41 protein-coding genes and 1 tRNA gene (2 of these 42 cut by a window edge) are annotated in these 57671 nt (G+C 38.9%); 9 read left to right on the top strand and 33 right to left on the bottom strand.

Annotated elements, in window-relative coordinates:
• Positions 1 to 558 carry the 3' portion of an acyltransferase gene (locus ABVT42_RS05120; protein ID WP_353873822.1) on the top strand. Its footprint begins 30 nt before the window's first position, so 558 of the gene's 588 nt are visible here — the last part of the coding sequence; the start codon falls outside the window, past its left edge; its stop codon occupies positions 556 to 558.
• Positions 559 to 665: 107 nt separating this feature from the next.
• Here ABVT42_RS05120 and paaZ read toward each other — a convergent pair whose 3' ends face one another.
• The 11 genes from paaZ to rluD all read right to left on the bottom strand — a co-directional run bounded on the left by paaZ (position 666) and on the right by rluD (position 20103).
• Complete coding sequence (paaZ, locus tag ABVT42_RS05115) at positions 666 to 2714, bottom strand: phenylacetic acid degradation bifunctional protein PaaZ (RefSeq protein ID WP_353873823.1); 2049 nt, start codon at positions 2712 to 2714, stop codon at positions 666 to 668.
• Between the two features lie 153 nt (positions 2715 to 2867).
• A complete protein-coding gene (locus ABVT42_RS05110; RefSeq protein ID WP_353873824.1) occupies positions 2868 to 4214 on the bottom strand; it encodes a dihydrolipoamide acetyltransferase family protein in 1347 nt (448 codons plus the stop codon).
• A gap of 13 nt (positions 4215 to 4227) precedes the next feature.
• On the bottom strand, positions 4228 to 6330 hold the full coding sequence (locus ABVT42_RS05105) for an alpha-ketoacid dehydrogenase subunit alpha/beta (protein WP_353873825.1): 2103 nt from the start codon (positions 6328 to 6330) through the stop codon (positions 4228 to 4230).
• Positions 6331 to 6732: 402 nt separating this feature from the next.
• Entirely contained in the window at positions 6733 to 7551 is an 819-nt protein-coding gene (locus ABVT42_RS05100) for a M90 family metallopeptidase (RefSeq protein ID WP_353873826.1), read from the bottom strand.
• 172 nt (positions 7552 to 7723) lie between these two features.
• Positions 7724 to 10720, bottom strand: a complete 2997-nt coding sequence (locus ABVT42_RS05095; RefSeq protein ID WP_353873827.1) for a TonB-dependent receptor — start codon at positions 10718 to 10720, stop codon at positions 7724 to 7726.
• 421 nt (positions 10721 to 11141) lie between these two features.
• Positions 11142 to 11909 (bottom strand): class I SAM-dependent methyltransferase, encoded by a 768-nt coding sequence (locus ABVT42_RS05090; protein WP_353873828.1) that lies wholly within the window; start codon positions 11907 to 11909, stop codon positions 11142 to 11144.
• 583 nt (positions 11910 to 12492) lie between these two features.
• Positions 12493 to 14403, bottom strand: a complete 1911-nt coding sequence (locus tag ABVT42_RS05085; RefSeq protein ID WP_353873829.1) for an ATP-binding cassette domain-containing protein — start codon at positions 14401 to 14403, stop codon at positions 12493 to 12495.
• A 151-nt stretch (positions 14404 to 14554) separates the two neighbouring features.
• On the bottom strand, positions 14555 to 17128 hold the full coding sequence (clpB, locus tag ABVT42_RS05080) for an ATP-dependent chaperone ClpB (RefSeq protein WP_353873830.1): 2574 nt from the start codon (positions 17126 to 17128) through the stop codon (positions 14555 to 14557).
• 157 nt (positions 17129 to 17285) lie between these two features.
• A complete protein-coding gene (locus tag ABVT42_RS05075) occupies positions 17286 to 17975 on the bottom strand; it encodes a lysophospholipid acyltransferase family protein (protein ID WP_353873831.1) in 690 nt (229 codons plus the stop codon).
• A 201-nt stretch (positions 17976 to 18176) separates the two neighbouring features.
• Positions 18177 to 19064, bottom strand: a complete 888-nt coding sequence (locus tag ABVT42_RS05070) for a purine nucleoside phosphorylase YfiH/LACC1 family protein (RefSeq protein WP_353873832.1) — start codon at positions 19062 to 19064, stop codon at positions 18177 to 18179.
• Between the two features lie 70 nt (positions 19065 to 19134).
• A complete protein-coding gene (gene rluD, locus ABVT42_RS05065; protein ID WP_353873833.1) occupies positions 19135 to 20103 on the bottom strand; it encodes a 23S rRNA pseudouridine(1911/1915/1917) synthase RluD in 969 nt (322 codons plus the stop codon).
• 237 nt (positions 20104 to 20340) lie between these two features.
• Between rluD and ABVT42_RS05060 the strand changes: the two genes are divergently transcribed.
• Positions 20341 to 21093 carry an outer membrane protein assembly factor BamD gene (locus ABVT42_RS05060; RefSeq protein ID WP_353873834.1) on the top strand — a complete coding sequence of 251 codons (753 nt, stop codon included), beginning with the start codon at positions 20341 to 20343 and terminating at the stop codon, positions 21091 to 21093.
• A 110-nt stretch (positions 21094 to 21203) separates the two neighbouring features.
• Here the strand turns inward: ABVT42_RS05060 and glnB are convergent, their stop codons facing one another.
• On the bottom strand, positions 21204 to 21542 hold the full coding sequence (gene glnB, locus ABVT42_RS05055; protein ID WP_353873836.1) for a nitrogen regulatory protein P-II: 339 nt from the start codon (positions 21540 to 21542) through the stop codon (positions 21204 to 21206).
• A gap of 463 nt (positions 21543 to 22005) precedes the next feature.
• On the opposite strand from glnB, the gene nadE reads away from it, so the two are divergent.
• The 4 genes from nadE (at position 22006) to ABVT42_RS05035 (ending at position 26888) form a co-directional block, all read left to right on the top strand.
• Positions 22006 to 22863: an ammonia-dependent NAD(+) synthetase gene (nadE, locus tag ABVT42_RS05050; RefSeq protein ID WP_353873837.1), complete on the top strand. Its 858-nt coding sequence runs from the start codon at positions 22006 to 22008 to the stop codon at positions 22861 to 22863.
• Between the two features lie 33 nt (positions 22864 to 22896).
• Entirely contained in the window at positions 22897 to 24501 is a 1605-nt protein-coding gene (locus ABVT42_RS05045) for a sensor histidine kinase (RefSeq protein ID WP_353873838.1), read from the top strand.
• Between the two features lie 139 nt (positions 24502 to 24640).
• Positions 24641 to 26005: a sigma-54-dependent transcriptional regulator gene (locus ABVT42_RS05040; protein WP_353873839.1), complete on the top strand. Its 1365-nt coding sequence runs from the start codon at positions 24641 to 24643 to the stop codon at positions 26003 to 26005.
• Between the two features lie 133 nt (positions 26006 to 26138).
• Complete coding sequence (locus tag ABVT42_RS05035) at positions 26139 to 26888, top strand: GspH/FimT family pseudopilin (RefSeq protein ID WP_367023478.1); 750 nt, start codon at positions 26139 to 26141, stop codon at positions 26886 to 26888.
• A gap of 108 nt (positions 26889 to 26996) precedes the next feature.
• Here ABVT42_RS05035 and ABVT42_RS05030 read toward each other — a convergent pair whose 3' ends face one another.
• From ABVT42_RS05030 to ABVT42_RS04995, 8 genes are all read right to left on the bottom strand, one after another.
• Positions 26997 to 27347 carry a VOC family protein gene (locus ABVT42_RS05030; protein ID WP_353873841.1) on the bottom strand — a complete coding sequence of 117 codons (351 nt, stop codon included), beginning with the start codon at positions 27345 to 27347 and terminating at the stop codon, positions 26997 to 26999.
• A gap of 58 nt (positions 27348 to 27405) precedes the next feature.
• Positions 27406 to 28896 carry a tRNA uracil 4-sulfurtransferase ThiI gene (thiI, locus tag ABVT42_RS05025; RefSeq protein ID WP_353873842.1) on the bottom strand — a complete coding sequence of 497 codons (1491 nt, stop codon included), beginning with the start codon at positions 28894 to 28896 and terminating at the stop codon, positions 27406 to 27408.
• Positions 28897 to 29765: 869 nt separating this feature from the next.
• The gene (lexA, locus tag ABVT42_RS05020) at positions 29766 to 30359 is read right to left on the bottom strand and encodes a transcriptional repressor LexA (protein WP_353873843.1); all 594 of its coding nucleotides are present in this window, start codon (positions 30357 to 30359) and stop codon (positions 29766 to 29768) included.
• A 156-nt stretch (positions 30360 to 30515) separates the two neighbouring features.
• A complete protein-coding gene (gene hrpA, locus ABVT42_RS05015) occupies positions 30516 to 34364 on the bottom strand; it encodes an ATP-dependent RNA helicase HrpA (RefSeq protein WP_353873844.1) in 3849 nt (1282 codons plus the stop codon).
• A 119-nt stretch (positions 34365 to 34483) separates the two neighbouring features.
• Positions 34484 to 35314, bottom strand: a complete 831-nt coding sequence (locus ABVT42_RS05010) for a hypothetical protein (RefSeq protein ID WP_353873845.1) — start codon at positions 35312 to 35314, stop codon at positions 34484 to 34486.
• 368 nt (positions 35315 to 35682) lie between these two features.
• Positions 35683 to 35759 (bottom strand) — tRNA-Asp (locus ABVT42_RS05005).
• A 276-nt stretch (positions 35760 to 36035) separates the two neighbouring features.
• Positions 36036 to 36980 (bottom strand): hypothetical protein, encoded by a 945-nt coding sequence (locus ABVT42_RS05000; protein ID WP_353873846.1) that lies wholly within the window; start codon positions 36978 to 36980, stop codon positions 36036 to 36038.
• 121 nt (positions 36981 to 37101) lie between these two features.
• Positions 37102 to 39057, bottom strand: a complete 1956-nt coding sequence (locus ABVT42_RS04995) for a VWA domain-containing protein (RefSeq protein WP_353873847.1) — start codon at positions 39055 to 39057, stop codon at positions 37102 to 37104.
• Positions 39058 to 39312: 255 nt separating this feature from the next.
• Between ABVT42_RS04995 and ABVT42_RS04990 the strand changes: the two genes are divergently transcribed.
• Positions 39313 to 39762, top strand: coding sequence for a CBS domain-containing protein (locus ABVT42_RS04990; RefSeq protein WP_353873848.1), 450 nt, complete (start codon positions 39313 to 39315; stop codon positions 39760 to 39762).
• 9 nt (positions 39763 to 39771) lie between these two features.
• Here the strand turns inward: ABVT42_RS04990 and ABVT42_RS04985 are convergent, their stop codons facing one another.
• The 8 genes from ABVT42_RS04985 to ABVT42_RS04950 form a co-directional block, all read right to left on the bottom strand.
• A complete protein-coding gene (locus tag ABVT42_RS04985) occupies positions 39772 to 40248 on the bottom strand; it encodes a YcgN family cysteine cluster protein (RefSeq protein WP_353873849.1) in 477 nt (158 codons plus the stop codon).
• 50 nt (positions 40249 to 40298) lie between these two features.
• Complete coding sequence (locus ABVT42_RS04980; RefSeq protein ID WP_353873850.1) at positions 40299 to 40979, bottom strand: fumarylacetoacetate hydrolase family protein; 681 nt, start codon at positions 40977 to 40979, stop codon at positions 40299 to 40301.
• A 116-nt stretch (positions 40980 to 41095) separates the two neighbouring features.
• Positions 41096 to 42088, bottom strand: coding sequence for a lytic murein transglycosylase (locus tag ABVT42_RS04975; RefSeq protein ID WP_353873851.1), 993 nt, complete (start codon positions 42086 to 42088; stop codon positions 41096 to 41098).
• A 13-nt stretch (positions 42089 to 42101) separates the two neighbouring features.
• Positions 42102 to 42368 carry a YcgL domain-containing protein gene (locus ABVT42_RS04970; protein WP_353873852.1) on the bottom strand — a complete coding sequence of 89 codons (267 nt, stop codon included), beginning with the start codon at positions 42366 to 42368 and terminating at the stop codon, positions 42102 to 42104.
• A gap of 91 nt (positions 42369 to 42459) precedes the next feature.
• Positions 42460 to 43596 (bottom strand): ribonuclease D, encoded by a 1137-nt coding sequence (locus ABVT42_RS04965; protein ID WP_353873853.1) that lies wholly within the window; start codon positions 43594 to 43596, stop codon positions 42460 to 42462.
• A gap of 21 nt (positions 43597 to 43617) precedes the next feature.
• On the bottom strand, positions 43618 to 45294 hold the full coding sequence (gene fadD / locus ABVT42_RS04960; protein WP_353873854.1) for a long-chain-fatty-acid--CoA ligase FadD: 1677 nt from the start codon (positions 45292 to 45294) through the stop codon (positions 43618 to 43620).
• Between the two features lie 204 nt (positions 45295 to 45498).
• Complete coding sequence (locus ABVT42_RS04955) at positions 45499 to 46335, bottom strand: alpha/beta fold hydrolase (protein ID WP_353873855.1); 837 nt, start codon at positions 46333 to 46335, stop codon at positions 45499 to 45501.
• 21 nt (positions 46336 to 46356) lie between these two features.
• On the bottom strand, positions 46357 to 46653 hold the full coding sequence (locus tag ABVT42_RS04950; RefSeq protein WP_353873856.1) for a late competence development ComFB family protein: 297 nt from the start codon (positions 46651 to 46653) through the stop codon (positions 46357 to 46359).
• Between the two features lie 243 nt (positions 46654 to 46896).
• Between ABVT42_RS04950 and ABVT42_RS04945 the strand changes: the two genes are divergently transcribed.
• A complete protein-coding gene (locus ABVT42_RS04945) occupies positions 46897 to 48186 on the top strand; it encodes a BaiN/RdsA family NAD(P)/FAD-dependent oxidoreductase (protein WP_353873857.1) in 1290 nt (429 codons plus the stop codon).
• A 61-nt stretch (positions 48187 to 48247) separates the two neighbouring features.
• Positions 48248 to 50605 carry an ATP-binding protein gene (locus tag ABVT42_RS04940; protein WP_353873858.1) on the top strand — a complete coding sequence of 786 codons (2358 nt, stop codon included), beginning with the start codon at positions 48248 to 48250 and terminating at the stop codon, positions 50603 to 50605.
• 143 nt (positions 50606 to 50748) lie between these two features.
• Here the strand turns inward: ABVT42_RS04940 and accD are convergent, their stop codons facing one another.
• The 5 genes from accD to ABVT42_RS04915 all read right to left on the bottom strand — a co-directional run.
• Positions 50749 to 51639, bottom strand: coding sequence for an acetyl-CoA carboxylase, carboxyltransferase subunit beta (gene accD, locus ABVT42_RS04935; protein ID WP_353873859.1), 891 nt, complete (start codon positions 51637 to 51639; stop codon positions 50749 to 50751).
• Between the two features lie 312 nt (positions 51640 to 51951).
• Positions 51952 to 52746: a tRNA pseudouridine(38-40) synthase TruA gene (truA, locus tag ABVT42_RS04930; RefSeq protein WP_353873860.1), complete on the bottom strand. Its 795-nt coding sequence runs from the start codon at positions 52744 to 52746 to the stop codon at positions 51952 to 51954.
• A 70-nt stretch (positions 52747 to 52816) separates the two neighbouring features.
• Positions 52817 to 55375: a motility hub landmark protein FimV gene (locus ABVT42_RS04925; RefSeq protein WP_353873861.1), complete on the bottom strand. Its 2559-nt coding sequence runs from the start codon at positions 55373 to 55375 to the stop codon at positions 52817 to 52819.
• Positions 55376 to 55719: 344 nt separating this feature from the next.
• Positions 55720 to 57477: an acyl-CoA dehydrogenase gene (locus ABVT42_RS04920; RefSeq protein ID WP_353873862.1), complete on the bottom strand. Its 1758-nt coding sequence runs from the start codon at positions 57475 to 57477 to the stop codon at positions 55720 to 55722.
• 172 nt (positions 57478 to 57649) lie between these two features.
• A protein-coding gene (locus ABVT42_RS04915) for an alanine/glycine:cation symporter family protein (RefSeq protein WP_353873863.1) crosses the window boundary here: on the bottom strand, positions 57650 to 57671 show its 3' portion. It continues 1664 nt past the right edge of the window; only the last 22 of its 1686 coding nucleotides appear in the window; its start codon lies off the right edge, out of view; the stop codon is at positions 57650 to 57652.

The raw sequence follows: 57671 nt of genomic DNA, 5'->3' as shown, positions 1-57671 counted from the left end.
CCCGTTGTCAAACAAAATACTTTCATTCATCCCAGCGCCGAAATAATTGGCGATGTTATTATCGAAGAAAACTGTTACATTGGCCCTGGCGCATCACTGCGCGGAGATTTTGGCCGTATTTATGTCGGTCATCACTCCAATGTTCAAGACAATTGTGTGATGCATAGCTTTCCTGATAAAGACTGCCACCTTGCACCTTACAGTCACATTGGACATTGTGCTGTATTACATGGCTGTCATATTGGCGAAAATTCTCTTATTGGAATGAATGCTGTAGTTATGGATGATGCATTCATCGGTCAAGAATCCATTGTTGCCGCCTGTTCATTTGTTCGAGCTAAGTTTGTTGCTGAGCCACGCTCGATGATTATGGGTATTCCTGCCAAAGTTGTTCGCCAAATAACTGATGATGAGATTAATTGGAAAGCTCAAGGTACCCAAGAGTATATACAACTTGCCCAACGTGCAATTAAAACACTTCGAATTGTCGATCCCTTAGCGCAACAACAAACCGATCGCCCCCGTTATCAACATTCAAATCACCAGACCAAAAGCTAGTTTTTTCAAATTAACCGGTTCGTTATTAGGCTGTATTTTATTTTTAAATAAGTCTATTAACGAACCAAAATATTCCATATATTTATAATCAGTTTTTTATTAAATCATTATGCTTCATTTTGTCTTTCAACCAGTGTCAAAATATCATAAATAGCAACCGCTTCGTTATTTTGATTAATGACTTCAACATCCCAAACAACAACACCCGTGACATATTTATCATCAGGTTTTTTTGATTTTTTAATTTTTCGTTTAACTGTTAGCTTAACCTGAATCGTATCACCAATACCTACAGGCTCAACAAAACGCAAATTATCAATACCATAATTGGCAATCACCGGTCCTTGACCTGGATCGACAAACATTCCTGCCGCTGCAGAAATCACAAAATAACCATGTGCAACTCGTTTTTCAAAAAATGAATCTTTAGCTGCAATCTCATCAAAGTGAGCGTAAAAATGATCGCCTGACAAACAGCCAAAATTCACAATATCCGCCTCGGTGACAGTTCGACGGTGAGTAGTTAATGATTCACCGATAGCTAACTCTTCAAAATATTTTCTAAATGGGTGAACACGATCAGAAGTAGTTTTTGCACCGCGTACATATTGATTGGTTATTGCCATTAATGAAGTTGGTGAACCTTGAATGGCACTTCGTTGCATGTAATGTTTAATCGCTCTAACTCCACCAAGTTCTTCGCCGCCACCCGCACGTCCAGGACCACCATGTACCAAACTCGCTAGAGGCGAACCATGTCCGGTCGACTCTTTGGCACAAGCCTGATCAATCACCAGCATTCTGCCGTGGTGTGATGCGGTATTTAAAATGAGTTCTCGAGCATGTTCTTGAGACTTGGTAAAGATGGAACCAGTTAACGAACCTCTCCCCATTTTTGCTAAAGTAATTGCTTGGTCTATTCCATCATACGCCATTAGAGTACTGACTGGGCCGAAAGCTTCTATAGTGTGAGGGATTGAATTATTTAATGGGTTTTGGCAGTGAAATAACGTGGGCGCCATAAATGCCCCTTTGCTATTTCCAACACCAACTGATTGAAAATTTTCGAGGCCATTTAAAATAATTTCACTTCCTTGCTTAAGTTGCTCAACCGCAGCCAACACATCATCACGTTGGTGTTTGCCCACCAAAGCACCCATGCGTACACCGTCTTTTTGCGGATCACCAATTACCGTGCCTTTTAATCGTTTAATCAATGCTTCGCTGACAGCATCGGTTAATGTCACAGGAATTATAGCGCGTCTAATCGCAGTACATTTTTGTCCGGCCTTAACCGTCATTTCACGCGCGACTTCTTTAATATATAAATCAAATTCAACATCGTCGGGCGTCACATCGGGCGCAAGAATACTACAATTAAGCGAATCAGCTTCCATTGTAAATGGAATACTTTTAGCAATAATGTTTGGGTGTGCTTTTAGCTTTTGTCCTGTAGCGGCTGAACCCGTAAATGTTACGACATCTTGCTCGGTTAAATGATCAAGTAAATCGCCAACGCTGCCACAAATTAACTGAACGGAGCCTTCGGGCAAGATTTCAGACTCAACAATGGCTTTAACAACGGCTTCGGTCAAATAGCAAGTGACGGTACCCGGTTTAACAATTACCGGTACACCAGCAATTAAACTTGGGGTAATTTTTTCTAACATTCCCCAAACCGGAAAGTTGAATGCGTTAATATGTACACTAACGCCTTCTTTAGAAGTTAAAATATGCTGACCGACAAATGTACCTTCTTTTGATAATTGTTCAGTAGCCCCTTCTACAATAAAAGTATCATTATTTAATTCTCGACGCGCAATCCCTGAATAACTGAACATGGTCACAATTCCACCTTCAATATCCACCCACGAATCTGCTCGAGTCGCACCAGTCATATAAGATATTCGGTAAAATTCCTCTTTACGATCAAGCAAATATTTTGCCAGTAATTTTATTTTTTCAGCACGCTCATGAATGGTTAATTGACGGAGTTGAGGACCAGCAACTTCTCGCCCATAATTTAAAAACTGATCAAATCCACTGGTTAACGAAACAACATTGCCAATGAATTCATCATTCACCGAATTAACCAATGTGTCTTCTCGTCCATCTCCACTACACCATTGTCCAGCAACGTAACTTTGAATTTTCATGTTTCAATCCTAATGGTTCTATTATTTTTCCAACTGATAATCAATCGCTATCTCAGTTGTTTGCTAAAATTATGTGTTTGTTAATATCTCAATAATTAACATTAAATTTTCTGTATTTATCATCGATATATTTCTAATCTGGATATTTACAGATTACTGTCCCCAGTTTTCAATTATATCAACAAATGCAGTCAAAAATTGGTTGGTTTGATGCGCATCAAGTGCACGATGATCGATACTTAATGAAACATAACACTTGGGTCTGATAACCATTTGATCTTCGCCATTGATACTTTCTACCACCACTCTTTTTTCCAGTTTACCAATTCCCAAAATAGCAACTTCAGGTTGGTTGATAATAATTGGTGCTGCGAACAAACTACCACTGACGCCATGATTCGAAATTGTTATAGTGCCATTGCGCATATCAGCTGGCGTCAATTTACCCTTACGTGCTTTTTCGGTCTGTTGATTAAGACGATAAGCAATTTCAAATAATGTCATTGCCTGAACTTGCTCAACCACTGGAACAACCAGTCCCGCATCACCCAGTGCCGTGCCGACCCCTACATTGACATCATCAAAAACTTCTAAAGCATCTTCATGAAATCTGGCATTCACTTGAGGCACCACTCTGATCGCTTTGGCCATTGCCGCTAAAAAATAAGCAGTAAATGTCAATTTTACGCCCATATCAGCATATTCTTTTTTATGCCATTTACGATGTTCAATTAAGTTAGTCATATCCATTTCGAAAACACTGGTCACATGGGGTGAGGTATGCAATAGACTTTCAACCATGTGACTAGCAATGGACTTACGCATTTGCGAATGTTTAATTTTGTTTCCAACCAACTGTCGACTTGGGCGATTCTCAATTATTGAATATGGAGATTGCGACACCTGACTAACTGACACCGAAGAAGCGATATGGGCAGTGAAAGCCTGAGGATTTTTCAAATAAGCCAGAACATCATCACGCGTAATTCGTCCGCCTTTTCCCGTTCCACGAATAGGCTCCAACTGCAAATCATTTTCTTGAATCAGTCGTCTTACCGCGGGACTAATCAACTTGCGTTGACTTTGCGTTATCTGCGAATCGGCCTGTCCTTCCAGCACTGGATTACTTAAGGTGACTGCATCTTTGCTATCGTGTGGGGCCGAACCGTTGGTTGACGGCTGTGTGGAAGATTGCGCAGAAGGTTGTTGCTGGCGCGACAAATCAGCTTCGTTAGTCAAACCGTTTGAGGTTAACGATTGCTCATCAATTTTACCTAGCACTTGCTCAGTCGCTACGCTATCACCAACTTTTGCGTCTAATGAAGCAATAGTACCTGATGCCAGCGCACAAACCTCCATGACCACTTTGTCCGTTTCAAGTTCTGCAATCGGATCACCATTTTTAACACTATCTCCCTCTTTTACCAGCCAGTTTGCTAAAATCGCCGAAGTGCCCTCAAGCTGCCCTTCAGGTAAAATAATATCAACATAATTTGCCATGAAGGTTCCTCAACTAAATCGCTAATAAAGCTAAAATGGCGGCTTCGATAGACTGCTGTGTTGGTACTGCCGCGTTTAATAAGTGAATATTATGCGGGTTAGGTGTATCGGGCATGGTCAAGCGTTCAATGGGTGCATCTAAATCAAAAAACGCCTCTTTTGCGAGTGTCGCCGCTATTTCTGCACCAAAGCCCGCAGTCAAATTATCTTCATGCACGATAAGACATCGCCCAGTTTTCTTTACCGATTCCAAGACACAGGTTTTATCCCAAGGTTGAATCGTTCTTAAATCAATCACTTCAACGCCCCGATCAAGGTTTAATGCGGCAGCTTCACAGCGTTCAACCATTGCTCCCCAGGTTACAATCGTCAGTCGGTCGCCCGTGAGCAAAGTTTTAGCTCGACCAAATTCAACAATGTAATCATCGCCAGGATAGGGTCTTCTGGCCCATCGATTATCCAGCAAAAAGCGATGTTCAAAAAATATGGTTGGATTATTATCACGTAGCGCATATCGCAAAAGACCCACCGCATCCTCGGCATTTGAAGGCATAGCAACCTGCCAACCTGTTTTATGAGCCCATTCAACCTCATCAGACATCGAGTGCCAAGGATCACCTCTACCTGCAAAACCACCAGGAATACGTACTACCATGGGTGCAGCGAATTGATTGTTAGTTCGCCAGCGCATAATCCCCGTATCAGTGAGTTGCTCGGCAGCAGGTTCGGCATATTTACGAAATTGAATTTCGGGTACTGGCATCAATCCCGCCAGCGCCATCCCGACCGAGCGGCCAATAATGCCTTCTTCAGATAAACTAGTATCAAAAACCCGATAATCACCGTACTTTTGATTAAGTCCGAGAGTCGCCGCATGTACCCCCCCTTTTGGACCGACATCTTCACCAAAAACTAATACTTTAGGGTTTATTGACAGCTCAAAATCGAGAGTCTGACGAATAGCAGTTAACATGTTAAGTCTTGCGCCTTGCGGATTCGGTTCCTGACTTACCACAGGAAAATTATAGCCACTGGCATATAATCCACCTCGCAACTGAATTTCTGGTTTACCTGATGCATCTTTTTCGGCGTATACATAACGTTTGAGCTTTTTGGTATCGGGTTCAGGTCTTTGCTTGGCCTGCTCAACTGCATCTCTTACTTGTTGATAGGCCTTTTCTTCAATATTTTTCCATTGCTTGGCTGAAATAATCTGGTACTGTTCCAGAAAATCTTTTAACTTTGGCAACGGATCATTAGCCTGTTCTTGTTCAACCATTTCAGCAGGCTTGTATGTTTGTGTATCTTGGAAGGTATGTCCACAAAGCCGAGGAACGCGCAATCTTAGTAAACAGGTTCCCTTTCCTGATCGGACATAATCAATTGCATTTTTGATCAATTTAGGGGCTTGAACAGGGCAAGTACCATCACCATCAATAATTTTTAAATTCTTGTATGCCGCCAGATTAGCAACCTGATCTCCACCAGGCGTCTGCACAGTCTGCGGAACAGATATGCCATATCCGTTATCTTCGATATAAAATAAATGCGGTAAATTATTCGTTGTAGAAATGTTAAGCGCAGCCCAGAATCCACTGGTTGACATAGAAGAATCGCCACCCATTGAAACACCAATTGCGCCGCGGTAGCTTTCATCTTTTAGCTGATCCCGATGATAAACAATGGATTGAGCCCAACCCGATATAGGTGAAAATTGCGAGCCCACACCACCACACATAGGAAATAGCATCGCGCCGTCACGTTTTTTATTGGGGTAGTTACATACTACGCCAATATCGCGACCGTCACTATAACCACCAGATTTTGCCATAGGGGATGCTACTGCATCGACAATATCCAAGCCTAACGATAAAACAAAGGGACGCGAACGATAATAACCAGTTGCTCCGTCATGAGGATGATTAAGTAACGAGCCAATAAGTATTTGTGCTAAATCATGACCCCTTGCTGAGAATTGATTAAATACCAATTTCGCAGGTACCAGTTCTTGCTCTTCAATATCATCCATCGCTCGTGAAAGCAGCAATAAATGGGCAACATTTTGCCAATTAAAATCGGGGCTGGGCGCATTCATATCGATCGCTTCTACGGTCATAGTGTGTGCCTTGTCGTTGTATTTCATATTCGGTAATGATGGATTTAAATGTCAAACCTCGGTTTGCTTTAATCCGCGTTAAATTTCTGTGCTACGCATGTATGGTTATTATAGAGCACCTTAAATTGGATTCTCAACATTTTATTTGCACTTACAACTATAAACAAATCTTTACAACATTTTGAAATCAAGTATAAGCAACTGATTGCTAAAGAAATTTCAACTTTAAGACAGGCTTATATATTGTTTTATCAGTCAGAAAATTTACAACCGTGTTACTTTTTACAGATTTTAAATAGACCGTATTGATTTTTATTTTTAAAAATCAATAGGTTAGATATACCGTAGAAATATAAAGAGTGCGCTATAACTAAATATAGTTAAAACAATACGGTAAATACGTTACCAAATCGCTGGGTTTACTTGGTAGTACTGGCTCAATTGTTGATAAAGTTCAATAGAATCTCGTTGCAGTTGTGTTGGTTGTTCGAAGAAAACTTCACTGGCGACAGCGAAAAACTCAGCAGGATTAGTTGCGCCGTAATAATCCAGTAAAGAAGGTTCGCCTCGCACTGCACGCTGCTGTAACTCTTGGAAAGCCTTGGTTAAAATACTCGACCAATTATGCTGAGAATTATTTGGTAAATAAGGCGCGCCGTTTGCGCTGCCAGTTTCTTGATCGAGTTGATGGGCAAATTCATGTATGACCACATTTCGTCCATCATTAAAATCTTTTGCTCCTTCTTTTGAATCCCGCCAGGATAGTACGACTTTTCCGTGATTCCATGACTCACCACTTAACACGCGTTTTTGGTTTTGTAAAACGCCCGCGCCATCATGTCCACTATGATGGGTAATAAAAGCCACCGGATAAACATAAATATAGCGTAACTTTGAATAATAATCGGTAGGTCTATTTAATATAAGCAAACACGCTTGCGCTGCAATGGTGACACGTATCTCGTCAGTAATTTCTATTCCTTTAAAACCAACAAATTGTTTTTCAGCTAAAAAGACTTGAATGTGTTGTTTTAACTGAAGTTGCAAATCAGCAGGCATACGATAAAAATACGGCACATTGCGTTTTAATATTTCTCGCCAGGATTTTTCAAATGGCCGCTGACGAATTTTCTGCCTTTTATGAGCAATCCAGTAGGGTTTTAACAACACATAAGCAATTAATAAAACGGCCAACAAGCCAATAATCATTAGTGGAGACATGGACAATTCAATCACAGTGATAAGCTGTTTGGTAGTAGCAACTTAATTGTGTCGATTGATAAAAACTTCAAGGTGAATAATAACAAAGCCTCCGAATAGAGGCTTTGTTTTTACTAACAGTATTTGTATTAACAAAAATTAGTCAATATCTAATAACTAACCTCTTTGTCCACTAGAATTCTAGACGCGCAGTTAATGACAAATACCGAGGACGTTGTAGAATTTCAGCTACGCCATAGTCGGGGCCAGTCCACTCTCGAACATCGATTGGTGTATCTGCCGCAAACAGGTTATAAACTGTTGCTTTTAACAATAGTCCCTCTAAAATTTCTTCATCTCGATAAGTGAAAGACAAATCAAAATTATGGGTCCAATCTAACTCTCCAGCAGAACCACGAGGAACGGGATTACCAAACTCATCGTAAAATGCACCAATGTATGAACGACTCTGACACGCAGCCCAAGGACTTGTTGGCGCACAACCATCAACACCTTCTGGATGCGGAGTTAGTTTGTTCAAAGGTCGACCTGAGGCACCTCGATACGCTATACCTAAAGACATTGAATCATTGATATCGTAAATACCTGACAATTTAACAGAATGACGGCGATCATTCGGTAAATTACCACTGGCATAATCGAGCGCTTCACCATAGTCATAATCAGAAGTCCATCCCGGATCGGCTTGTCCATTAGTGGTTTTAACTAGTCCTTCTGTATTGCCATAACTATGAGACCAAGTATAAGCGGCATAGATTTCGAAATTTTCGGTAACGGGACCTTGCAGGGTAAAATCCCAAGCAATATATTTGCGTTCTGCTTTTGGCAATAAATGATCTTCGGCGGTTAACGTTATTTCATCAACGTTACCATCACCATCAAAGTCATAAGCAATTTCGACATCATCACCAGGATTTGACAAGACATAAAAGCTTCCTTGGCCAGTATTATCAACAATACCAAGTTCTGCCAGTTTATTCACAAGAACAGGACCATAGTCAGTATCTTCGACAGAACGTTTCAACTCGTTATAGGTTCCGGTAACACTTGCTTGATAGTCATTAAACTGTGTTGAATAACCAATCGAGAATTGCTCAGAGTACATCGCTTCTAGATTTTTAGAAGCAATCAGGTTGGGGTCAGTTATCCCTACTTGACGGAAAAAACGTGGAATTAAATTATCACCGCGAGATGGTGAACCATCAGCTAATAGTGCTGGTGCTTGTTCAGGTGTAGGATTCTCATAATAATCAAAGTATTCAATGGACGAACTACCTTGCGTGATATTCATGCGAGCAGCAACCGGTTGAAAGTAACGACCAAAAGATGCAAATAGTTTATCCTGTCCTTTACCACCAATATCCCAGATAGCAGAAATACGCGGTGCTACATTACCGTCTAAATCGGCATAAGCTTCGCCACTGGAAACCGTATTTTCGAAGTCTACAAATCTGACGCCAAGATTCAATGTCACTTCATCAGTAATTGACCAGACATCCTGGATGTAGAAAGCTTTTGAACTAACTGTTGAATCAGAAAATCTGTTCCGCACTCGACGACGTACAAATTCAGTTCCACTAGACACGCCATCGGTAACAGCCGATGCCCCTATACTACCTACGCCAGCAATACCATAATCCCACCAGCCAGTAGCAGCACTGTTATCGACCTCATTAATATCTCCAACCACTGCGCCATTTTGGCGATTATTAACATAAACATCGATTTCATATTGGTCAACGCCAAATGAAATAGCATGATCATCAAGATCTAAATGAAAATCTGCGCGAAATTGATCACGAGTAAATTCCTGTTGCTCAATAACACTGTCACTGTGACTGCTATAACCAATACAAGTCCCTGTCGAGCAATCATTTACTAATGGCAAATCATTCGCTGGTTTTGGAATTTCTTCTTCTTCAGTACGGCCAAATACAACATCTAAGGTTAAATAATCAGATAAATCTCCATGATAAGTAATTCCAATAAAATTACCACCATCTTCGGCATAAGATTTACCATCATTTCCGGCACTAAGTGAACCAATAGTATTTGTATCTTTGTTATATGGCAGCGTTAAACGCTCAGTTTCTCGCTTGGTATTAAAAGTGGTTAATCCAATAGAATGTTCATCAGTAATAAACCATTCAAAATTCGCAAACCAACGATCTGACTGTCTTTCACGTTCAACAAATACCGTATTATTTGCCCATTCATCATTATCACGAATCGGATTGAACAAAACATAGAAGAACGCTTTATCTTCAACAATTGGTCCACTGGCCCAAATATTTAATTCAGTATATTCTGAATCATCACGCTCATTATTCTGGCTGATACCAGGACCAGAACTATAAGAAGCAGGATCACTTTTCAAGCGTATCGAATCATGTGCAGTATAACCAAATTTAGGATCGTATCTGACCTGTGAACCAAATCGAAATTCATTATCACCAGACTTAGAAACGGCATTAATAATTCCACCTAATGCACCGCCAAAATCAGCGGTAACACCACCAGTTTGAACATTGGTTTGCTCTATGGCTTCCCAAGGCATTCTAAACGAACCTAAACCAGATTGGATTTGGGTAATGTTAATACCATTGAGATAATAACCATTTTCAGCAGATGAAGCACCGCCAATAGATGAAGCACCATTAAAGTTTTCAGGCGATCCGTTTTCAACTGTTCCCGCAGTCATTAACACCATAGATTCAAATCCATTTTCAACAGGCATCATTTTAATATCTTCGTAATCAAATGAACGACCTGAAGTTGTTTCTGACATATTTAATCCCTGGATTTGTGTACCAACAATTCGTACAACATTTCCTGAGTCTCCGCCACCTAAAACAGTTTCAATAATTGCTGGCTCCCCGACGACAATTCGTATTGAACTGGTGTCGTTATCATAACCATTGCCAGACACAATAATTTCATATTCCCCAACAGGTAAATTTCTTAATACATAATCACCAACAGAGTTAGTCACAACTGTTCGAGTAATTCCTTTTCCTTTATGTTTTACTGTAATTACCGCATTAGCGATATCTATACCCGAGCTTGATTCAACATGTCCTCGAAGTTCGCCGCCTGTGTCTGCAGCGAGCACTGCCGCAGAGCACAAGGATAAAGCAAAACCAGCGAGTACCTTAGTACATCGTCTCATGAAAGGCTCTCCTAATTTTAATTGTTAATCATATTTTTTGTTAAACGTTTTTCGTTAAACATCGTAGTTAGGTTTTTGCCAGATAACACAAATTACACCTTATCAAAGCAGCCAATTAAAATTAAAATCAAAATTGAATTTTTGTTTTTTATTTTAATTTTTAAAATGTTGTAATTATTCCAGCATAAAAAAAATAGCATAACTCAATCAACATTAACAATATCGACAAATTTTAAGTCATTTGACAAAATATTTTTTTCATTCCCACTTAAAAACTCAATATAAATGCAAGAATTTTGCTTTATCTCACGACCAACAAATTGATCAACTTAGATTTTATTTTACATCATAAAACAATAAAATTTCACAAATTGAGATTGTTTATAGGATATATTTGAGATTTACCCGAAAAATACTTGTTTTAACTTTTTGGTTTAATAAATTTTAAAACCATCCGATCTGTTTGATCACGTTTTAATTTAACATCTCTAACAAAACTATAATCTCGCGTATCTTCAATGGTTAATAAAATCGATGAGTCAATGGCCAACTCAAATCCTACAGAGGTAATTTCATTAATTACCGTTTGTTTATCAATACGATGCAAGCTTTTAGCATCCATAATTCCGCGTCCACCTTTTGCGTTGTGATCAATCACCAAATAAGTTCCACCCGGCTTGAGCACATTAAAAATACGACGATTCATCATGGATCGATTAACCCCCTGCCAAACCGTATCGTGATAAAACAACACCATTAAAACTGCGTCAATTTGCATTGGTAAATTAATTGTATCTAGCTCATCAGTATTTTTGATTACGCAATTTTTCCATATTGGCGTTTCAAAACGCGCAAGCCAGCCTTGCTTGGGATTGTGGAGAAAGTTTGCAAAGCGGTTAATTACATAAGGAGGATTATGACTAACCACTAATCCATTGTTACCAACAACTCGAGCGAGCAGCTCAGAATAATAACCACCGCCAGCCACCAAATCGACAACTCGCATGCCAGGTTTTAAATCGAGTAATTGTAAAACTTGCTCAGGCTTTCGATATTTATCTCGTTTAACTTCATCGGCTGGACGCGGTGGTGATGATAAAATTGTTGATTTTAATTTGTCATCAGCTATCAGAAAATTTGGCAGTACTAATGTAAGCACAACCAATAGTCTCAAACCATTTTTCTTCATGTTATTCTCCTATACTTTTTTAATTGTTTATTTCGCTAATATAGCAATTACAAACCGAGATATTATGAAATCTTAAACGAAATTTAAAAAAGCATATGTTGAAAAATGTATCTAGACATATTTATAGCAGCTATTTTGCTCTGCCGCAGAAAATCCATCAATTATTTACCATTAGTGAGCATACCAATCATGAAAATGACTAATAACAATGTATATACAATAAATAAATCTCTCGTACTGAATTGTATTAGTGAGCAAAAGCTTAAAACATGAAAGCTAGAGCGGATGTATAACTAGGTAAGCACTTTTGGTTGTTCATGATTCTGAGAAACCGCCACCAAGTAGCAACGTTTATTTGGTACGGCCTTGCTGTTGCGGTGTATTTTTAGATAATCATGTAGAGTGGTCTCACCACTTTGCTTAAAATGATAAGATCCAAAAGAGAAAAAAATGATTAATATTTATTATTTGGCTTTACGAAGAATTCCATAAAAAACTTAAAGGCTATAAATAATGTATGATTGTGCTTATAGCCCCATTTATCGGTATATTTATTATTACCATAATGCTATTAGTTAGTTTTTTAGTTGCTTTCTAGGTTTTCCTTTTTGGCTTCTAACGCATCCCAAAGTTCATAATCTTTGGTTAATTGCTGTTGTAACTGCTCAAATTGCTGAATAATTTTATCTGCTTGGTCACGTTGCTGATAAAAATCAGGCTGTGACATTTGTTGCTCAATTTCTGCAATTTGACTTTCCAAGTTTTCTAGTTTTTGTGGCAATTCATCTAATGCACGCTGTTCTTTGTAAGACAGTTTAGTTGCCGTCTTTTTGGGCTTTGCAACTTCCTTAACTTTGTCAGAGGCTTTATTACTTTTAGATTGAGTTAATTCAAAATAATGTCGCCAATCTTGATAGCCACCGACGATATCGATTATTTGATGAAGGTTTTTAGCTTTATCGTCAGCTGAAATTAATTGGTCATCAAATACTAATAATGATGTACAGCAATTATCTAAGAATAAGCGATCATGGCTGATAATAATAACTGTCGCTTCAATTTCTACTAACATTTGTTCAAGTATCTCTAATGTTTCAACATCTAGATCATTAGTCGGCTCATCTAAAACAAATAAATTAGCAGGTCGGGTGAATAGTTTAGCCAAAAGTAATCGATTGATTTCACCGCCAGATAAGCTGCTTGCCGGCGCTCTCACATTATCTGCAGAAAAGTTAAACTCTTGCATATAACTGATGACATGTCGCTCTTTTCCATCGACCACGACAAATTCCCGACCATCTGCAATATTGTCAGCCACTGTTTTCTTCAGATCAATCGCTTCACGCAATTGATCAAAATAGGCAACTTCAAGCGAATCACTAACAGTTAATTGTCCAGCAAATACTGGAATCTTACCTAATAAGGTACGAATAAACGTTGTTTTTCCACTGCCATTATTACCCAGTATACCTAGCTTATCTCCCTTTTGAATGATTCCCGAAAATGGCAAATTCAGTGCTTTGTCAAACCCCACTTGCAATGCTTCCATTTTTGCAACAATTTTACTGCCCGATGTACTCACCGTTGCCTGAATCTTGCTATGGCCAATTTGGTTAATGCGTGCAGCTCTTTCTTCGCGCATTTTTTTCAACGCACGAACTCGTCCTTCATTACGGGTACGCCGAGCCTTAATACCTTGTCGAATCCAGACCTCTTCCGCGGCCAGCTTTTTATCGAATTCTGAATTAACTTTATCTTCGTCTTTTAACTGTTGTTCTTTTAACTGGGTGTATTGCAGATAATCTCCCGGATAAAAACGCAGTATCCCTCTATCAAGCTCCATAATGGTATTGGCAACTTTATTAACAAATTGACGATCATGGGAAACGAATAGCAAAGCCCCTTTGAAAAGATTTAGCTGCTCCTCAAGCCATTCGATACTCGTTAAATCTAAATGGTTAGTAGGCTCATCCAAAATCAGCAAGTCAGGTTCTTGTACTAGCGCTTTTGCCAAAGCTGCACGGCGACGCCAACCACCGGATAACTGATTCATGGTGACTTCGCCATCCAAGCCTAGTCGAGAAAGTGTTTGAGTCACTTTAGTGGGAATGCTCCAACCATCATGAGCATTAATCTTTTCTTCTAATTCATGGAGTTTTGGCGAATTAATATCTTCCGTAATCAATTGTTGATAATCGTCAACCCATTGTTTTACCTGACTTAATCCAGACTCAACAAAATCCTTAACTGACATATCTGACTTTTCTGGGAGCGCCTGCGGTAAAAAGCCAATCTTGTGTGTTGTTGAGCGAATAAGATGCCCATCGTCGGCACTGATATCACCTATAATCAGTTTTAACAATGTCGACTTACCTGTACCATTTCGTCCAACCAAACAAATCTTTTGTTTTTCTTCAATGGCAAATTGAGCGTTATTAAGAATTATTTGTGGTCCAAAAGCCAGTGATAACTTATCACCCCGGATTAATGACATGAAATTTCCAAATGCTGAATGAATTATTGGCAGGCATTCTATCAAATATTATTGAAAATTAAATCCAATTAAAGCGTGCACCATTGACTGGTCACAATTAAGCGACAAGCCAATGGTGAATGGTAATATTTTAAAATAGTGTTATTTACTGTTAGCTCCGAAACACCAGTTCACCCTGGTAAGCGTCGATAACCACCGGATTACCATGTTCAACCTTACCTGCCAAAATCTGCTCAGCTAAAGGGTTTTCGACCCATTGCTGAATCGCCCGCTTCAGTGGTCTAGCACCATACACTGGATCGAAGCCTTTATCTGATATATTCGATAAAGCCGCTTCGGAGTACTCCAATTGTATACCACTTTCAAGCAGTCGCTGCGCCAAACGTTTGAGTTGAATTGCAGCAATTTGTTTGACATGCTCTTTTTCCAGTGAGTGAAATATGACCGTCTCATCAATTCGATTAATAAATTCTGGCCTGAAATAGTTACCAATGACGTTGGTAATTTTTTGCTTTAACTCACTGTAATGTTCTTTTCCAGCAGACTCCATAATTAGGTCAGATCCTAGGTTAGAAGTCATAATAATAACTGTATTACGGAAATCAACAGTTCGCCCTTGCCCGTCAGTTAATCGACCATCCTCTAATACCTGTAATAATATATTAAAAACATCAGGATGTGCTTTTTCAACTTCGTCAAGCAAAATAACGGAATAAGGTTTTCGTCTCACCAGCTCAGTTAGATAGCCCCCTTCATCATAGCCAACATAACCCGGCGGTGCGCCAATCAATCTGGCAACCGAGTGTTTCTCCATAAACTCGGACATATCCACTCGAACCATGGCATCTTCCGAGTCAAATAAAAAGTTAGCTAGAGCTTTACTCAACTCTGTTTTACCAACCCCTGTTGGTCCTAAAAATAAGAAAGAACCGTTTGGTCTATTCGGATCGGATAAACCTGCTCGTGAACGTCTCACAGCATTAGAAACCGCAGCAACGGCTTCTTCTTGTCCTATCACGCGCGTATGTAAATGACTTTCAATTTGGAGTAATTTCTCTCTTTCTCCTTGTAACATTTTTTCAACCGGGATGCCTGTCCATTTTGAAACAATGTGCGCAATTTCATTTTCACTAACTTTATTTCGCAACAAAGTCATATCTTGCATTTCAACCTGGCTTGCCATATCTAACTGCTGTTCCAGTTCAGGAATCCGTCCATATTGCAGTTCCGACATTCGAGCAAGATCGCCAGCTCGCTTAGCTGCATCTAAATCAATTCGAGCCCGCTCTAAATCGCTTTTGATTGCTTGTGTACCATGTAGTGCAGCTTTTTCTGCAGTCCAGATTTCATTAAGTTCAGCAAACTCACGCTCCATTTCAACAATGCTCTCCTCCAGATCAGCCAGTCGTTTTTTAGAGCTTTCATCACTTTCTTTTTTCAAGGCTTCACGCTGGATTTTTTGCTGGATTAATTTTCTTTCCAGTCGATCCATTTGTTCGGGTTTTGAATCTATTTCCATTCGAATTAAACTAGCCGCCTCATCAACCAAATCAATTGCCTTATCTGGCAATTTGCGGTCTGAAATATATCGATGTGATAAAGTCGCCGCAGAAACTATTGCCGGATCGGTAATTTCTACTCCGTGGTGAACTTCATAGCGCTCTTTTAATCCACGTAAAATAGCAATAGTATCTTCAACCGTTGGTTCATCTACCTGAACTTTTTGAAAGCGTCTTTCAAGTGCTGCATCTTTTTCAACATACTTACGATATTCATCTAATGTAGTCGCACCGACACAGTGCAGTTCACCTCTGGCCAGCGCTGGTTTCAACATATTTCCAGCATCCATTGAGCCTTCAGATTTTCCTGCACCAACCATTGTGTGTAATTCATCGATAAATAAAATAACCTGACCTTCATGTTTTGCTAAGTCATTTAATACCGCTTTTAGCCGCTCTTCAAATTCTCCACGAAACTTGGCACCGGCAATCAAAGCGCCCATGTCTAGCGACAATACTCTTTTATTTTTTAAACCTTCAGGAACTTCACCATTAATAATTCGTTGCGCCAATCCTTCAACGATTGCAGTTTTTCCTACACCCGGTTCACCAATCAACACCGGATTATTTTTAGAACGACGTTGTAAAACTTGTATAGTCCGACGAATTTCATCATCCCGCCCAATTACTGGATCTAATTTTCCTTGTTCGGCCCGCTCAGTTAAATCAATGGTGAATTTCTCTAATGCCTGGCGTTGCTCTTCGGCATTTGGATCATTGACAGCTTGGCCACCACGAGCATTTTCAATCGCTTTTTCCATACTCTTTTTATCGGCACCAAGGGATTTTAAAATCCGGCCTAGCTCACCTTTATCTTCTAATGCTGCCAAAATAAAAAGTTCACTTGAAATATACTGATCTTTGTGTTGTTGGGCCAACTTGTCACAATGATTTAGCAATCGGGCTAAATCATTTGAAATGTGAACTTCACCCGGAACACCTTGAACTTGTGGTAAATGATCCAGCGCTTCGCCTAATTGACTGCGTAAACTATGTAAGTTAATACCGGTTTGTGAGAACAAGTGTCTCACACTGCCACCTTCTTGATTTAATAAAGCCGTCATTAAGTGGACAGGCTCAATAAACTGATGATCGCGGCCTAATGCTAGCGATTGAGCATCTGCAATTGCCAGTTGAAACTTACTGGTAAATTTATCCATTCGCATAAGTGCCCCTTATAAAATATTTTAAAATCTAAAATTAACGATACCTACAAAATGGGGGTGTTTGCTAATAAATCAAGTAATGCAAGCAGCGCAAATGCTGATTTGGATCAAGCTTTGTTAAGACAAGAAATTTATACCAATAAAACTCAATTTGCAATTAATCAAGACGAATTTGATGAGTTGAAAAGATTAACCATTGTGACATTTCACCAGCAAAGTCTGGATGAGCCACTTGGTCAGCCGAAATAGCGCAATGAGTTTCAAATTCTACCTGACTTCGCTGAATTGCAGCTTGCGTAATTGTGCCAGGCGCTACAATCCCCCATATTCTGATAGGAATGATTGGTGTTAAGGTCAATAAACTCAACTTTATTATACCGGGTTTAATTTTTTCTCGAGGTGTCGTAGTATGGTGGATTCCACCTTGCGGAAAAATTGCAACAACTTCGCCAGCTTGAATGGCTCGAATAACACTGCGAAACGCCTTTTCAACCCGTCCCGCACGATCAACCGGAATACATCCGGCGGCTCGAAACATCCAGTTTAAAATTGGTTTTTGATATTCTTCTTGCGCAATCATAAATCGAATGGGTCGATTGGTTGCGGTAATAATAATAAATGGATCGATACCTGAAATGTGGTTGCTAGCCAGTATGACCGGCCCGGATTGAGGAATCTTGATTTTTTGATCATTTTGACGATGATATCGGCGACAATAAACTCGTATTAATCCATCTAAAATATTGGTCAGCCAATGTCCCCAATCAGCTTGATTGTTCTTTTTTCCAATATAAAGCACTGCACCGATTCCACCGAGTAAAACGGCAAGTACTGCAAAACTAATCATGCTAACTATTCCCAGGTTTTCATATTATTGATATTTTTACTCAACAAAGAAACACCACCAATAAAAAATAGAATTTAATCATAAACTTGTCTTAACTCTGTCTTGTCTTAACTCTGTCTTGACTCAATTCAGCAATAACCCGATGTAATTGTCAATTAAATGAGCTTCGACTCACCCCAGAAAATCATTCGATTAAAATAATCATTCAATCCAGATTAAACTCGCCATGCGCCCGGTTTGTCCATCTCGCCGATATGAGTAAAAGCGTTGCTCATCATTGAAACTACACCATTCGCCGCCAAAAACTTCAATCCCCATTTGCTGCATGATAAATCGTGCTAGCCCTACAAAATCAAAGTCATATTTTTGCGCAGAAAATTGATTGTGAGCTGGACGAAAAAACGACGTATATTGCTTATTTTTGCTCACAAATTGCGTAAAAACTTCACTGCCAACTTCAAAATGCCGTTGGGAAATCGCGGGACCAATAAAAGCGATTAAATCATTAGTTGATGACTGTAATTGGGGCTTATTATTACTTGCTATATTACTTGCTATATTAATTGTACTTGATTGGTCTTTAACAAATTGAGTGTTTATTGAGTCTTTTTGTTTAATATGTTGTTCAACATTTATGTACTGGTTAACTGTATTCTCAATGACACCAGCCAGTAAACCGCGCCAACCAGCATGGCAAGCTGCCACCCAGCTACCCTGACGGTTGGCAAATAATACAGGCAAACAATCAGCCGTCATTACATTGCAAATGATATTTTTTTTAGTGGTAAATGCGGCATCGGCAGTTTGGTTTTGTGGTGTACTTTGCGAAACTTCAATACACTGATTTCCATGAACTTGATTTAGCCAGGCAATAGTATATTTTAAGCCAGATTGAGTTGGCAAATTATCCAGTAATTGCTGCCGATTTTGTGCCACAGATTGAGGATTGTCATCAACATGTGTGGCCACATTCAATGAAGCATAACGACCAATACTTACACCACCCATTCGCGTAGTAACCACTGCTCTCACATTGGCGGGTGCAGGCCACTGTGGGAAAATCAATGATTGACCATTATTTTTCATCATACGCTTTTATTAATTGGGATCATAAATTTGCATACATCGAATAGAGAGCATCAGTAAGTATGCGACTCATCTATACTTGCTCATCATGTTGACGAACAGCTTCAATGAGCTGTTGCATATCATCAGGTAATGACGACGACCAATTCATCCATTCTTTACTCTCTGGATGGGTTAATGCTAACTGTTTTGCATGAAGTGCCTGTCGATTAAAATTATCAAATAACTCAGTAAATGAATCATCCATACCTTTAGGTCGTAAGTTACGAATACAATAAACCGGATCTCCAACCAAAGGATGTTTTAAATGAGACAAATGAACACGGATTTGATGTGTTCTTCCCGTTTCAAGTTTGACATTAAGTAAGGTAAAAGCCTTAAATTTTTCTGCAATTCTAAAGTGTGTTATTGCTTCTTTACCATGAGCATTAACAGCCATCTTTTTGCGACTGACTGGGTGTCTTCCAATCGGTAAATCAATCGTATCACCAGCAACAATTTCACCATGAACTAATGCCATGTATTCACGTTCGAAAGCACGATTTTGCAATTCCTCAACCAAATGATTATGTGCCTGCGCAGTTTTTGCAACGACTAATAAACCTGTTGTATCTCGGTCTAACCGGTGCACAATGCCAGCACGAGGTAATTTACGCAGTTCGGGAAATTCAAATAACAATCCGTTAACCAATGTATCGGTATAATGCCCAGGAGCTGGATGGACGACCAATCCAGCCGGTTTATTGATGATAATCAGACTATCATCCTGATAATGAATATTTAACGGTATTTGTGTTGCAACCCACTCGCCTTGATCGGCCAAAGTAGTAATAACTTCTAATGTTTCACCACCTAATAATTTATGCTTGGGTTTAATGACTACTTTTTCATCAATACAGACTTGTTCATTTTTAATCCAGGCTTGAATACGCGAGCGAGACAGTTCTGGAAAAAAATCAGCCAGTACTAAATCGAGCCTTTGCCCGGCGTATTGTGAGTCGACTTCAATAATCTGCTGTTCATCGGCGGAACTTTTTAACACGAATCTAGCCTTATAAGAGTTGTAAATGTAGCGAATGATAACCCCGTGGGGTAAAATGTCGCGTTAACACTGCCAATTATGTTAAGTTAGATAATAGTTAGCAGCACCAATTTAGTTGCACCAATAAACCTACCAAGCTTATTTTTGCTACTAAATAAAATTAGTTGAATGCTGGTGTGAGTTCAATATCAGCTTCAGTAATTGGTAAACTGTCCATTTTAACGGCTTTGAGAATCAATGAGAATAGTAAGAATTATATCTGTATTAGTATTAATCGCCATCGTCGCCGGTTGTCAGAGCAATAGAGCGACTACCACCGAAGCACAACGTATCAATAATGCATTCAAGTTATTCGAGCGGGCCCAGCAATCAATGCTTTCGGGAAATTATCGCAGTGCCGTTCAGTATTTAGAGCGACTTGATAGTCTTTATCCTTTTGGTGCCTATTCTCACCGTGCACAGCTAAACCTGATTTTTTCCTATTATAAACTTAATGATTATGCATCGGGGATTGCTGCCGCTGATCGCTTTATTCGCCAAAATCCACGCCACAAAGACTTGGAATACGCCTATTATATGAAGGGTTTGATTAACTATTCATCAGAAAAAGGCTTCGGTAAAGAGTTATTTTCTGCACCGCTTTCCGAACGCGATGCTAGTACCGCTCGTCAGGCATTTGACGATTTCGCTGAGCTGGTTCGTCTTTTCCCGAATAGCCACTATGCAAAAGATGCAAGGCAACGCATGATTTATTTGCGCAACCGGTTAGCGGAATATGAACTTCATGTAGCTAATTACTATATGCGTCGAGAAGCCTATCAAGCTGCGGTATCACGAGCCAAGTATGTGGTCGATCATTATCCCAAAACACCTTCAGTCCCTTATGCGCTTAAAATGATGGAAATAGCCTATAATTTGCTGGAACTACCTGATCTGGCCGAAAACGCACGGCAAGTATTGTTATTAAACTATCCAGGCTTTAAAGAATAATAAAAAGATAAGAGCACTAGATTTGGCCAGTTAAACTGGCCAATTCCAATTAGTTAGTAAATATCAATAAGTGATTTAGATAAGATATTTTCAAGATTAGACATTACGCTTTAAATTGCGCTTTCATTCTCTTCTCCAGTTCGAATACGAATCACCTTTTCTACTGAAGTCACAAAAATTTTGCCATCACCAATTTTGCCGGTACGCGCGGTATCCATAATAGTTTCGACACATAAATCAAGCAGGTCGTCAGGAATAATGACTTCGATTTTAGTTTTAGGTAAAAAATCAACCATATATTCGGCACCACGATATAGTTCGGTATGCCCTTTTTGACGGCCAAACCCTTTGACTTCAGTGACAGTCATACCCTCGATTCCTGCATCACTCAGGGCTTCGCGGACATCATCCAATTTAAATGGCTTTATTATGGCTTCTATCTTTTTCATGGTGAACAACCGGTTTTTATTCTCTAAAGATGATTTAAACCGTCAGGTTAATGTCTCGCCAATTACAGATATTCGATTAATCTAGGCAAAATAACAACCAAACTCAGGTTTATTTCAAATCACAACCTGTTAATTTTTTCAATAATAGACCAAATCAACAGGAACTTATAACTATTCAAAGAGTTATCTATTATCAACGATATCGTGCCTTTTTTTCAATTGCGATTTCGGTATTGATACACGAAAAATAATTTTTCTAGTAAAACAGTAATCTTTAATCGCGATTTTTGAGCCAAGCTTCATTAAATTTAACCTATGTTTAAGGGAATTAAAATTTACGATTATTCATTGAGTGGTGATGAATCATATCTAAATTCATGACTGAGTATGCTAATATTGCAAGTTAACTAACTAACCCAATTAATTAACTCAATTAATTCTTTTAACTGACGAGTAGACAACCTTGACTAGTGCCCAACAAATCATTGAAGCGATGAAAGTCCAACCAACCATAAATATTGAGTTTGAAATCAGACGTCGAATTGATTTTATTAAAAACACCTTGGTTAATTCTGGTCTAAAAAATCTGGTTTTAGGCATTAGCGGTGGGATCGATTCTTCCACGCTAGGAAAACTGGCACAACTAGCAATTAATGAATTGAATGAATTTTCTGATCCTGATATTTCTGACATAGAGCATTGTCCCTATCAGTTTTTTGCGGTTAGGCTTCCTTATGCAACACAAGCAGATGAAAGAGATGCTCAAAATTCAATCACTTTTATCAATCCATCTGTCACCCTTGAAATCAATGTCAAAGATAGCACCGATAGTCTATTCAATCAGGTAGAATCGCAGCTTGCCGAATATTCGCAATTGACTGATTCACATTTTCTCAAAGATTTTACCAAAGGAAATACCAAAGCCCGAATGCGAATGGCCGCACAATATCATATTGCCGGGCTAGTAGGCGGGCTGGTTTTAGGTACCGATCATTCAGCCGAAAACATTACCGGCTTTTTTACCAAATGGGGTGACGGAGCCTGCGATTTGATTCCTTTATTTGGCCTCAATAAACGCCAAATCAAACAAATAGCCGCTCATTTAGGCGCACCTATTGCTATGGTTAATAAAACACCAACCGCTGATCTGGAGTGTCTTGATCCGGGCAAAACAGATGAAACTGCGCTGGGTTTAACTTATGAGCAGATTGATGACTTTCTTGAAGGCAAACCTGTTGATGATTTTGTTACAGACAAGCTGGTCAACACTTATCTTAAAACCCAGCATAAGCGACGACCAATTCCAACCATATATGATTAATTCGTTAAGGGCATATTATCAAGGATTGAATACATGACGCTGGCAGTGGAAAGCGCTCTTCCCTTTTCCTCTTCTTGGCGCGCCTTACAAATATTTTCTACCTATCGAGTTATCCTTGCGGTATTGCTTTACTCGATAGGTATGGTTGATCTGAATTTTAGTCTGCTAGGCTCGCGAAATCCTGAGTTGTACTACGTCTGTTCGCTCAGTTTCATGTTTTACTCAATAATTACCTTTATTTTGAGCCTGTTTTACCAACGCTTTTTCTACCTTCAATTAGAAATTCAGGTACTCATCGATATAGGACTCATTGTTTTACTGATGCATGCCAGCGGCGGTACAGCCAGCGGTCTTGGTGTATTAATTGCGGTAAGCACTTCAGCCGCAAGTATTTTAACCGGACATCCTGGTGCATTGGGTTTTTCAATTCTTGCGTCATGTGCAATCTTTGGCGAAGAACTGTATTCTGGGCTAATCGACACTGGAGATAAAAATGGTATGGCTCATGTTGGTATTTTATCACTGACTCTCATGGCAACCAGTCTACTTTCATTTTATTTATCACGCAAAGTGACCCAATATGAATCGGTTGCCAAAGAGTCAATTAAGGGCTTAGAAAATATGGAAAGACTGAATGAAGAAATCATTCAGTTTATGTCAACAGGCGTTATTGTCGTCGATGGACAAAATGCTATTTTATTAATTAATCGCGCAGCCTGGATCCATCTTGGAATGCCTGAATCGACTAAATCCAGAACCCTTGAGCAGGTATCTTCCCCCTTAGCCAGACAACTCAATCTTTGGCGCAGAAATCACAGCTATCGTTCAAAATCTTTTCGCAATACAGCAACAGGTCCCACTTTACTACCAAATTTTTCGCCAATTGCGGAGAGTAAAGAAAATGCCATTATTTTCATTGAAGACAATAGTCGCCTTAACCAACAGGCACAAAGCCTAAAACTTGCATCACTTGGGCGCTTAACTGCATCGATTGCTCATGAGATCAGAAACCCTTTAGGAGCGCTTAGTCATGCGGCGCAATTAATGAGTGAATCGAATGAAATCAGTCCAGAAAATTCTGACTTATTGGAAATAATTGAAAAAAATACACGGCGGGTAAACGATATTATTGAAAATATTATGTGCCTGTCACAGCGAAAAGTTTTACAGATTAAAGAGATAAATCTATCAAAATATATTCCTATCATGTTACAGGAATATATTAATGGCAAAGAAGAAAAGCCAGAAATTTCAACTCAGTATCATTCAAATAATTTGGTAATTCATTTTGATGTGTCGCAGTTAACACAAATATTGACCAACCTTATCGACAATGCAGCCCGGTATAGCAAAGAAAATACGGGCATCCCATATGTCCAAATCATGATTGGCATCGAGCCACATAGCCACACTATCTTTTTAGATGTCATTGATCGCGGTATGGGTATTTCACCAGAAATAGCAGAAAAAATATTTGAACCTTTTTTCACCACTTCGCGTACCGGTTCTGGATTAGGTCTATATCTTTCTAAAGAACTTTGCGAAGCTAATCATGCTCGACTTGACCATATTCCGCTCACCAAAGGCGGATCGTGTTTTCGAATCAGCTTTTCAGCCGTCAATTTAACTCAGCGATAAATCAGCACATGCTCAATTAAACAGTTAAATGATGTAATGACTGGTAGTAGCGGATAATTTATTAGATAATTAATTCGATACCATATGAAAAAGCGATTAAAATCAATCAGCTAACGATTAAAATGATTGGAAATTATTCATGAGTAAAACACCCGTTGCATTAATTGTCGATGACGAACCAGATATTTTGCAGTTGCTAAGCATTACACTGGTACGGATGGGTATTGACACGTTTAAGGCTGAAAATCTGGCTCAGGCATATCAACACCTTGAAAATCAGGAATTTGATGTTTGTCTCACAGATATGCGACTACCTGATGGCGATGGGATTGAATTAATTCAGTTTATACAAACCAATTACCCTAATCTCCCTGTGGCCTTAATTACAGCTCACGGTAATATGGAAATTGCCATTGAGGCAATGAAAGCGGGTGCCTTTGACTTTTTATCTAAGCCAGTTGACTTACACGCATTGAAAAACCTGATTGGTTCAGCAATCAAGCTTAATTTACCAAATAAATCGGCCAAAGAAATTCCTGCGCGCCCTAAAAAGCAGCTTATTGGCGATACTTCTGTCATGAAGCAGCTCAAACAAACAATTCTTAAACTTTCCCGCAGTCAGGCTCCCGTATTTATTAACGGCGAATCTGGTACAGGCAAAGAGCTAGTTGCCAGGCTTATTCACTTTAAGGGACCGCGTAGCGACGCGCCTTTTGTGCCAGTCAATTGTGGCGCTATACCTTCTGAATTGATGGAAAGTGAGTTTTTTGGACATAAAAAAGGCAGCTTTACCGGTGCAATCAATGATAAAAAAGGACTGTTTCAATCGGCTAACGGTGGTACTTTGTTTCTCGATGAAATAGCTGAACTTCCGCTGCCCATGCAGGTAAAGTTATTACGAGCAATTCAGGAGAAAACGGTTAGACCAATAGGCAGCGAAACAGAAGTCCCCACCAATGTCCGCATTTTAAGTGCCAGCCATAAAAATTTGTTAAAGTTAGTTGAAACCGATGAGTTTCGACAAGATCTGTTTTATCGTATCAATGTAATAGAATTAACCGTTCCCGCCTTGCGCGACAGAGTCGAAGATATTCCTAAAATTGCGGAATATTTACTCAACCAATTAGCGCAAGTTCATGGTGTTGGACACCTCAGACTATCGCAAGACGCACTTAACCGACTGTGTCATTATGAGTTTCCGGGTAACATTAGAGAACTAGAGAACCTGCTAGAACGCGCAATTACACTATGTAATGACGAAGAAATTTGTGCAGAGGATTTAAATTTACCCCAATCATCAAGCAGTATGCTACCACTTAAATCCAATATACCCATTGGCGAACGAGGTCATCTAAGTCTCGATGAATATTTAGAAAAAATAGAGACCTTTGAGATCAATCAGGCACTGCAAGCTGCCGACGGCAACAAAACTCAAGCAGCAAAATTGTTAGGAATCAGTTTTAGAGCCATGCGTTACAAACTCAAAAAACTTGCAATTGACTGACATAAGTAGATTTCTTACGCACCAAAACGTCAGAATCTGATAACTGATTAAGAATTACTCTGATTGAAGTGTTATCGAGTTAACTTATAATTTATTGCCAATTTATCAATAATAATAAGTTAAGGATAACAACATGTTAATCAAGCTTCTCAATTCATTACCAAGTAACAATATTAATACCATTACGCGAACAAACGCTAATCGCTTAGTAAAACGAACAAAATGCGCTGTTATCGTCGTGCCTCAATGTTTACCATTAAAACCTAATAAATTAGAGGGGTCGTTGTTGATAAATAAACCAATATCGCAACAACAAAGGACATTTATTTCGCAGCATAATGGATTTACCTTTATCGATTTAATATTTACCCTTGCCATACTCACTTTACTCTTTGGTTTTGCTCTTCCATCATTTAATCAATTTATTGATCGACAAAAAATAGCAACACAAGTCAGTCAATTTAAATATCTGTTACAAAACGCGCGCAAACAAGCAATTCTAGAAAAATCAAAAATTACGGTGTGTCCAACGGACGACCAACTTAAGTGCAATAATAATTGGTCTGATGGTTTTATGGCATTTATTGATTTGAATGAAAACCGACAAAAAGACAAAAGTGAATCAATGATTTATGTACAAAACTTAAATCATCCTCAACTTTCTTTAAAGTTTAAAGCCTTTGGATATCGAAACTCTTTTCAATGGCATCAAACAGGCATCACAAACCATCAAAATGGTACTTTTTTATTCTGTTGGAAAAATAAACCTGAATTAGCTCGAGCATTAATTATTAGTAAAGCGGGCAGAATGCGTCATTCACAAGATAGCAATCAAGATGGGATTCAAGAAGATGCCAATGATAAAAATTTGCATTGTAAATAATTCAAATAATCAGATACTCAGTGACAATTTGATATTGAATAATAATCACGTTTAAAAGTTACGGTTGTCGATAACCAATACTGATGGTGAGCTTGGTGAGTGAAAAATTTACTCGGTATCAAACTGCGTTATATGCCAAAGTTCACCTGATGGCCCCCACAAATAAATAACACTCCCCCACGCCTTAACCTTTGGCGGTTTAAAGCGAATATTAAATCCGCAAAGTGACTGGAGTTTTTGGTAAACCTCATCAATATTCAAAACAGAGAGTTGAATATTTAAATTTTTTGCTAAACCTTCATGGTAATGGTTGTGCAGCAAGAACGAACATTCGTTTCTTACAAACTCACAAATTTCGGTTGATTCAAATGTTAAATTGAACCCAAGAGCCTGATAAAAAGCTTTTGATAGCTCATAATTTTTACACGGAATAAAAACTCGGATACCATCAACTTTCATTCGATAATCTCTCCCTTTTTATTCATTAAAAAACTATTTGGCATGTAATTAATTCATGCTATGGTTGGTATACTTTAACTTGATAACCACGCTGTTGAAGTTCTTCAGCTTGAAGCTGACTCATAATCCCCTTATCACAATATAGTAAATATTGTGCGTCTTGATTAAGATTTTCTGCTGATTGCAGTTTAAAGAAGGGAATTTCAATCACTTGATTATTGGTTAATATCATCGGTTTAGCAACTACTTCCTGTGGGTGACGAATGTCAATAATCACATCATCTTTTGCCGGCATTGATACTACTTCAATATCATCAATATTAGATTTTGACTGATAAAGTTCGTCAATATTTTCTACTCGGCGAGCAGCAAATGCTTGCTCCAATACTGCAAAATCAAATCGCGATTCTTCATGCTCAACTCTTTCAAGTTTTGCGCAAGTTGTCGGCTTATCAGAAATTACTCCACAATACTCAGGCATAGATGCAGCAAATTCTTCAGTGCCAGTTTCGCGAGAAATACTGATAATTTCTTGTTTATCCATCGCAATAAGTGGTCGTAATGTAATCGCTTGTGTTGCCTTGTCAATGACCGATAAATTAGTCAATGTTTGGCTAGAAACCTGACCAATACATTCTCCGGTTACAATAGCTGGCGCATTAAATTCCAATGCGACCTTTTCTGCAACTCGCATCATCATTCGCTTAAGAATAACGCCCATTTGAGAATGATGAACATTTTGCAATATTTCACTTACCACCTGTTCAAATGGTATCGTGATGAATAACACTCGGTGAGAGGAAGAATATTTCTGCCAGATATAATGAGCAACTTGTTTTACGCCGACTTCATGGGCCATCCCTCCCAGATTGAAAAAACAAAAATGCGTACGAACTCCGCGTTTGATCATTAAATAACTGGCCACTGATGAGTCAAATCCGCCCGAGATTAAACTGATACATGATTCCTGTTGGCCAAGAGGAAAGCCCCCCAAACCAGGAGTTCTCGACTCAATTGTATAAAGTTTATTTTGACGAATTTCCAGCTGCACCTTTACTTCAGGTGATTTCAACTCCACGCCTTTTGCTTCACTGTTATGCAAAAGTGCGCCACCAGCTTTTTGCTCTATCTGGGTAGAGTTAAAAGGATGTTGTCCGCTACGTTTAACACGAACACAAAATGTTTTTCCTTTCACTTCTTCAGCATAAGTTTGAACGGTTATATCCGCTATTTCATCTAAAGATTCAAAGGGATGGGTATTTACTTTAAGAATGAAATCGATACCAGGCGTTTGTTTTAAACGAGTTAAAATATCTTCTGCCAACTGTGCCACTGCAGACTTTTCAACTGAGTCACTTTCAGTGATTAAGTTAGTATCAGATGAAATCATTCTAACTTCGAGATAATCCCAAGAACCAACCACTTCGATATTTTCATTAAGTGGCGTAAGAATTTTCCGCAAATTCTTCTTCAACTGCGAGATTAAACGTTTTCTAACAGGCTTACTCTTAACAATTATTTCGGGGAATAACTTGATAATAAATTTCATTCAGATTGAGTCTTTAAAGCTGATTGACAAAAGGAATCTATTTTAGCGGAAAATCCCCGAAAATACACGTACTTATATAGACCTGAAAGTGTTAGACCAAATGCCTACATCACTTGCAATACCTAGGATTATAAAGTTTTTAATCATAGAATTATGGCTAATCACATCCTGAATGATAATGCCCTGATTTGAGATGATAACAAACATTAACTCATTGCTTTACATAACTATTATGTATTACCTAGTACATTTAATACCTGAATTTTTCAACAATAAACGATAAAATATTTTTAAACACAGAAAGTTATATATAGAGTAGTTTTTTATTAGGTATCTAAATATAATTTTTATTCAAAACACTAATACCCAATAATAACCACTTATTAAATTTGTCTAAAATAGTCGTGATTAACCTGATTTTGACATTATAAAATTATAAAAATAACGAATTGCCAGCGAATATTTTTCAATCTAATACGCTTGGATTTTCTATATCGAGAGATAAAACAACGGTCTATTGACCATTAATTCAAACCGCATGCTATTGCTGAACAAACACTCTTGTTAAATAACCACTTTTTCTAGTAAAAGACTAACTCTGCCAAATAGGCTGTTTCTGGTATGTAGAGTGTTTATCTGATATAGGCTGTTTTTGCAATATGCGATGGCAAGACGGACTGTCTTTTAATATTGACTGTATTCTAATATAGACTGTCTTCTAAAATGAACTGTCTTTGTAAAGCGAGAGCTTAGCTATTGATACTGGTTTAGAATTGCCTGTTAATAACAATTAAAGCATGTAAACTGCGTTTAATAAGTCTATATCGCGACAGGCAGATGCAGTTTACGGCAAAAGTCTAATAATATATTCAAGCGCGAATTAAACCGACAAATTTGCCTTCTATGGCAAGATCTTCAGCGGGTAAGATTATCGGTTGATAGTGCTCATTAGCTGGTTGCAATACCGCGTTGGCGCCTTGTCGCTCTAATCGCTTTACGGTGACTTCATCATCAATTCGTGCAACAACAATTTGTCCAACTTCAGCGGTATTAGTTTTACGAACGGCAATCAAATCACCATCCAAAATACCGGCATCTATCATGCTATCACCTCTAACACGCAGTAAAAATGTGGGCTTATTGCGTTTTAAAACCTCAGGGATAGTAATATAAGCTTCAACGTTTTCAATTGCTTCAATGGGTAAGCCTGCAGCGACAGAGCCGATTAGTGGTAACTCATTTTCGTCAATTGGCGTTAGTATCTGAATACCACGAGGCTTATCAGGATATATTTTGATAACGTTTTTCTTTTCCAACGCCTTTAAATGGTCTGCCGCAGCTTTAGAAGAACTCACACCAATTAATTTGGCTAATTCTACATGGGTCGGCGCAATACCATAGTCTTCGACATATTCTTTGAGTATTTCAAAGACTTCATTTTGTCTGGCAGTTAAATCTTTCACTCAGTTATCTCCCAATTTGGCTAGAAGCCCGTTCCATTGTTATAGCATTCAGGCAATCACCATTCAAACAAGTAGTACTTTAGTCCTATTTAATTGAAATGTAAAGTATTTGCTGAGTAATTATTAATAACTGCCAAACACCTCCGACCTATTCTGTTAAAGGGTATCTAGGGCCGCTTCGAGATTTTCAAACTGCACTTGTAACTTTTTGGCTGAAATTCCGCCGACAACTTTAACGCCTGGTGAGAAAAGACTGATTCGAAACTCTTGTAACATCCAGAAAATCTCATCAAAGGTTACCTGTAAGGTTTCACGATTTTTATGCTGTATTAAATCGCGCCACCATGAAGACCACTCTTGCCATATTTCCATCGACTGACTTTCTTTTGGGTAATTAGTGGTTATGCGTTTTAATCTGACTTCAATCGCAGTCATATAACGTGAATAATTCTCTGCCATTTTTGTATCGGCAATCATCAAACTCTCTATTTGCCATAATGCTTTTAGTTGATTGCGAATATCATCAATCGAATCCTGGTATGCTAGAGTATTCATTGATGCCAGTGTGGTATAAATTTTTTCTCGTTGCTTTAGTAAAGGCATAATTTCAGTTAATTTCGCAGCAAGATTTTTACGAAAAGCATTGGCAAATTGTTGGCTAACTTTATCGAAAACTGATTTTTGGGTAATTGGGTGAATATCGAATATCAATTGCTTTGCAGTAATCAGTGCAAGCATTTCAAACAATTCTTTAAAGCCACCAAATCTTAAGTTTAAACGCTCAAGCTGTTGATAATCGGGCCAGCTTTTATAAAATTGATTGAGTGGCGTTTTATGTGTCAATAATAAAAGCCTGGCAACACCAAATAAGTGTGCTCTGCGCGCAATGACCAAAGAGGGGTAGTCGCAAATTTCAACAAACTGCTGACAGTCTTTCATCCCTTGAAAAATTCGAATAGTTTGTTGTTGTTCAATGGTTTTCTCTAAAAGAAAATCACCATCTGGCCAATTAAACAGTTGTTTTTGTTTCTGACTAATCGATGTAACTTGTTTTTTTTGTGATATCTGTTGTTTTAATTCATTAAGAGAACTTTGCAATACTGAAGTTTGTTTTAGCGGCACTTTATACTTCATCGATAAATGAGGTTCGACAGCACTCATGTCAAAATCAGTAACTTGAATCTGGATACCGGTAATTCTTTGTAAAACGCTTGCGAGTTCATCTAAAAATCGTTTGCCGGTTTGATCAATCTTAATAAGTTGTGCGTAACAGTGTTCAGCAGTTTCAGATAAAGGTATTAAAGTTCTGCGAATCGATTTTGGTAACGTCTTAATCGTCGCTAATATTTTTTCAGGCAAGTAACCCGGCACTAACCAATCAAAATCGCGCTCACTAAACTGATTTAACATGTTGGCGGGGATTTCTACACTAACCCCATCTTCAGGCGTTCCAGGCGCAAAGCAATAACTTAAATTCAACATGACACCTTTAACTTTTAATTGGCTTGGGTAAGATTCTGGGTCTTGAGTTGCATTATCAGTCAATTGTTCTAGAGTAAACGATAACAAGCGATTCCGTGCCTTGAAATCTTTTTTTAACCAACGCTTTAAACTAATCACACTCAAGATATGTGTAGGTAATACTTGAGCATAACGCTCTGCCAGTTTGTCGGCGTCTATACGAATATTATTTAGCCGTTGCTTTTGCTCTTGTGCTTCAAGGTAAGCCAGCTTCTCCCGATTAGCTTTAATAAACGGAAACGCTTCTGCTAATTGATCTTCAGCCAATCCCTCTTTTAAAAATATTTCTCGACTGATTTTTTCATCAACACTGGCATAGTTAACCAAGCGATTAGAAACTATCGGCAATCCGAGCAACGTTTGATTAACATAAGCAACAACCTGACCACGCTTTTTACGCCAGTGAGCCTGATGATATTGACTCTTCAGTAAATGAGGTGCTGCCTCTTCAACCCACTCAGGTTTGATTTCGGCGTTCATACGCGCATAAAATTTGTCAGTTTCAATCATTTCCGCTGAAACCATCCAGGCTTTCTTTTGCTTAAAACTAAGAGAAGAAGGATGCAGCCAGACTTTTAAACCTCTCACACCTTGATAGTAGATATCTTGACTACGATAAAAAATATGGGTGATAAATCCTGGCAACAAAGCGCGATGAACTTCCTCAAGTGTTGCCGCTTTTTGATTAATCATTTGTCCCAACTGGGTAACGGACTCCTTTAATTGAAAATAAACACGGCGCCACTCTAATAATCCTAAAAAATTTATTAAGTTATCAGTACACCACTTTTTAAATTGGCTCGAACTCAATGCCACTCTTTGCTCTTCTAATTGTGACCAAAGTGAAATAGCTGTCATCACATCAGAGTCTTGTTGGTGGTATTTTTGGTGTAACTGATCTGCTTTTTGTTGTTTGTCGTGTGGTCTTTCACGTACTTCTCTCACGCTCATTAATGCACAAAATATCAGCATTTCATTTACGGCGGTTAATTTGTTATCCACCAAAATTCTAGCCAGCTGCGGATCAACTGGAATCGTGGCCATAGACTTTCCAATTTGAGTAATGACATCCTGGTTATCAAGCGCACCTAATTCGTACAAACTACTATGCGCTATTTTCCAGGCTCGCTCATCAGGCACTTCAATGAAAGGAAAATTTTCAATATTGGCAACACTCATTGCTTTTAGTCGCAATAAAACAGCAGATAAATTGGTTCGCTTTATTTCTGGTAAAGTGAACTCATCACGTTGCAAGTAATCTTCTTCGCTGTATAAGCGGATGCAAATACCAGGCGCAATACGTCCACAACGCCCTTTTCTTTGATCAGCGCTAGCTCTGGCAATTTTTTCTACAGGTAGCTGCTGAATTTTATTACGCTGGCTAAATCGACTGATTCTTGCATTTCCAATATCAATAACAAAAATAATTCCTGGCACAGTTAAAGATGTTTCGGCAACATTAGTTGAAACAATAATTTTTCGCTTATTTGAGGGAGCAAATATCTTTTGCTGTTCATTGACACTCAAGCGAGCATATAACGGCATAATATCCCATTGATGGCTTAGCGATTGATTATTGGCCGCATGTTTGAGCTTTTTGATGATAGATTTGATCTGCCCTTCTCCATCAGCAAAGATCAAAATGTCACCTGTTGATTCTGCGCAACACTCATCTACCGCATCAACAATACTATTGATTAATGGATCATCTTGTCCTTCATCATTGTCAGCCAGTGGTCGATATCTTACTTCAACCGGATAGCTACGCCCTTCAACAGTAACAACTGGTGCATCGTTAAAATGTTTAGAGAATCTTTGATGATCAATTGTTGCAGAAGTGATAATGACTTTGAGTTCTTTACGTTTGGGTAATATTCGTTTAATAAATCCCATTAAGAAGTCGATATTTAAACTTCTTTCATGCGCCTCATCGATAATAATGACTTCATACTGAGATAACAACGGATCGTGTTCAACCTCAGTTAGCATAACACCATCTGTCATAATCTTTACGCGAGTATTTTCCGAATATTTATTCGCAAAACGAATAGCATAACCGACTTTTTCTCCCAACGGAGTTTCAATTTCTTCCGCAATTCGCTTTGCAACACTAGTTGCCGCAACACGGCGCGGTTGTGTGTGGCCAATGACTCCTCGGCTCCCTAATCCTGCCAATAAACAAATTTTAGGTAACTGAGTTGTTTTACCACAGCCCGTTTCACCAGCCACGATGATAACTTGATGATGCTGTAATAATTCAATAATTTCAGACGAGTGTTCTGCGATTGGTAAGTCAGGGGCAATGATTATATCCCCTAAGGTTTGCTGATAACTTTGTGTTTTAGCCACAGACGTTTCTATTAGCTGTGCTAATTTCTGTTCCATTTTTTCGGTCGGCTGGTTACGATTTTTGCGTTTTTGTATATCTCTTTGTAAAGATAAGATTCGACCAATATCTCGAGTTTGCACTTGTTGAGAGAGCATAATTACCAATTGTTTTTATTTTATGCACGTCACTCATTCGTCGATTAGCAAACACAAAAAAGCCCGCAACAAGCAGGCTTTTATCAGCAGGATGAAATCCTTGAATAACCTTGCTAGAACTAACTTTGCCAGAATGAATGCGGTGCTCTTAATTCACCAATAAAGTCAGCAACTGGGCGATAGAAATCTTTATCTTCCCAATATCCGGTATGGCAAGCCGGATTCCAAGAAGTTGCTGCACTTCCTACATTTATTTCAAAATCACCATTAACATGTTTATCAAATTCTTCGGACAAACCTTTCAATGGATATGCAATAATATCGTCTTTGTCATAAAAATTATACCAACGAGCACGCTTTTTCATATCATCATCCAACGCATCACCGACAATTGAGCATGGTTTGCCCAAAATTGAATTGGCACCACTTAACGCATAAACTCCCATAGGATTACCAAAAGTAACGTAACCTACTAATGTTTTCATCGATTCAAAATTGTTAATGCTCGAAGTCGATGCATGCATTTCGCGGATATAGTGTGACATCATAACGCCACCATAAGAATGTGCCAAAATAACTAACGGCGTACTCTCTACATCAATTCGACGGTGCGATGCAAACTTCCTGAAACCATCTTTAATTCGATTATTAATCGACTCATAAATTTCAGTTCCCGGATTATAAAGTAATGCTAATGCTTGCGTATCAGTCATTATCTGACGCAAATTCTGATAAGCTAAATCGCCTTTGTAGTTTGCCCGTTGTTGAAAGTTATTCAGCTCTTCTTTGACAATATCGCCCCAATATATTTCATGAAAAAGCAGGTCATCTTCAAGCCGGCCTTGAGCTCCTTTAACATATTCTTCAGTAATTCGATGCTTTAATTCAACAGAATAAAATTCCTCTTCACTGCCTAGGCCATGAATAACTGCAATTGCGAGTCTTTTCATCTTTACCCCTCTTCTGTGGACGCTCTAATTGTTATATGACTTTGATAATCATAAATTATAACAACCAATTTAGCTAGTCAGAGTATGTAATTCCACGCTGGCGATATGGTTTAATAAGGTTAATTTTGTTCCATATCACTAAAAATATGAAATTCTCAATAACTGGCTACCATTAGTGATCCCTTGGGTTATGCTTTGAATCAACACCCAAAATTCTTAGTAATGATGAAAAACGCTTACTTAGTCGAGTTTCAAGCAGGGAAATACAGAAAAGCGTAGAAAGGAAATATTAAATGTATAGACAGTGATTATTAAAAAACTCAGATAAAAAAAAGGCTACATAAAGTAGCCTTTTTTTTATATAAATATGGCGGAGTGGACGGGACTCGAACCCGCGACCCCCGGCGTGACAGGCCGGTATTCTAACCAGCTGAACTACCACTCCGCACCGGTCTAGCATGACATCGAAATACTTTAAATCTAAAATTAATAGTTCAACAATTAATTGACTTACTAATTCTGCTTAAAGACGCTTTATGTCTAAGAAACCCGTTCAGTAAGTTTCTGTTTGCTAGTGCGTTTCAGCGGGCGCCATAATACGGTTACACTCGGTATCTGTCAACGAAATATTTAAATTTTTTTTAATTTTTTTTAATCTTGAATAAATAACACTCGACATGATCATAATTCAAACAGATTTTAATAACTTACTGTATAAACTTCATTCTTTCTTATTATCGCCACTTTCCTCAAAAGCTTCATCCCAGCTTGGCTCATCATTCGATAATTGGCTCGCACCACCGGCATCTCCCAACTCTAATTCATCCAGCGCGCTATCAATATCATCAAGTTCATCATCAATAGAGAAATCCAGCTCTTCTTTTTCGGGGGCTGGCTCTGCTAATTCGTCCGCCGATAATTCAGCCTCATCGTGATCTGCCAATTCGACATCTTCAGAAGATACCTCTTCGATTTCCTCGGCAAAAGCATCGAGCTCATCATCTTCATCAGACATACCCATCATCAGATCATCAGATTCATCCGCAGGCTCATCATCATCTCGCCCAGCAACTGATTTATCTGAAAATGACTCCATTGCAGTAATAATCTGATCTACAGACATTTCAGTATCGGGAACTTCTTCTCCAAACATCGAACTAAATTCTGCAAATATATTATTCAAAGTGGTTAATGTTACATGGACTTCATGCTTGAGGGTTTTCACTTCCTTTTGTAACTCTTGGATTTTCTCCAGGTTTTCTGGATTATCCTCAACTATCGTTTCACTTGCCTGAGGTTGAATATCGAGAGAATGATAGCGTGCAACAATTCTTGACATATCAGCCTCAAGAGAAGCTATCGCATCTGTATTTTTATCAAGAAAACCACTGATTAAATTTCGAAACAAGAACTTGCGTTCATTAATAATCTTTTTAGCTAACTTTTTAGCTTCCGATTCTTCAATCGACAGTTTTTGGGTTAAAAAGTTATAGGTCGCCTCTTTTTCGCCTTCTTCGTTATTTTTAATTTTTAAGATTAAATTACGAGCAGCTTCTTTGGCACTTTTACGTCCGCGAATGATTATGAAAATTAATACAATACTTAACACGGCAAAAGGCAGAGCTATTTCTGCAACCAGCAGCCAAGATATGACTGAATCACTCATGAAAACTTTTCCTGTTGGTCGTCGTTGACTTTTCTCAATATGATAATCATTAAAATATTTATTTTAAATAAGAATAATCGACATTTATCCAATACGAATAATAGATTAGTTTAAAATCTGTTTATTTTTTGTCTTCGCGGCTTTCTTCTCTATCATCGTCTTGGTCATCGTCATCATCTTCTTCGTCATCCAACCCTAACTCACTCGTCATTGAATACGTATTACTTTGATTTTTCTTTTTAATTAATTTCCAACCAAGAAAACCAAGCAACCCGATAAACAAATTCGCACCAAGTCCTATATAAACCCACATGCGTATGTTGCTCTCTTCTTGCTCAGGGGGAGCGACATCTTCATTATCTTGAGTTGGTAGCGTTTCGGGCTTAGAATTCTCTTCAATTTTTTCATGCTCTTGAGGCTCTGTAGCAGCTTCTTCCTGAGCACTATCCGTTATTTGTGCTGCAAGCTGTTCGGTCAGATTGGGTACTTCTGTTGCTTCTTGTGTATCGTCTTGTGGCGTTTCACCCACTAGCTGCTCACTTTGAATCGCTTTTGCGGTAAATACAACCGGTGCAGGAGAGACTGTAAAGTTACGCGACAAGCTGGTTTTGCCGCTGATATCCAACGCAACAGAGTATTCACCACCCGCTGGAAATACCTTTAATTCTAGCGGCCTTGAAAAGTCATCAATCACTCGATATTGTTTTTCTTGATCGGGGTAGCGGATAGTCGCATTAACCTGCAGTGTTGAGGCATCAACGATATCCTCTCTGACTTGAAAGCGAATTAAATGCGGTTGCTCAAGACTATCTGACTGTTGAATTTCTGTAATTAGTGGCGAACCATAGATATTAACAGCATGGTTTCTCATGCGCTCAAATGTTGGGCTTTTGACTTCAAGAGTCAGCTGTAATACCCCCTCAAATTCATCAGTAAAAAAGCTCTGCTTAAAAACATGACTACCTGAGTCATAAAACATCGCCATTTTACTTGCTTGACCATTCTTATCTTGTAGAAGCCTGGCGTTGATGAGTTTGAGAAAATCTTCTTTGGTGATTTTAGTACCATCTTCAAGCAGTTCCATTTGGTAATCAATCGACTCACCCGATAGTAGATTATTCGGTACCGGGTTAATGTTAAGTCCTAGTTTACTAACCACCATAACCCGATTGTCAGGGTCAACATTGGCTTCTATTTTCCAGTTACCCGGTTGAGGCGTTTTGACCGTAATCAGTGCATACCCGTCAGCAGAAAACCAGCGAACATTACCGTTATCGCTCCCGTGACTAATCTTCTGTCCTTGAGGGTCAATTAATGCGACCTGCTCAGCAGCACTTTTCTTAAACACCAATAAAGTCATTTCCTCGATACTGTTATCAACCGTAAATTGATTATCCGTTAAAGGTAAATTGTCTCGCTGTGTTGACTGCTCAAAAATCTTTAAAAACACCTTTTGTAGTTTTTCAGCATTATCAACCGCTTGATACCAACCATCAGTTTGACTGGACAATAATTTTAGCAGTTCATGATCGGCATTTTGTGATAAAGCGACGGTATGAATGGCAACATTCGCTTTTTTGAGTTTGGGTAAGACTTTTTGAATAATACGCTCACGTTCTTTAGCATTCACCTGTGGATCTTTTGAAATATCAACCATACCATCAGTTAACAAAATCAAACTTCGTTTTTCGTCAGGATCGGGGCTATTCCAACCAAAGCTGGCTTTTTCCATGACACTACCAATATTGGTATACAACCCAGCTGAATTTATCTTTTTTGCAGTTTGAGTGGCTTTATTCTGCCAATTTTCATCAACTTCTGATAAAGGCACCATCATGTTGACGTATCGACCAAAGGTCCATACACCGGCTTTAGACTTTTTAGGCAGTAAATTGGTAATTAATTGCAGCGCTGGTACTCGCAGATTTTCCGGATCATTTTTTTTCATACTACCCGAAATATCAATCAGTACCCTGACATCAGGTGTAACTCGCGCATTTTTCGCGTTAACATGAACAGCCAACAATGCGCCGTACACCAGAAAAGAAGTCAACCACAGATTTCTTAGTTTTTTCATTAATGTCGCCATCGTTATCATCATATCAATTCAGACATCCATTAGTGTAGCTGAATTTTAAAGAATTTTCATATTATTCAGTTAGATAGAGCTGAAACTTATTGTAAAAAGTGAAGTTATTCCGTTTATTGATCATTTGTTAGTTGATCCGCATCAAAAACCGACTTCTTTGTCTATTTTAGAATAAAATGTACTAAAATAGATCTTTATTTAAACCTTATTGATAATAGCTACAATTGCTAAGAGGTGAAGAATATGCTGGCTGTAGAAGATGTCATGACACCCAATCCCATTACTCTGACTCGATATGACAGTCTTGCTGACGCGCGACGTCTGATGCGCAAACATGGTTTCAGACACCTACCAATAGTCGAAGGAGATCGGCAACTAATTGGTTTAGTTAGCGAACGCAATGTCTTGGCCAATTCGATTTCATCACAAAACTTTGTCAATCAGGAAGAACTGGCCAAAATTGAATCGGGTACGCTAATTGCTGATATTATGACAAATGATATTGTTACGGTTACAAGTAATACAACAATTACCCATGCCGCTTTATTGATCCATAAGAAAAAATTTGGCTGCTTACCCGTGGTGAATAATGCAAACCAAATTGTTGGGATTATTACGGATCATGATTTTGTCGCGATAACCGTACAACTGCTGGAAATGATGGAACAAGGTGAACCGCCGGAGCTGGATTAAACTGACTGGTTAATCAGTTTTATGAACCTGCTCAAAGTAATCATCACTAACGACGTAATCTTCGATATCATCTAAATCGATGGTATCTTCACTAATGACCTTACCTACAGCAGAATTACCTGACAACATGGTCGATCGCGGATCACCAGTTTCTAAGGGATGCCAAAGCGGCAAAGGCTCACCATTTGCCACCAGCTTATAGGCACAAGTATTTGGCATCCATTCTAGCTCAGTGGCATTTTGCGGAGTCACCTTTATGCAATCTGGCACATATTTTTGGCGTTCATCATAAACGGTACACCGTCCCGCTTCTAAATCGAGGTATTTACAAACTACGTTGGTAAATACCATCTCTTCAGTATCCTCATCTTGCAGCTTGTAAGCACAACATTTACAGCAACCATCACATAGGGATTCCCATTGTTTTTCCGACAGTTCCTGCATTGGAATACGCTCCCAAAACCGATCTTTTTCTTTCCCTTTCATTTCCTAACCTGAATTGAATTACTAAAATATATAAGTAACAACTAAAATCTTTAAATAACTGCTGTTGACCATTGCAAGTCGTTTAACGAAACAACCAACTGATCGCCAGAATGGAGTTCTCCTACTCCTGCCGGAGTCCCAGTTAATACAATATCACCAGGATAAAGGGTAAAATGTTGAGAAATGGTGGCAACTAAATCAGTTACTTTAAATAGCATATCATTTGTATTACCCGTTTGTGTTACTTGGCCATTTTTAATCAACTGAAAAGTGATTTTATCTAAATTAATCTGTTTTTTGTTATATGCAATAAATGGTGAAACAGGACATGCCCCATCAAATGATTTTGCTTTTTCCCAAGGCTGACCTTTTGCTTTAAGTTCACTTTGAATTTCTCGCAATGTCAAATCAAGACCAAGTCCAATACCCGCGATATTATCTGCTACCTGCTCAGGTAAAGTATTGGACATTTGTTGGCCAACTAAAATAGCAACTTCAAGCTCATGGTGGCAACTTGACGAAGTGATTGGCAATTTCACACCATCAGGTAAATTTACAAGACAAGAATTAGGTTTAATAAATAAAATTGGCGAATCGGGAATAGGATTATTCAACTCTTTCGCATGTGCGATGTAATTCCTTCCGACACAAACGATTTTACTAGTAGGTTGAGTAAACGGAACTAACTCACCGGTACTGTCTTGCAAACTAACTGTAAACCATTGATTCATTAACAATACTCCGTAAAGCACTGGCTATATGATACTAAAACAATCTGTTTTTTAGTCGACCCAAATTTAACTCACGCAATCTAAATCTTATTGCACTCAACCGGGCACAACTACACTTAATCTATTTTGGGATAACCCACGCGATCAGCCAAATAGCCGACTCCTGTAGCAAAATAGTGTGAACGATTCCAGCGCATCAGCACATCAAAGTTATCATATACTAAATAAATACGCCCATTTTCACCACCTGGCGAAATAAGATACGCTTGCATATCAGTTTGCGGCAAGTCACTTAAATCTGCGCGGCGAACGCCCTGTTGCTGCCAGGCATTCAAAGACTGACGATGAGCCTTGCCAAATTGGTAAGCAGTGAACGGCTGGGTTAATTTAACTTGTCGGCCCCAAGTTTCATCTGACTGCCAACCTGATTCACGTAAATAATTGGCCATCGAAGCAAATATATCCTCTTTGTCGCCCCAAATATCCTTTTTACCATCATTATTGGCATCAACCGCATAGCGCAAAAAGCTACTCGGCATAAATTGGCAATTTCCCATTGCCCCAGCCCAGCTGCCTTTCATTTGTTCGAGTTCAATGTGGCCTTCCCCAATAATTTTTGCAGCAGCCAATAACTCTTTTTTGAAAAAACTCGCTCGACGGCCATCAAAAGCAAGTGTCGCTAAAGCACTCGGCACATGATAATTGCCAGTAACCTTACCAAAATGAGTTTCCTTACCCCACAGGGCAACAATAAACTTAGCAGCTACGCCAGACTCACTTTCAGCGGCTTTTAATAGCTTTTTATTTGCTTTATATGCCGCTCGTGCTGCTTTTACCTTACTTTCAGGAATAACTTTTTTAAGATATTCTTCATGAGTCATAGTGCCTTCAGGCTGGCGTCTATCAAGTTCAATCACTCTCTTAATGTAATGCAGTGATTCAATAAAATGCTGTGCCGCCTGCTCAGAGAGACCTTGCGCTTGAATTTCTTGTTTTAAAGTGTTCTTCCATTGATTAAACGTCTCAGGTGTTTGCTCTGCCGCTAATGCAATTGGATCAGTTCCAAAAATACTAATGCCGAGAAAAATAATGGTTAAAATTATTTTCATGTCTTACCTTAAGTTACTTTTTCTTTAATATACCAGCTAAATTATCATGTATGCTCGGAGGCATTTGTAAAAAATATCCGTCTTCTTGCAATTTTGTTTTTACCTCTTCAATATCAACTCTTGATAACTTATCACGTTTACCAAGGTTAATTTGCAATGCAAATTCGGGTTTACCAAAAATTTTCATAAGCGATTCTGGTACTTGAGAAAAATCATCTTTCACAGAAATGTACAAATACATTTCATCTTTTTTGTTACTGCGATACACACTGGCTAGCATTGGTAATTCCGATTGTTTAGCTTGATTAACAGTTGATTATATCACTGGTTACCGAGTAAAGAGAATTGAAAGACTAAATTACAAAAATGAATTAAGCCAGTTGAAATTCTGCTAAAACAGGCTGAAAAAGTGGCATTAATACGCTTGCACGCCACCCAGTCCAACCAGACGGTAATTTTTCCTTAGCTAAAAAAGCAAATGTTAATTTTCGTATCATGCGCTTACTAGCTAAAACAGGTGTTGCAATCTGATGACGTTTAGCAAACTGTTCAACAACATTCGCTAGCGCCGATGACAACTGGTTAAAATGTTCGATATTTCGGGGGTTAGGTACAATGGATTGTGTTTGCCCATCTTTCTGTAAAAACGAATTAACAATTTGTAAAATCGCTTCACCATACAATCGTACCGATTTTGGGTGTAATCCTTGTATTTTATAAAAATCATTTTTATTCTTTGGCATAACGATAGCCAGTTGAACCAATTGCGGATCTTTTGCGATGTGATTTTTAGTCCGATTTTCTTTTATTGCGGTTGTTTCACGCCAGTTATATAACAGTTTAAACAATGCCAGTTGAGTTCCATTTAGTCGCCACACTTCTTTAGCCTGTCGATAATCTTCGTCATCAAGTAATTGTTGCTCAATCAATTCACAAAGCTCCTGACATTCTGCAACAAACCAGTCACTAAATGGTTGCTCAGTTATTTGCTTTGACAATATTTGATAGAGTTTTGGTAAAAAGATGACATCATTAGCTGCATAAGCTTGTTGATCTTGGGTTAAAGGTCGCTTCAGCCAATCTGACTGCGTTTCTTCTTTAGATACTTCTTGCTGACAAAGCTCATTAACTATTGCCGCATAACCAATCGATATTGTTCCTTGAGTAAACGCATAAGCCACTTGTGTATCAAATAAGTTTTTAATGGGGCAATGCCATGAATGAAAAAGGACTTCGATATCTTCTTTGGCCGAATGTAAAATTTTTACCTTACTTTCATCAGCGCAAAGTTGGCGAAAACTATCAGTACATTCTACTGCGAGCGGATCAATTAAATAGACGGCATCTCCATCATATATCTGTAATAGTGCGAGAATTGGAAAATAAGTCGTACGTCGTTCAAATTCTGTATCGATTGCCAAGAATGGTGAACTATGCCATCGGTCAATGGCTTCAATAAACTGTTGTTGTGAATCTATCCAATAGACCGGTGGCGATAATGAGGACATTGTTTTAATAATAACTCTCTTTTAAACTGATTTTTTTGTTTCGTCTCTTAATTCGCGACGTAAAATTTTTCCAACATTTGACTTTGGCAGTTCATCTCTAAATTCAACCACTTTGGGTACTTTATATCCTGTCAGATTTTGGCGACAATGAGCAATCAGCTCCTCTTCGGTGAGAGACTGATCTTTTTTAACGACAAATATTTTTACTACTTCACCACTAGATTCTGATGGAATGCCAACCGCAGCAACTTCGAGCACCTTTTTATTATCAGCAACAACATCTTCTATCTCGTTAGGATAAACATTAAAGCCAGATACCAAAATCATATCTTTTTTGCGATCAACAATTTTACAAAATCCTTTTTCGTTCATGATGGCAATATCCCCCGTTGCAAACCAGCCTTCATCATTAAGGACTTTTGCGGTTTCTTCCGGTCGATCAAGATATCCCCGCATAACTTGTGGTCCACGTACCCATAGTTCTCCAGACTCACCTGTCGGCAGTTCTTTGCCATCAGCATCGCGAATTGTCACTTCAGTACTGCCAATAGGTACACCAATGGTTCCATTATATTCACTAATTGTGATTGGATTGAGGCAAACCGCAGGCGATGTTTCGGTTAAACCATATGCTTCGGATAATGGCCGATGCGTTACCCGCTGCCAGCGTCTTGCAACGGCTTCCTGTACAGCCATACCACCGCCAAGTGTTAAACTTAAGCGGCTAAAGTCGAGCTTTTCAAAGCCAGGTGTATTAAGCAATCCATTAAACAAAGTGTTTACGCCAGTAATGACGGTAAATTTAAATTTGCTTAATTCTTTAACAAAACCAGGCATGTCTCGTGGGTTGGTTATCAAGACATTTAAACCACCAATTTTGCAAAATAACATGCAATTAGCCGTTAATGAAAAAATATGATACATCGGCAACGCGGTAATGACGATTTCGGCACCCTCTTCAAAAATTTGTTTAAACCAGTTATGTGCCTGCATCAAATTCGCCACCATATTTCGATGGGTCAAAACAGCACCTTTTGCAACCCCAGTCGTTCCGCCGGTATATTGTAAAAAAGCAATATCAGTGTTGTTGAGTTGTACTCTTTCTAAAGTTAATTGCTGACCAATTTTCAAAACCTGTTTAAATGGCACCGCGCCAGGGAGAGTAAATTTAGGGATCAGTTTTTTGACATGTTTAACCGCAAAGTTAACAATTCCACCTTTTAATAACCCGAGCATATCACCCATTTTTGTTAAAATGACATGCTTGAGCGGCACTTCTTTTATCACTTGTTCTAGTGTGTGCGCAAAATTTTCAACAATAATAATGGCATCAGCATTAGAGTCGACCAGCTGATGTTTTAATTCGCGAGCTGTATATAACGGATTAACATTGATAACAGTCAACCCTGCTTTAAAGGCACCAAATATGGCAATTGGATATTGCAGTAAATTGGGCATCATAATGGCAATTCGATCGCCGTACTGCAATCCAAGTTCTTGCTGCAAGTAGGCCGCAAACTGACAGGCCAGTTGATCCATTTGCTGGTAAGTCAGTGTCACCCCCATATTATAAAACGCAGGATGGTCAGCATATTTATTAACACTTTCTTCAAATATATCAACCACAGATGAATAAGCATCTGCATCTATAAATTCAGTTACGCCTTCAGGGTATGCATCTAACCAGATTTTATCCATCAATTAACTCCCACACTTTTGTCTTGTTGTTACTGTGTTGTTACCAAAATTTGGTGTAATATTATTTGGCCAGTTACCAGCATTCAATTTAGATAGATGATGGTATTATTATGTTCGCCTAAGGTATAACAGTCAGCCAATAATGGCAAAATGGTTTTCCTCGATATTGGCCATTATCCTAAAAAATGCATAATAATCATACAGCTAAGCAAAAAACTTTCGTATTTGTTGCGCACATTGTTCTGGTTGCTCTAAATGTACATGATGACCGCCAGTAAAAATAACTCGTTCAATCGTTTTAAACAGACTAAACCTTGCATCAAATTGCGCTTTGTTACGAAGATAACCACTTTCACCTTCAATTAATAGTACGGGGGTATGAATTTGCTGAATTAAAGACAAAACATGTGACTCTGATAGTCGAATTGGTGATGCGTTTCTAAGCCTTGAGTCCGCACTCCAAGTATATCCCCCTTCAATTTTGGTTAAACCACGTTCAACAATCGGTTCAATCAAAAAAGCTTCAATTTGTGAGGCTTGCGCGCGAATCCCCAATGCCAATTCATAGCGAGGATACACCGGTTTATTTTTATCCAACTGACTTCGTCTTTGACTCAATGTATTGTGCAAAAGCATTTGCACTTCACCCGGCTCACTGGTTAATGGACCCAATGACTCAATAATCACCATTTTATTAACACGCCCTGGTTCAGCTGCTGCATATAAAATAGATAACGCTCCGCCCATCGAATGACCAAGTAAATTAATTTTTTGTTGCCCAAAATGATTGGCTAAATCATCAATCACATAAATGCCATCAATAAAATGATAAGGCCTGCCCGGTAACAAATGATCTGAATGCCCATGTCCTGGAAAATCAACTGCCACCAGACGAATATCTGGCAAAAAAGGCACTAAACTTTCAAAGCTCGCCAGATTATCTAACCAACCATGAAACGCAAATACTAAAATGGAACCGCCAGGGTTCCATTCAACAACCGAGCACGGAGTACCGGCCAATTCAATCTTATACTCAATCATAAAACTATTAATACAACCTTGTTAATCGTGGGGCGTTTCCCGCACTTTTTTAATGGCTTTTAATACCTGACGCTTGGCGTATTTCCTTAAGTCCTTCACTTCTTCCTTTAATTGGTCGCCAGGATCGGTTTTTTCTAAAATATTACATATATACTTTGCCGGCATATTATTTAATGCAATCGCCGCTATATCTTGGATTGAAACCTGTGATGTTGGCACATCGGAATCATCATCTTCAATCAGCAAATGAATTTGCTCAAAAACTATCTCTTCTGCCAAGTTTTCCAGATCATCGTGATAATACAACTCTTTATACATGAAATACTCCATTTAAAGTCGTAGATTAGTGATTGCTTCTTGGCCCGAATTTTAGTCATTCCTATTTAAGCATCTGCTGTTAACGGGCAGATGACAAACAGAACTACACAATACTCGTCGGGACAAAGTGCGCCTAATACTAGTCTAGAACAAAATTCACGAATTGCTGACAGAATCGGCTACAATAGCCAGTTGGTAAAATTGTAAATAAATCAAAGTTTAATCGTCAAATAGAGCAACCTTATGCCTGAACATTTTGAAGTCATTATTATTGGCGCTGGCGCAGCCGGATTAATGTGCGCAGCCACCGCCGCCAAACGCGGTAAAAAGGTTATTGTACTTGATCATGCCAATAAAATGGCTAAAAAGGTCCTTATGTCAGGCGGTGGGCGTTGCAATTTTACAAATTTATCTATTGAAGCAGATAATTTTATTTCTAACAATCCACACTTTTGCAAGTCAGCATTGAAACGATATACTCAATGGGACTTTATTGCGCTCGTTGAAAAATATCACATTGACTATTACGAAAAAACTCAAGGCCAGTTGTTTTGCCGAGAAAGCTCAAAGTTAATACGCGATTTATTGAGTCAGGAATGTCAATCAAATGGTGCGCAGATCCGTCTAAAATGCGAAATTCTCTCAGTTGAAACAGTCTTATCTTCCTCTCAAACCGATACTTTCAAAGCCATCGAAACTATTAAAAGCGAATCTGCTAAAGACCTAAACCTAACTGCAAAAAATCAAATAGGCTCTAGCAATCAAAACACGACTTTTAAATTAACGACATCACTTGGTGCTTTTACCTGCGAATCACTGGTCATTGCGACAGGAGGATTATCTATTCCAACGATGGGCGCAACTGACTTTGGTTATCAAATAGCGCAGCAATTTGGCCATCAGGTCTTGCCCACTCGTGCTGGATTAACGCCTTTAACCTTTAAAGGCAGATTACTCAATGCGTTTAAAGAAATGGCCGGAAATGCGCTGCAAGTGCAAGTCAGCTGTGGACAACAAACGTTTAATGAAGCAATTTTATTTACCCATAAAGGTCTAAGTGGTCCCGCTATATTACAAATCTCAAATTATTGGCAGCCTGGCCAAGCTATATCTATCAATTTACTACCTCATGTGGATATCGCAACTTGGATAACCCAACTAAAAGAATCTCGCCCAGATATTCAATTAAAAACCGCTTTAGCGAGCCATTTTAGTCAGGCAGTTGCCAGTTTTTTCGCAAGTGAAGTTGGATTCCAGGGTAAGCTCAAACAACTTACACCACAGCATATTGAGAATATTGTACAAACTTTGAGTGACTGGACAATTTATCCGGAAGGTGTAGAAGGCTACCGTGTTGCTGAAGTCACCCTTGGTGGTGTAGATACGCAGCAAATCTCATCAAAAACCTTTGAGTCAGCGCTGCAGTCTGGATTATATTTTATTGGTGAAGTGTTAGATGTAACAGGTCATTTAGGCGGTTATAATTTTCAGTGGGCATGGGCTTCAGGACACGCAGCGGGCAATTATGTTTAATTTAGGTAATTAGAAAATTGCTAACTATACTTATTAAACCAACTTGCAATTTTCAGTTCGAATGCTCAAATCAACTTACCTATTTGCTAGTATTGTGTTGCTTCTGGTAATTACTGGACTGTATGCTGATCAACTGAATAATCAAAATCACCTTATCAATCAACAGCAGGCTGTCACCTCGCAACTCAATGTTATTCGTGCAAAATTAGAAGGTAGAATTCATTCAAATCTCCAATTAATCAATGGCTTAGTTGGATTAATAGTCAATGAACCGGATCTTACTCAGGAGAGATTCGGGCAATATGTTACGCCACTATTTAAATCAGAAAATCAACTCAGAAACATTGGAGTTGCCCCAGATATGGTGATTTCAATGGTATACCCGCTCGAAGGAAATCGCGGTGCGATAGGTCTGAATCTAGCGAAGAATGAAGCACAGCGAGAAGAGGCGTTACGCGCAGCCAGAGAAAATCAAATTGTTATTGCAGGCCCTATCAATCTGGTTCAAGGTGGACAAGGCTTGATTGGCAGAATTCCGGTAAATATCGATATCGAAGGTAAACCAGTATTCTGGGGACTGATATCTGCGGTAATTAATATTGATGCGCTTTATGAAAAAAGCGGACTGCACGATACTGAACTTGGTTTAAAGCTAAGCTTGGCAAAGCGCAATAATGAGTCGACTAGTTTTTTCTTTGGGAGCGACGCTATTGTTAACTATAAACCCACAGAAGTGCGAGTCTTGCTCCCTAATGCGGAATGGGTATTAATGGGATCACCAATTCAAGGGTGGGAAACACTTGCGCCAGATGCCTGGTTACTGCGCAGTTTTTTTGCTTTCATTATTTTAGTTGTCACTATTCAAATCATTTTTCTTGAAAAGCGTAAGCGTTTGCTAGAAGTTGAGCAAGCACGACTAAAAGCATTATTCGAACTCTCTCCGGTGGGTATTGCACTGAATAAGTTTTCTGACGGGAGTTTCATTTCGGTTAACCAATCTCTGTTATCGTCAATGGGATATTCTCTATCGGAGTTTCTCACCAAAAGCTACTGGGATATCACCCCAAAAGAATATAAGGCACAAGAAGCCGAACAAATAAAATGCTTAACTGAAACCGGTAAATATGGCCCATACCAAAAAGAGTACATTCACAAAAATGGTCATCGTTTTCCTGTTTTACTGAAAGGGATATTACTCAAAGATTCTCAAGGCGAGCAATTTATCTGGTCAATCATCGAAGATATCAGCGAACGTTTAGCTTATGAAACTGAATTGATTCAAGCAAAAGAGCAAGCAGAAAGTGCCGCTAAAGCTAAAAGTGAGTTTTTAGCAACTATGAGTCATGAAATTCGCACACCATTAAACGGTGTCATCGGCATGCTCGACTTATTATCTCGCAGCCCATTAAATGATAAGCAAATTAACAAATTGAAGATCGCTAATAGTAGCGCGCAATTTTTGTTGGTTGTTATCAATGATATTCTTGATTTTTCTCGAATTGATGCGGGCAAACTTGAACTGGAAAACATTACTTTTCATGTCGACGAGTTATTAGACGAAATTAGCAATACCTTCAAACCAGAAGCACAAGCCAAAAAACTGTCACTAATTTTAGATAAACAACCCGTCGAACATGCAATACTCAGCGGAGATCCCAATCGCATTAAACAAATATTAAATAATCTAATTGGTAATGCAATAAAGTTTACTGCTGAAGGAAGTGTGACCATCAGTTATAAAGTGACTCAAGTAAAATCGCGCTGGTGTTTGCAAATAACCATGCAAGATACTGGCATTGGTATTCCCAAAAAAGATATACCCTTATTATTTAAAGCCTTTACTCAGGTTGACGCCAGTACAACTCGAAAATATGGCGGTTCAGGATTAGGACTTGCCATTTGTCGTAAACTGGTTGAAATGATGGATGGACAAATTAACTTAACCAGCGAAGAAAATAAAGGTAGTCGCTTTTCATTCTATTTAATACTGGACAGCGGTGATGAAAAAGAACTAAAACCTGGTCACACTCTGTCAAAAGAAGATTTATGTACGCAAGTTGTCAACTCTCAAGGTAACAAAATTCTCTTAGTGGAAGATAACGAATTCAACCAGGAAGTCGTGGTGATGTTAATGGCAGAAATCGGTCTTGAAGTAGCGGTTACTAATTCAGGTAAAGCGGCAATCGATTGTTTGAAAGCACAACCGGATGTTTACCAACTGATATTAATGGACTGTCAAATGCCTGAATTAGACGAATATGAAGCCAGTGAGCAAATACGCGATGGCAAAGCTGGCGAAAATTACCAAAATATTCCAATTATCGCGTTAACGGCCAATGCAATGGCTGGCGATAGAGAAAAGTGTCTAGCGGCAAGGAATGAGCGATTATTTAACAAAGCCTGTATGGTGAAATACTGATTAAAAAGATTCAGCTTTGGCATGGTAAATCACATTATATGGACGCTTTTCATTGGTACTAAAAATTTCATTAAAATAAAAAACCAGTAATTTCAACAATTACTGGTTCTTCAATCGACTATTTTCTTAGGCTAGCCAATCGATTAACTGGCTTCAGCAACCTCTTCTTCTTCAGCCAGCTCTGGCTGATTTGTCATCTTCGCAAGCAATGCCGCAATTTTATTGCGCATCTGCCGACGATCAACAATCATATCGATAGCCCCATGGTCAAGTAAGAATTCGCTACGCTGAAATCCTTCGGGTAAAGTTTCACGAACCGTTTGCTCAATAACACGAGGGCCTGCAAATCCGATTAGCGCATTTGGCTCGCCAATATTCACATCACCTAGCATGGCTAGACTGGCAGATACACCGCCCATAGTTGGATCAGTTAAAATTGAAATAAATGGTAAACCTTTTTCTGACATTCTGGCCAAAGCTGCACTGGTTTTTGCCATTTGAAACAATGAGATTAGCGCTTCTTGCATTCTTGCGCCACCGCTGGTTGCAAAGCAAATTAACGGAATACCTTCTTTAATACAGATACTGGCTGCGCGTGCAAATTTTTCACCGACCACTGAAGCCATCGAACCCGCCATAAAATTGAATTCAAAGGAACAAGCAACTACTTTCATTCCTTTCAATTCGCCTTTAAAAGCAACCATTGCATCATTCTCACCAGAAACTTTTTGCGCGCTGCTAATGCGGTCTTTATAGCGTTTGGAATCCTTAAACTTCAATTGATCAACAGGCATCAGAGTTTTGCCTATTTCCTGCATTTCAGTATTGTCTAAAAAGCTCAACAACCTTGCTCGAGCACCTATACGCATGTGAAATGAACACTTTGGGCAAACTTTAAGGCTTCGCTCTAATTCAGCTTTATAGATAACCGCATCACAGTTTTGGCATTTAGCCCAAACGCCTTCTGGAACTGACTTTCTGCGGTCTGCTACTGAAGTGGTCCGTTTAGGTAATATACGCTCAAACCAACTCATATATGTCTCTTTGATAATTTGATTTTGGCGATATTCTAACATCCTCTGTTCAAAGGTTAAGGATAAATTAACACCTTCTGGTCTGACCTGATATTTTTTATCAGTTGCACGTTTCGAGCACGAAGTGAATGATGTTGACACTTCATTAAAATATATCAAATTTTGCAGTATATTAGTGAAGAATAAATTAAATTTGGCTTATAAAAAACACCATTAACCACATGTATTTACCTGTGTGAATAAACTTTTAATTTTTCAATTCTGATATATTTGCACTGAACTTATCCAATAACCTGCTGAGCCAAAAAGAAATCATAAAAAACTTTGAGGCAGGGTTAATGGGCCCAATGGTAATTGTGGTATTTGATATTTTTCAGGGTATGCCACTTGCACTAAATATAATCCATCCGGCTTGGCTGTCATCGGGGCTGCAGTGCGATCTTGGACTGCTAATACCTGCTGTACAAATTCAACTGGCTGACGCTGAAAACCAACTTCAACCAGACAGCCCACAATATTTCTGACCATGTGATGTAAAAATGCATTTGCTCTAACATCTATGATTACAAATTCATTATAACGATTTACGCTGATCTCATCGATACGACGAAACGGTGTTGGCGATTGGCAGGATGAGGCCTGAAAGGATGAGAAATTATTTTCTCCAATTAAGGCTTGCGCACCTTGATGCATAAGCTCATGATTAAGAGGTGTACGATACCAGGTTACTTTACCCGATAAAATTGCACTGCAATAACGCGTATTTTGAATTACATAGCGATATCGCCTCGCAAATGCAGAGTGCCTGGCATGAAATTCATCAGGTACTGGCTTGGCCCATCGGACACAAATATCATCCGGCAATTGACTGTTTGCGCCCAGTTCCCAAGCCCTTAATGGCCTTTCATTATTTAGTTGAAAGCTCACAACCTGAGCTGTAGCATGAACCCCTGTATCGGTTCGACCAGCGCAAAATACAGAAACAGAATGATTGGCAATTTTAGATAGTACGACCTCTAAAGATTGTTGCACCGACGGCGAATGAGATTGCCTTTGCCAGCCACAATAGTTTGAGCCCGAGTATTCAATTCCTAATGCAATATTCATCTTTACTTCGATTAAAAAAGGCGGTTTAACCGCCTTTTCTCTAAAAATTATTTATAGAATTCACTCAGAATTAATCAGCTCGATCAATTAGTGCTTGTGCTTCTTCCTTTTGTGCATCAGTCCCTTCTGCAATAACCTCTGATAATATTTCTTTAGCACCCTCAGAATCCCCCATATCAATATACGCACGAGCTAAGTCTAACTTGGTTGCGATTTCATCACCAGCATCACCTTCGCCGATGTCATCATCATCAAAATCGTTATCATCTTCTAGCGCAAATTCGCTATCGTCTTCAATATCTAGCGAAAGATCATCTTCGTTACTAAATCCAATTTCCTCGTCATCTTCATCCAGAACAAAGTCATCAAGCTCAGACTTTTCTTCTAAAGAAAAATCATCATCATCTAACGAATCAAAAGTTTCAGTTACAGCTTCAGAAGGAGGCACTTCCTGAGCATCATCATCTAAATTCATATCCATATCGATATCAAATTCATCATCAGCCAGTTCATCATTATCTATATCAAAACTGTCATCTTCTTCATTCAGATCAAGCGCACTTTCAGCATCATCGATATTGTTATCCGACATATCGACATTGGGAGAGGTATCATCATCCAAATCGATATCATCTTCGTTGAATATATCTTCAGTAGAAGGCAAATCAAATCCATCATCTAGGCCATCTCCAATTTCACCAGACCAAGCGTTTTCTCTCAACTTATTGATTTGTTCATGCCATTCTTCTGCATCTACCGCATGGGAAACTTCTTGAGCCAGTGATTCAAACTTATCTCGATCGTCATTTTCTGCATAGCACTCCATTAGCTTAACTTTAAGATCAGAGCGAATCGGGTTGTCATCAATTGCTTCCAAGAGCAGGTTTTCTGCTTGCTCATACTTTCCGTAAGCAATATAAATATCAGCTTCACCTAATGGATCAAAGTTTTCTTCTTCATTTGTTCCTGAATCCTGCATGCTCTGATCATCCATGTCTAATTCTTCAAGCATATTATCACCGACTTCAGGCAACTCAAAAGTATCGGTTGCATCACCAAGACCAGCACCGGTACTGGTGACCAGATCATCCTGGAACTCTTCGTCTTCCATGCGTTTTCTCATTCGCCAGAATACGGCAACAATCACCAGAATAATGCCACCAATTGCACTCCATAATATAACTGAAGATTCGAGTATTTCATCTAAAAATGATTTTTGAGGCTTGGCAGGGATACTTGGTGTTCTTGTTACTGCCGGCTGATTCGCTTTTGTTTGACTGGCCGTTTCTGTTGGCGATTGGTTGGTTTCATTTGCCAACTCAGCATCATTATTAATTACATCTCTATCTACTATATTGCCACTTTCAGAATTGTCGGTTTGCGAAGATACGGCATCGGTAATTTGGCCATTGACACTGGTAGGCTCCACGGATTCGCTGATTAAGGTCTCATCACTGTCCATATCAGCAGAAAGATTCTGCTTTTCAGAGTCTCGTTGAATCTGACTCAACGCTGCCAGCTCAGCATCTGAAACATCGACAGCCGATCCAGACTGAACTGATTCTAACTTTTTCAATGCATCAGCTAATCTGGCGCGTAACTCATTATTTTCGTTTTGTAGTGTCGCACTTTCTTCTTGCGACTGTGCAAGTTGATTTTGAATATTATTCAATCGCTCAGCCATATTACCCGAAGCTGATTGGCTCGAATTACTTTCACTACTATTTTCTGGCGTGGAAAGCGTTAATCTTGCTTCGTTCGACAAACGACTAGTTGCTCGACTCGATGTTGTATCGGCAATATTTCGTGCCCCGCCACTACGCCACTGGTTATTTTGCATAACAACATCTTGCAAAGCAGCACGATGCGGAACTTGGGAAATAACAGTATCCTCAGGAATAGTCAGCACTTTCCCTTTAAGCAGGTTGTTAATATTTCCATTACCAAAGGCTTCTGGATTAGCACGATAAATTGCAACCAATGTTTGATGTATACTGGCCGATTGGGGTCTAACCTGATTTGCTATTCCCCATAAAGTATCATTTTCAGATACGGGACCATAACTAGTACCACCGGAGTAGTTATTTTCAGGATAGTTATTTGAAGATTGATTTGAATTTGAAGTTGTCGCCGGTTGAGAAGTTACTGGCTTTTTTTTTGCTGCTACGGTTTGAGACTTTTGGATAGTTGATGCCGCAGAGTCATCAAACACAGGCGGATCCAATAAAAAAGTATATTCACGAATGATTCGTCCGTTTGGCCAATTCAATTCTACCAGAAAGTTCATAAAGGGCTCTTTAACTGGCTCGCGCGTCGAGAGAAATACCGACATGCTGCCGTCTGAATTTTTCTTGGTTTCGAATTTGATATTGGTGAGATAAAAAAGCCGTTCTACGCCAACTTTCTCGAATTCAACCATACTGGCCAATGAGGCATGAATCTCATGATCCCCCAAATCACCAGCAGATAACAAACGAATTTCGGCTTTTAAAGGCTGATTTAACCCCGAACTTAGCTGGTATTCGCCAAGGCCTACAGCAAAAACAGCACCAGAAAAAAAACCAACAGCAGAAGTCAGAAAAAGGACAATTTTGCGAAACATACGCGTATTTCCTTGTATTTGAACCATTAAATCTATCTCTCAACAAGCTAAGTGCCGTGTCATCCAATCAAGTGGAGTCAAGCTACAATGTATAATTATCTTGCGGTGTTTTATAACTATTCCATGAAGTTACGGCAAGAAGTTAAGAACTTTCTTTATAATATTGCGATAACTATAGCTTATAATTAGCTTTTTACCAATAGCTAACCGCTCACAAATTGAAATTTTAGTGTGGATTTCAAAGTTGAGCGGTCAGACATTTTACATTCTAGTCAAATCTGCATTTTGGTTTTGCGATAAATTCTACAAACTAGACATTAACCAAACAAAATCAAAAAATTATTCTGTAATTTAACGCGAATGAGTAGTAATTAGATTAATGATTGTTCAGCATCCATATATGGTTGGTAGCCAGTTCCAACCTTTTGACATAATTGGTTGATATTGGGTAATAAATGTTCACAGAAATATTGTCCAGCTAACTGTTTGCGTGCACAAAAGGTTTCGCCTAGCTCATCATTTAACTGATTCAACATTTTTAACCAAAGCCATCCGTATACTAAATAACCAGAGGCATGCAAATAGTCGACAGCACCACCTTGAATTTCGAAGAAACGCTGTTCAATATTTTGCACAATCCATTGACTAGTCTGGCGATGACATTGCAGCGCAGAAGATAGCTGTTGCTGTAACTGATAAGCTGCTGGTAAGCTGGTTTTTATGGCCAACTCAGCATCTATCTCATCATACAACAGCTGCATAAGTTGCATTTTATCGAGACCTACCTTACGAACCAGTAAATCCTGTGATTGGATTCCATTTGTACCTTCATAGATTTGAGCAATTTTTGCATCCCGCACTAGTTGCTCCAATCCCCACTCACGGATATAACCGTGACCACCTAGTACCTGTAAGCCTAAGTTACAGGCTTCATAACCTTTATCGGTGAAAAAAGCCTTGGCAATTGGTGTGAGCAAACTCATTAAACTGGCAGCATTTTCTCGAATAGCTGCGTCTTGATGGTGATATTGCAGATCAATTTGAGTACCCATAAATACCATCAGAGCTCTAGCTGCCTCGGTATGCACTCGCTGTTCCAACAACATGCGGCGAATATCTGCATGCTCAATGATACTGGCAAGTTTTGCAGACTGACTTTTTCCCTGCTTTCTTTCAATCGCATAGTTGCGAGACAGTTGGTAGGCTGTTTCTGCAAGTCCAATACCTTGCACCCCAATAGAAAGACGCTCCAGATTCATCATTGTAAACATACACGCTAATCCCTTATGCTTTTCGCCAATTAAATACCCCTGTGCTTCATCAAAATTCATGACGCAAGTAGCTGACGCTTTTATCCCCATTTTATGTTCAATACTACCGCAGCTAACCTGGTTAGTTTCGGTTAATTCACCATGTTCATTAATTTTAATTTTTGGCACTAAAAATAGACTGATTCCTTTCGGACCAGGCGGTGCATCAGGTAATTTGGCGAGCACCAAGTGAATAATATTTTCTGACAAATCATGTTCGCCACCAGTAATGAATATTTTTGTACCACTGACCAAATAAGAACCATCTGTCTGTTCCGTTGCTTTAGTTTTGATATTCCCTAAGTCGGAGCCAGCATGAGGTTCGGTGAGCGCCATTGTCCCGGCCCAACGCCCTTCAAGCATTGGAGGTAGATATAGCTGTTTTATGGTGTCACTGGCATGTGCACGAATAGCGTGATATGCGCCATTAGTCAGGCTTGGATACAAGCAAAATGAGGTATTGGTTGAAAAAATCATTTCTTCAATCAATAAATGAATTGTTTTGGGTAATCCTTGACCACCATATTCAGGATCTCCCGATGTCCCCTGCCAGCCACTCTGACAAAACTCAGCATAGGCTTCTTTAAATCCGGGCGGTGTCGTTACCTGACCATTTTCAAATTGACACCCTATTTCATCGCCTTCGTGATTGATAGGCAACAATACATTTTCACTGAATTTTGCAGCTTCTTCGAGGACAGTAGTATAAAGCTCAATATCAAATTCGGAAAAACTATCAATAGCACTTAACGTGTTTTCAACATTAAACACTTGTTTCACTAAATAGTTCATTTCCTCTAATGGGGCTTGATAACTCATTACTTATTGGTTCCTTATTATCGTTTATTCAGATCTCAGTATAAGTAAGATCTGAGTGGTTTAACCAAAAAGCAAACCCCACATAACCCGATAAGGTCTAATAAGTGGGGCTTGTTTTACGCTTTATTTCAAGCGTGAGTTATCATTCTAACACATATTTAAAACAACTGTTTTAATCTGCTTGGTTCTTGTTA

This window comes from Aliikangiella maris (genome assembly GCF_040719265.1).
Lineage (GTDB): Bacteria > Pseudomonadota > Gammaproteobacteria > Enterobacterales > Kangiellaceae > Aliikangiella > Aliikangiella maris.
The sequence above is the reverse complement of the archived record's forward strand: the minus strand, read 5'-3'. Positions and strand labels throughout refer to the sequence as shown.

Bases quoted from the DNA above. Each gene is read 5' to 3' on its own strand.
- glnB (WP_353873836.1), bottom strand. From the start codon at position 21,542: ATGAAAAAGATAGAAGCCATAATAAAGCCATTTAAATTGGATGATGTC.
- ABVT42_RS05085 (WP_353873829.1), bottom strand. From the start codon at position 14,403: ATGTCATTAATCCGGGGTGATAAGTTATCACTGGCTTTTGGACCACAA.
- ABVT42_RS05095 (WP_353873827.1), bottom strand. From the start codon at position 10,720: ATGAGACGATGTACTAAGGTACTCGCTGGTTTTGCTTTATCCTTGTGC.
- ABVT42_RS05045 (WP_353873838.1), top strand. From the start codon at position 22,897: ATGACGCTGGCAGTGGAAAGCGCTCTTCCCTTTTCCTCTTCTTGGCGC.
- clpB (WP_353873830.1), bottom strand. From the start codon at position 17,128: ATGCGAATGGATAAATTTACCAGTAAGTTTCAACTGGCAATTGCAGAT.
- ABVT42_RS04940 (WP_353873858.1), top strand. From the start codon at position 48,248: ATGCTCAAATCAACTTACCTATTTGCTAGTATTGTGTTGCTTCTGGTA.
- hrpA (WP_353873844.1), bottom strand. From the start codon at position 34,364: ATGCTCTCTCAACAAGTGCAAACTCGAGATATTGGTCGAATCTTATCT.
- ABVT42_RS04995 (WP_353873847.1), bottom strand. From the start codon at position 39,057: ATGAAAAAACTAAGAAATCTGTGGTTGACTTCTTTTCTGGTGTACGGC.
- ABVT42_RS05000 (WP_353873846.1), bottom strand. From the start codon at position 36,980: ATGAGTGATTCAGTCATATCTTGGCTGCTGGTTGCAGAAATAGCTCTG.
- ABVT42_RS05010 (WP_353873845.1), bottom strand. From the start codon at position 35,314: ATGAAAAGACTCGCAATTGCAGTTATTCATGGCCTAGGCAGTGAAGAG.
- ABVT42_RS04985 (WP_353873849.1), bottom strand. From the start codon at position 40,248: ATGAAAGGGAAAGAAAAAGATCGGTTTTGGGAGCGTATTCCAATGCAG.
- ABVT42_RS05035 (WP_367023478.1), top strand. From the start codon at position 26,139: ATGTTAATCAAGCTTCTCAATTCATTACCAAGTAACAATATTAATACC.
- ABVT42_RS04920 (WP_353873862.1), bottom strand. From the start codon at position 57,477: ATGAGTTATCAAGCCCCATTAGAGGAAATGAACTATTTAGTGAAACAA.
- ABVT42_RS04970 (WP_353873852.1), bottom strand. From the start codon at position 42,368: ATGCTAGCCAGTGTGTATCGCAGTAACAAAAAAGATGAAATGTATTTG.
- ABVT42_RS05060 (WP_353873834.1), top strand. From the start codon at position 20,341: ATGAGAATAGTAAGAATTATATCTGTATTAGTATTAATCGCCATCGTC.
- thiI (WP_353873842.1), bottom strand. From the start codon at position 28,896: ATGAAATTTATTATCAAGTTATTCCCCGAAATAATTGTTAAGAGTAAG.
- truA (WP_353873860.1), bottom strand. From the start codon at position 52,746: ATGAATATTGCATTAGGAATTGAATACTCGGGCTCAAACTATTGTGGC.
- ABVT42_RS05040 (WP_353873839.1), top strand. From the start codon at position 24,641: ATGAGTAAAACACCCGTTGCATTAATTGTCGATGACGAACCAGATATT.
- ABVT42_RS04955 (WP_353873855.1), bottom strand. From the start codon at position 46,335: ATGATTGAGTATAAGATTGAATTGGCCGGTACTCCGTGCTCGGTTGTT.
- ABVT42_RS05090 (WP_353873828.1), bottom strand. From the start codon at position 11,909: ATGAAGAAAAATGGTTTGAGACTATTGGTTGTGCTTACATTAGTACTG.
- ABVT42_RS05075 (WP_353873831.1), bottom strand. From the start codon at position 17,975: ATGATTAGTTTTGCAGTACTTGCCGTTTTACTCGGTGGAATCGGTGCA.
- ABVT42_RS04965 (WP_353873853.1), bottom strand. From the start codon at position 43,596: ATGTCCTCATTATCGCCACCGGTCTATTGGATAGATTCACAACAACAG.
- ABVT42_RS05105 (WP_353873825.1), bottom strand. From the start codon at position 6,330: ATGACCGTAGAAGCGATCGATATGAATGCGCCCAGCCCCGATTTTAAT.
- ABVT42_RS05110 (WP_353873824.1), bottom strand. From the start codon at position 4,214: ATGGCAAATTATGTTGATATTATTTTACCTGAAGGGCAGCTTGAGGGC.
- paaZ (WP_353873823.1), bottom strand. From the start codon at position 2,714: ATGAAAATTCAAAGTTACGTTGCTGGACAATGGTGTAGTGGAGATGGA.
- ABVT42_RS04950 (WP_353873856.1), bottom strand. From the start codon at position 46,653: ATGTATAAAGAGTTGTATTATCACGATGATCTGGAAAACTTGGCAGAA.
- ABVT42_RS04945 (WP_353873857.1), top strand. From the start codon at position 46,897: ATGCCTGAACATTTTGAAGTCATTATTATTGGCGCTGGCGCAGCCGGA.
- ABVT42_RS04990 (WP_353873848.1), top strand. From the start codon at position 39,313: ATGCTGGCTGTAGAAGATGTCATGACACCCAATCCCATTACTCTGACT.
- ABVT42_RS05030 (WP_353873841.1), bottom strand. From the start codon at position 27,347: ATGAAAGTTGATGGTATCCGAGTTTTTATTCCGTGTAAAAATTATGAG.
- ABVT42_RS04925 (WP_353873861.1), bottom strand. From the start codon at position 55,375: ATGGTTCAAATACAAGGAAATACGCGTATGTTTCGCAAAATTGTCCTT.
- ABVT42_RS04980 (WP_353873850.1), bottom strand. From the start codon at position 40,979: ATGAATCAATGGTTTACAGTTAGTTTGCAAGACAGTACCGGTGAGTTA.
- ABVT42_RS04975 (WP_353873851.1), bottom strand. From the start codon at position 42,088: ATGAAAATAATTTTAACCATTATTTTTCTCGGCATTAGTATTTTTGGA.
- accD (WP_353873859.1), bottom strand. From the start codon at position 51,639: ATGAGTTGGTTTGAGCGTATATTACCTAAACGGACCACTTCAGTAGCA.
- ABVT42_RS05100 (WP_353873826.1), bottom strand. From the start codon at position 7,551: ATGTCTCCACTAATGATTATTGGCTTGTTGGCCGTTTTATTAATTGCT.
- ABVT42_RS05070 (WP_353873832.1), bottom strand. From the start codon at position 19,064: ATGATGAAAAATAATGGTCAATCATTGATTTTCCCACAGTGGCCTGCA.
- fadD (WP_353873854.1), bottom strand. From the start codon at position 45,294: ATGGATAAAATCTGGTTAGATGCATACCCTGAAGGCGTAACTGAATTT.